The following is a 55697-nucleotide window of genomic DNA, read 5'->3' as shown; positions in this document are numbered from 1 at the left end:
CGTCTGGAGCAGGAGCCGGACATGCTCCACAAGGGCCCGACGGCGGTGCTGTACGCCATCTCGGACGCCGTCGTCGACCACTACGTGGAGGTGGCGACCGAGCTCCAGACGGACCTGGAGGAGCTGGAGGCGGAGGTGTTCGCGCCGGACGGGGGCGGCGGCTCCCGGAACACGGCGTCGCGGATCTACACCTTCAAGCGGCAGATCCTGGAGTTCCGCCGGGCGACCGGCCCGCTGGCGCTGCCGCTGACCCGGCTGGCGGGGATCGGCCAGTTCGGCGGCTCGGTGCCGTTCGTCAGCGAGACGTCGCGGCCCTTCTTCCGGGACGTCAACGACCACCTCACGCGGGTGAACGAGTCCGTGGAGGGCCTGGACCGGCTGGTGTCGGACATCCTGTCGGCGCATCTGGCGCAGATGAGCGTCCGGCAGAACGACGACATGCGGAAGATCTCCGCGTGGGCGGCCATGGCCGCGATCCCCACGATGATCGCGGGGATCTACGGCATGAACTTCGACCACATGCCGGAGCTGCACTGGGTGTGGTCGTATCCGGCGGTGATCGCGCTGATGGCGGTGCTGGAGGTCATGCTGTACCGGACGTTCAAGCGCCGGGGCTGGCTCTGAGCCGTTACGCGAACTCGGGGGCGGCGGTGGCCGGGCCGCCGAGCGCGTCGCGCCGTTCGGGCATCTTCAGGGAGACCATGCGGCGCCAGCCCACCGCGCGTTCGTACGCGTACACGGCGTGGATGCCCGCCGCGAGGACCGCCGACTTGGCCTTGGGCCAGCCCAGGATGCGGCCCATGTGCGCCATGACGGCGAGGCTGACGTCGCGGTAGACGCGGATCTCGGCGAGCGCGCACTCCTTCAGGATGCGCTGGATGTCCCGGCCGTGGCCCGCGTACGCGAAGCGCAGCAACTCCTCGTGGCAGTAGGCGAGGTGGTTGTCCTCGTCGCCCGAGATCATCTTCACCGCCCGCCCGAGGTCGGGGTGGTCGGCGAAGTGCTTGCGCAGCAGCTCCATCTGCTCGGAGGCGCGCTGTTCGGTGACCCTGCTGTGCGCGAGGTAGGTCACGATGTCCTGCACGGTGAGCGGCTGGTCGGCCTTGAGCTTGTCGTGGGCGAGACCGATGCCGTTGCGCTCCAGGAGCATCGTGTAGTCGGTGTCGGGGGGCACGGGTACGGGGTCGAGGCCGCGCTTCTTCATCAGGGCGTTGAAGATCCGGCCGTGTTTGTCCTCGTCGGCGCCGTGCCGGGTGATCTTGGGGGCGAGTCCGCGCTCGCTCTCGGGGACCAGGGCGGCGATGCGGGCGTTCTCCCAGCCTCCCTGCGACTCGCCGCTGGCGGCGATGGAACAGAACAGGCGGAAGGAATCGTCGTTGTCGAGGATCTCGGTGAACAGACTCTTGGCCGAAAGCATCGTGGGCACCTCTCTGCGGGACTCCGCGGCAAACCCCGAAGAACGAGTCAAATGCGGTGAGAGAGGTGCTGCAACAGCTGTGTCGGACAACTCCGCCAAAAGGAGGACCCACGGGGTCACGACGGGGGCGTAACCCGGCGGCCACGCGCGCGTTGTTCTGCGTGACGGCCGTGGCGGGGAAGACCCCCGAGCCCCCACCACGGCCGCAGAAACCTCCGGCGGTCTTGAAGCGCGTGTTACGGCGCCCGCCGTTACGCCATCCGGCCGTTACGCCGACCGGCCCGCTGTCATGCCAGTCCGGCCCGCTCCAGGGCCTCGGAGCCGGCGCGGAGCGCGGCGATCCGCTCGTCGAGCGTGAAGCCCGCGGGAGCGAGGCTCAGCGAGGTGACACCGGCCGCCGCGTACTCCTTCATCCGGTCGGCGATGCGGTCCACGGAACCGAGCAGCGTCGTCTGGTCGATCAGGTCGTGCGGGATCGCCGCCGCGGCGCCCTGCTTGTCGCCCGCGAGGTACTTCTCCTGGACCTCGGCGGCGGCCGCCTCGAAGCCCATGCGCTGGGCGAGCTGGTTGTAGAAGTTCTGCTTGGCGCTGCCCATGCCACCCACGTACAGGGCCGTGTAGGGGCGGAAGGTGTCGGCGAGCGTGGCCACGTCCTTGTCCTCGCCGAGCGCGAGCGGCAGCGTCGGGTGGACGTCGAACCCTTCGAGGGTCTTGCCGGCCTTCTCCCGCCCGGCCCGCAGGTACTTGATCGTGGTCTCCTCCAGGTGCGCCGCGGAGGGGAAGATCAGCAGCGCGCCGTCGGCGATCTCACCGGTCTGCTCCAGGTTCCTGGGGCCGATCGCGGCGATGTAGAGCGGGATGTGCTCGCGCTCCGGGTGCACGGTCAGCTTCAGGGGCTTGCCGGGGCCGCCGGGCAGCGGCAGCGTCCAGTGCGTGCCCTCGTAGGACAGCCGCTCGCGGGTCATCGCCTTGCGCACGATCTCGACGTACTCACGCGTGCGGGCCAGCGGCTTGTCGAACTTGACGCCGTACCAGCCCTCGGAGACCTGCGGCCCGGAGACGCCGAGGCCGAGGCGGAAGCGGCCGTGGGAGAGCGAGTCCAGGGTGGCGGCGGTCATCGCCGTCATCGCGGGCTGGCGGGCCGGGATCTGGAAGATGGCCGAGCCGACGTCGATGCGCTCGGTCTGCGCCGCGACCCAGCTGAGCACGGTGGCCGCGTCGGAGCCGTAGGCCTCGGCGGCCCAGCACACGGAGTACCCGAGGCGGTCGGCCTCCTGGGCGACGGCGAGATTGTCCGCGTCCATTCCGGCGCCCCAGTAGCCGAGGTTGATGCCGAGCTGCATGGCCGATTCCCCTTACCGATCAGTAACGTCCCTTGTGGGCCGACCTTAGCGCGGGGGCGCGGATCGGGGCAGTTCGCGGTCGTGTTCTTCCGCCCACAGAAGTGCCGTGACGATCAGGGAAACTGGTTGTCCACAGGCCCCCACACCACTGGTTCAGGCCAGTAATGTCGGCGCTCATGGAGCAGAGGCATCTCGGCCGCACCGGCCTGCGCGTGTCCCGTATCGGACTCGGCACCCTCACGTGGGGCAGGGACACCGACGAGCACGACGCCGCGGACCTCTTGAAGACGTTCTGGGAAGCGGGCGGCAGCCTCGTCGACACGGCGGACGTGTACGGCGACGGGGAGGCCGAATATCTGCTCGGACGCCTCATAGAAGGCCTGGTCCCGCGCCGGGACCTGGTCATCTCCACCAAGGCGGGCAGCGTGCCGGACCCGGACCGCCGCTTCGACGGCTCGCGCGGCCATCTGCTCTCCGCGCTGGACGACTCCCTCACCCGCCTCGGCACGGACTACGTCGACGTGTGGCACGTCCACGCCTACGACCCCCAAACCCCCCTTGAGGAGACCCTCCAGGCGCTCGACCTGGCGGTCAGCAGCGGCCGCGCGCGCTACGCCGCCGTCTCCAACTTCTGCGGCTGGCAGCTCGCCAAGGCCGCGACCTGGCAGCTGGCGGCACCGGGCACCCGGACCCGGCTGGCGGCCACGCAGCTGGAGTACTCCCTGCTCCAGCGCGGCGTCGAGCGCGAGGTGCTGCCGGCCGCGCTGGACCTGGGCATCGGACTGCTGCCCTCCTCCCCGCTGGGCCGCGGCGTGCTGACGGGCAAGTACCGGGGGGACGCCACCCCCGCCGACTCGCGGGGCGCCTCCGAGCATCTGGCGCCCTTCGTCGAGCCGTACCTCGACGACACCGCGAGCCGCATCGTGGACGCCGTGCAGACCGCGGCCGACGGGCTCGCGGTGACCCCGCTCCAGGTGGCCCTCGCGTGGGTCCGCGACCGGCCCGGGGTGACCGCCCCGATCGTCGGCGCGCGCAACGCGCAGCAGCTCACGGCGGCATTGTCAGTGGAGGCCCTTAGTCTTCCTGACGAGATCTGCCGGGCGCTCGACGACGTGTCGGCGCCCGTGCACCGCTATCCCGATCACGACTGGAGCACGCTGTGAGCACGGAGCCGGGGCCCGCCGAGGAGACCGAGCCGGAGGAGGCGCCGACCGCGGAGGACACCGCGACGGCGGCCGGAGAGCAGGCCGGTGCCGTGGAGAGCGACGCCGAGGAGGCGACGGCTGAGGCCTCCGGCGATCAGGGGGAGGCCACGAACGGCGGCGAGGGCGACACCGCTCCCCAGTTGTCCGAGGCCGAGGCCGAACTCGCGGCACAGAAGGTCGAGCGGGAGCGGATCGCGCGGCGCAAGGCCGAGAAGCAGGGGACCGTCGAGAGCGGGGCGAAGCTCAGCGGCAAGGCCGCCGATCTGCTCGCGGCCGTGCGGGCGGTGGAGAGCGGGGCCAAGCCGGTGACGGCGGTCTTCAGCGAGCCCCCGGCACCGCGCCGACCCGCGCCGGAGCCGGTGCAGCGCCCCCAGCCCGTCGCCGCCGACGTGCCCGCGGCGCCCGCCGCCGAGACCGTCGAGTCCGTGCGCGGGATCCTGGCCGAGGGGGGCGCCCCCGAAGCGCTCGTCCCGCAGGTGGCCGCAGCGCTCGGGGAGGGCGCGGCCGAGCAGCTGCGCGCCGACCCCTGGCAGTTGCTGCGCGTCACCGGTGTACGCCCGGAGCAGGCCGACGGGTTCGCGCGGGCGCTGCTGGGCGCGGAGTGCGGCCCGGACGACGAGCGCCGGGGCCGTGCCGTGACCGTCTGGCTGCTGGAGCAGGCCGCGCTGGCCGGACACACCGCCCTCGAACTGCCCACACTCGTCGCCGCGCTGGGCAAGCAGGGCGTGCCGGACGCCGACGCGGCCGTGCAGAACACCCTCGCGGAGGCCGAGGCCCTGGTCTTCCAGGACGCCCTCGACCCGCGGGCCCCGGAGCCCGAGGACGAGGACGAGGAGCGCCCCGTCCGTGTCCTGGTCGGCCTGGAGCGGTACGCGCTGGCCGAGGAGAGCCTCGCCGACGGACTGGCCCGGCTGATCAACTCGGCGCCGAAGCAGGACGGGTCGGCCGAGGACTGGGAGCGCGCCGCGGGCTCCGCGCAGGCGTCGGCCGGCGAGCTGATCCGCGCGGTCGCGGCCCACGGCCTGGTCCTGCACACCGGCGGCGAGGCGTCCCTGGCGGAACCCGCGGCGCTGCTCCAGGCGGCCCGGGACCTCGGCCTGCGTGCCTGGGCGGCGGCCCACGGCCCGCTCGGGCGGGACCGCTTCGCGGCCCTGGTCCCCGGGGCGACCACCGTGACGACGGTCAGCGGTCTCCTGTCCGGCGCCGAGGGCCCGGGCCGGGACGCCGACGGAGCCCTCGACCTGGACCTCCTCGTCGTGCTTGACGCCCCGCAGCTGGACGTGGAGACGGCGGCGCTGCTCACGGAGTCGCTGCCGGACGGGGCCCGGCTGCTGCTGTCCGGAGATCCGGCGGTGCTGTGGTCGGCTGGCCCCGGGCGCGTGTTCGCCGATCTCCTGGCCGCGCGGGTCTGCCCCCAGGTCGCTTCCCGACGCCCCGACCCCGGCCCGCTCGGCGAGCTGGTCTCGGGCATCGGCATCGGCGAGCTGAACCAGGTCGAGGCCCCCGGCAAGGAGGTCGTGATCGTGCCGGTGCGGGACGCGGGCGAGGCCGTGCACCGGACCGTGCAGCTCGTCGCCGACTCGGTGCCGCGGGCGATCGGCGTCCCGCCCGAGGACACCCAGGTCATCACCCCGGGCCACGGCGGGGCGGCGGGCACCCGCGCCCTCAACGCCGCCCTCAAGGAGCGCCTCAACCCCGGCCCGGGCCGCTTCGGCGGCTTCGACCCGGGTGACCGTGTCGCCTACTCCCCCACCCCGGGCCGCACCCTGCCGGGCCAGGTGGTGAAGGCCGACGCGGAGGGCCTGCATCTGACCTGCTCCGGCGAGACCGTCGTCGTCCCGAAGGACCGCGTGGACCAGTCCGTCCGCCACGGCTGGGCCCTGACCGCGCACCAGGCGGTCGGCGGCCGCTGGCCCGCGGTCGTGGTGGTCCTCCCGGGCGACGCCACCCAGTCCCTGACCCGCCCCTGGGTCTACACGGCCTTCGGCCGAGCCGCCCGCCACCTGTCGGTGGTCCACGGCGCGGAACAGGCCCTGCCAAGGGCAGTGGCAGAAATCGAGGCCAAGCCCCGCACAACCCGTCTACCGGTACTTCTCACCCCACAACTGACGTCAGGCTGACCCACCCGGGGGCGCGGGGAACTGCGCGACCAGCCCCCGCGGCGCCGCAGCCGCGCCCCTACCGAACCCCCCACGGCGAACCCGCGCAAAAACCGACGGCGGCCATGGAAACGAACCTCCATGACCGCCGCCGCCCAAGCCCAGCGCTAGCGTTCCGCGTCCAGCGGCTCCAGATCCTCGTCCTCATCCAGATCCGCATCGAGCTCATCGAGCTCGTCGTCCTCCGCGCCGTCGTCGGCGTCGTCGTCGAAGACCGCGCTCACGTCGAACCGGCACACCACCTGCTGCGGATCGACCCCGTCGAACGGCACATCCAGCCACTCCCCGGGCTCGGCCGGCTCCTCCGCCGCGGTCACCCACAGCGTGGAATCGCCCTCCTCCAGGCCGAACTCCTTGTGCCGCGAGGCGATCTCGTCCGGCTCGTACTCACCGAAGAGCAGGCCCAGCGCCCCGTGGACCGTTCCGGAGGCGCCCGTGCCGGCCGCCTCCCCGTCGGGGTCGGCCGCCTCGATCCGCTGGGCCTGGGCCAGCAGCCGCTGCGGCTCCGCGACGGCGTAGTCCCGGCGGATCAGCACACTCAGTGCGTTCGGTTCCTCGGGACCCGCGTACGGCGGCAGCTCCTCCGCGCCGGGGATCTCGAAGGGTGTGACCTCGTCGTAGCGGTCGTAGAGCAGCTCGTCGTACGCCTCGGCGGCCGCGGCGAGTTCGTTGAACGCCTCGTAGACGGCCTCGTCGTCCTCCCCCGACCGGCGTTCGACCGCGGCCAGGTGGCGGTCGAGCGCGGTCTTGACCGCGTCGGCGGCGGCACGTACCTCGGCAGCGGTGGGCTGCACAGCATCAGACATAGTGCAGACGCTATCCGTACCGGGCCCCAGCCCGCACAATAGATGCGATGCCGGAATACGAATTTGTCGACGTGTACGTGCCGCGCGGGGTCTCCCGCAAGGACACCACACGTCTGCTGACGGACCATGCCGAGTACGGACACTGGGAGTTGGACCGCCTGAGCCTGCTGCGTGACGGAAGCCGCAAGGTGCGGCTGCGCCGCAGGATCATCCGCCAGGTGCGGGCCACTTGGTGAGGTGAGGCCGGGAGAACGGAGCGGGCCCCGCTGCTGCGGGGCCCGCTCCGTTGCGTGTCCGATCCGCTACGCCGCGGCACGGGCCTTGCGGTAGAGCACCGCGCCCGCCAGCAGCGCGCCCGCTCCGACCGGGAGGGTCAGGCCCAGCGGCAGGTCGCTGCCCGTGTGGGCGAGCTGGGCGTCACCGTGGGGCTGGGTGACCGTCTGGGTCCCCGGGTGGTTGCCGCCCGGCGTCCCGCCGCCCGAGGAGGGCGGAGTGCCCGGCGTGCCGGGCTGACCCGGCTCGACCGGGTTGCCGGGGTTGCCCGGAGTACCAGGGTTGCCAGGCGTACCAGGGTTTCCCGGGTTGCCCGGAGTGCCGGGGTTCCCGGGGTTCCCGGGGTTGCCCGGCTGGCCCGGGCCGCCGGGAGGCGGCGTCTGGTGCCCGCCGCCCGAGCCGGTACCGCCGTTGGCACAGTCGTTGCCCGTCGTGGAGTTGCCGATGCCGATGACATCCACGCTGTTGCCGCAGACGTTGACCGGGACGTCGACCGGCGCCTGGACATGGTTGCCCGAGCCGACGCCCGGCGAGTCCGAGGCGTGCCCACCGGACGACGAACCGGACGGCGAACCGCCCCCGGAACCCCCGTGTCCGCCGGAATCGCCGTACCCGCCGGAGCCGGACGCCCCGCCCTGGTTCGCGCACTTGTTGCCGGCCGCCGGGTTGAGCACCCCGACCACATTGACCGTGTTGCCGCACACGTTCACCGGCGCGTGCACCGGCGCCTGCACCGTGTTGCCCGACAGCACGCCGGGTGAGTTCGACGCGGAACCGCCCGCCCCCGAGTCGGCGTGCGCGGCGCCGCCCGCCGCGGCGATCACGCCGGTCGCGGCCGCCACCGTCATCAGGCCTTTGCGGGTTGCCTGTCGCATTCCTGAATTCCCCCTGCCTTGTCGATTCCGTCCTGCGATCCTCGTGAAAAGACCGGTCGGCCCCGGAGCGCATGGCGCGCGCTCCGAGGCCGACGGGCTCAACCCCTCATGGGGCGAGGCACAACGTCACTTGTTGATGCAGGTGTTGCCGAAGGCGGGGTTCAGCAAGCCGATCACGGAGACCGTGTTGCCGCAGACGTTCACGGGGATGTGAACCGGCACCTGGACGACGTTGCCGGACAGGACGCCCGGGGAGTGCACCGCGGCACCCTGAGCACCAGCGTCGGCAGCAGCGAGGCCCGCGCCCGCGAGAACCAGGCCACCCGTGGCAGCCGCGGCGGCGACGACCTTCTTGATCATTATTCCTCCTTGTTGGCAATGCGATCCCAAGTAGCGGATCGCATCACCTGTAACGAGGAGGGAGTAATGGAGCTACGAGCTTATGAGCGCATTCACCCTTCTCAGGCTCGGTCGTACGTGCGCCCGATAAGCAACGTCAACTTCAGGAGGCGTCTCAGGTCCAGGAGGCGTCTCAGGACGCGTCGATGAAACGGTCCAGCACGCGCACCCCGAACTTCAGCCCCTCCACCGGCACCCGCTCGTCGACACCGTGGAACATGCCGGCGAAGTCCAGCTCCGGCGGCAGCTGGAGCGGCGCGAAGCCGAAGCAGCGGATGCCGAGGTCGTCGAAGGACTTGGCGTCGGTGCCGCCGGAGAGCATGTAGGGCACGGCGCGGGCGATCGGGTCCTCGGCGCTCAGCGCGCTCTGCATGGCGTCGACGAGGCGGCCGTCGAAGTCGGTCTCCAGCGCCTTGTCGCCGTGCACGTCCTCGCGGCGCACGCGCGGGCCGAGGATGCGGTCGAGGTCGGCGAGGAACTCCTCCTCGTAGCCGGGCAGGAAACGGCCGTCCACGTGGGCGGTGGCCTGGCCGGGGATGACGTTGACCTTGTAGCCGGCGCCGAGCATGGTGGGCGCCGCCGAGTTCCGGAGGGTCGCGCCGACCATCTTGGCGATGCCGCCGAGCTTGGCGAGGGTCTCGTCCATGTTCTCGGGGTCGAGCTCGGTGCCGAGGGCGTCGGAGAGCTCGTCGAGGAAGGACCGCACGGTCTTGGTGACCCGCACCGGCCACTTGTGCCGGCCGAGCCGGCCGACGGCCTCGCACAGCTCGGTGATGGCGTTGTCGTCGTTGGTCATCGAGCCGTGCCCGGCGGTGCCGTCCACGGTGAGCCGCATCCAGTGCATGCCCTTCTGGGCGGTCTCGACCAGGTAGAGCCGCAGGTTCTCGTTGACGGTGAAGGAGAACCCGCCGACCTCGCCGATCGCCTCGGTGACGCCTTCGAAGAGGTCGGGGTGCTTGTCGACGAGGTACCGGGCGCCGTACGTGCCGCCGGCCTCCTCGTCGGCGAGGAAGGCGAGGACGATGTCGCGCGGGGGCTTGCGGCCGCTGCGCAGCCGGTCGCGGACGACCGCGAGGGTCATCGCGTCCATGTCCTTCATGTCGACGGCCCCCCGGCCCCACACGCACCCGTCGGCGACCTCGCCGGAGAAGGGGTGGTGGGTCCAGTCCGCCGCGTTGGCCGGTACGACGTCGGTGTGGCCGTGGATGAGGAGGGCCGGCTTGGAGGGGTCCTCGCCCTCGATGCGGGCCACCGTGGAGGCGCGCCCCTGGTGGGATTCGAAGATCTGCGGGTCGAGACCCACCTCGGCGAGCTTCTCGGCGACGTACTCGGCGGCCTTGCGCTCCCCCGGCCCCGAGTGGTCGCCGTAGTTGCTGGTGTCGATCTGGATCAGCTCGCGGCAGAGGTCCACGACCTCGTCCTCGCCGGTGACGTGCCTGGTCGTGTCCGTCCCGCTCACGCTGGTTCCTCCCGCTGTACCTGCTGGTGGTTCCCCTCATCCTCCCTCCCCGAGAGGCTGCGCCCAAGACCGGACCCGGTCCGTCACACGCCGTTCACGCGGGAGCGAGGGGGTGATCGGGGCACCTCGAAAGCCTGGTAATGTTTCCTCTGTCGCCGCGAGGGAAACCCCGCGCGACAGACACCTTGTCCGGGTGGCGGAATGGCAGACGCGCTAGCTTGAGGTGCTAGTGCCCTTTATCGGGCGTGGGGGTTCAAGTCCCCCCTCGGACACCAGCTGAAACCCCTGTTGATCAGGGGTTTTTTGCTTTTCCCGCCCCGTTCGCGACATCTCCGCACACCGAGCGGAACGCAATGTGGGGCAAGTCTCGCCCTGCGTATCGAACCGCAGGTCAGACGGGGTGCGCCTGGTCCGGGCAGCCACCCGAACGGGCCTCTCCGGTGGCCGCTCAAGGGGCCCGTACCTAGCGTCGTACTAAAATTTCCGGCTTGTTACGGAGCTGGACCCGGACAACCCCAGGCAGACCTGCGGGCCCGCCAGCGCCCCGGAGGCTTCCGGGATCGAGACGCGAGGACCGATGGCAGCCATACAGGAGAGCAGCGCTCTCGGTCTGCTCGAGGACGAGATCCGCGAGCGGTTCGGCGATACGGCACGTTTCTCCGGAGGCCAGGCGGCCTCCCCCCGCACGCTCGTCGACATCTTCGACGCCTCCGTGCGCTCCTACCCGGACGAACTCGCCCTGGACGACGGGACGGTCCATCTCACCTACCGTGCGCTCGCCGTCGAGGTGGAGCGGCTGCGGCGGCGGCTCGCTGCGGCCGGGGTCGGGCTCGGGGACCGGGTGGGGGTCCGGGTGCCGTCCGGGACCAACGATCTCTACGTCGCGATTCTCGCCGTGCTCGCCGCCGGTGCCGCCTATGTGCCGGTGGACGCCGAGGACCCGGACGAGCGGGCCGAGTTGGTGTTCGGGGAGGCGGAGGTACGGGCCGTCATCGGGGCCGGGCACGAGCTGACCGTCACCGGGCGCGGTGCGACGCCCGCCGCGCGGCCCGGGGTCGAGCACGACGCGTGGATCATCTTCACCTCCGGGTCGACCGGGAAGCCGAAGGGTGTCGCCGTCAGTCACCGCAGTGCCGCCGCGTTCGTGGACGCCGAGGCCGCGCTGTTCCTGACCGACGAGCCCATCGGTCCGGGTGACAGGGTCATGGCGGGCCTGTCGGTCGCCTTCGACGCGTCCTGCGAGGAGATGTGGCTGGCGTGGCGGTACGGGGCCTGTCTGGTGCCGGTGCCGCGCTCGCAGGTCAGGAGCGGGGCCGATCTCGGGCCCTGGCTGGTGGAGCAGGAGATCACCGTCGTGTCGACGGTGCCGACGCTCGCCGCGCTCTGGGAGCCGGAGACCCTCGACGACGTCCGGCTGCTGATCTTCGGCGGTGAGGCCTGCCCGCCCGAGCTGGCGCAGCGGCTGGTCACCGAGGGGCGCGAGGTGTGGAACACCTACGGGCCGACCGAGGCGACCGTCGTGGCCTGTGCGGCGCTGATGACGGGCGAGGAGCCGATCCGGATCGGGCTGCCGTTGCGCGGCTGGGAGCTGGCCGTCGTCGACGAGGCCGGGGAGCCCGTACCCATGGGCGCCAGCGGGCAGTTGGTGATCGGCGGGGTCGGGCTCGCGCGGTATCTGGACGCCGAGAAGGACGCGGAGAAGTACGCGCCGCTGAAGTCGCTGGGCTGGGAACGGGCGTACCGGAGCGGGGACTTGGTTCGCGCGGACGCCGAGGGGCTGGTGTTCCTCGGGCGGGCCGACGAGCAGATCAAGCTCGGCGGGCGGCGGATCGAGCTGGGTGAGGTCGACGCCGCGTTGCAGGCGTTGCCGGGTGTCGCCGGTGCCGCGGCGGCCGTACGGACCGCGCGCAGCGGCAATCAGCTGCTCGTCGGGTACGTCGTCACGCAGGACGGCTGGGACCAGGCGACGGCCGTGGCGAAGCTGCGCGCCGAACTGCCCGCCGCGCTGGTGCCGTTGCTCGCGCCGGTCGACGAACTGCCGACGCGGACGAGCGGCAAGGTGGACCGCAACGCGCTGCCCTGGCCGCTGGAGAACCTCGAACCCTCCGGCCCGGCCGAGCAGTTGTACGGCACCGAGGCCTGGCTCGCGGAGCAGTGGGCGGAGGTCCTCGGGATCCCGGTGACCAGCGCCTCCGACGACTTCTTCGCGATCGGCGGTGGCAGCCTCGCCGCCGCGCAGCTGACCACGCGGCTGCGCACCCGCTACCCGAGCGCGGCCGTCCTGGACATCTACCAGCAGCCGGTGCTGCGGAAGTTGGCCCGACGGCTGGAGAAGTCGGTGCAGGACGAGGGCGGCACGCGGGTTGTCGCGCCGGTGCCGGTGCGCGCGAAGGTGCTGCAACTCCTGCTGCTGGTGCCGCTGTTCACGCTGCTGGGGCTGCGCTGGACGGTCGTCCTGGCGGCGTTGGGGAACGTGCTGCCGTACGCCTGGCTGCCGACCGCCCCTTGGTGGCTGGTCGCGGCGGGGGCGCTGGTGCTGTTCAGTCCGCCGGGGCGGCTCGCTATCGCGGCGGGCGGGGCGCGGCTGCTGCTCAAGAAGCTCAAGCCGGGGCGGTACGCGCGCGGCGGGAGTGTGCATCTGCGGCTGTGGGCGGCGGAGCGGCTGGCCGAGTTCAGCGGGGCGACCGGGCTGACCGGCGTCTGGCTGGAGCGGTACGCGCGGGCGCTGGGCGCCAAGGTCGGCCCTGACGTCGACCTGCACTCGCTGCCGCCGGTGACCGGCATGCTCAAGCTGGGCCGGGGCGCGGCCGTCGAGTCCGAGGTGGACCTCTCCGGCTGGTGGCTGGACGGCGACCGGCTGGAGATCGGCCAGGTCAAGGTGGGCGCGCACGCGGTCGTCGGGACGCGCAGCATGCTGTTCCCGGGCGCGCGGGTCGGCAAGCGGGCCGAGGTGGCGCCGGGTTCGGCGGTCACCGGGCAGATCCCGACGGGTCAGCGCTGGGCGGGCGCGCCCGCGGTGAAGCTCGGCAAGGCCAAGCGGAACTGGCCGGCGGACCGGCCGCGCCGGGGTACGTCCTGGCGGTTGATGTACGGCGTGACCGGTTTCGGGCTGAGCGCGCTGCCGGTGCTGGCGGGGGCGGCCGCGTTCGGGGCGGGCCGGGTGTTCTTCACGCCGGACGCGCCGCTGACGGGGGCCCTGATCGCCCTCGTACCGGCGACGCTGGCGTTCGGGGCGGCGTACGCGCTGCTGATCCTCGTCGCCGTACGGCTGCTCAGTCTGGGGCTGCGGGAGGGGACGCATCCGACGCACAGCCGGGTCGGGTGGCAGGCCTGGACCGTCACTCAGCTGATGGACCGGTCGCGGGAGACGCTGTTCCCGCTGTACGCCGGGCTGGTCACGCCGGTGTGGCTGCGGCTGCTCGGGATGCGCATCGGGCGTGGGGCCGAGGTGTCGACCGTGCTCGCGCTGCCGAGTCTGACGACCGTCGGCGAGGGGGCGTTCCTGGCCGACGACACGCTGACCGCGCCGTACGAGCTCGGGGGCGGCTGGATGCGGATCGGGCGGGCCGAGATCGGGCGGCGGGCCTTCCTCGGGAACTCGGGGATGACCGCGCCGGGGCGTTCCGTGCCGGACGGCGGTCTGGTGGGGGTGCTGTCGGCGACGCCGAAGAAGGCGAAGAAGGGCAGCTCCTATCTGGGGCTGCCGCCGGTGAAGCTGCCGCGCAGCGCGGCCGGCGGCGACCAGAGCCGGACGTACGACCCGCCGGCGCGGCTGCTGTGGGCGCGCGGGCTGGTGGAGCTGTGCCGGATCGTGCCGGTGTTCTGCTCGGCGGCGATCGGGGTGCTGACGGTGGCGGCGCTGTGCGCGCTGGGCGGGTGGGCCCCGGTGCTCTCCGGTCTGGTGCTGCTCGCGGCCGGTGTCGCGGCAGCGCTGGTGTCGGTCGTCGCGAAGTGGCTGCTCGTCGGGCGGCATCGCAGCGGGGAGCATCCGCTGTGGAGCTCCTTCGTGTGGCGCAACGAGCTCGCGGACACGTTCGTCGAGGTCGTGGCGGTGCCGTGGCTGGCGGGTTCGGTGCCGGGTACGCCGCTGATGACGGCGTGGCTGCGGGGGCTCGGGGCACGGGTCGGCAAGGGTGTCTGGGTGGAGAGCTACTGGCTGCCGGAGACGGACCTGGTGACGCTCGAGGACGCGGCGACGGTGAACCGGGGCTGTGTGCTCCAGACGCACCTCTTCCACGACCGGATCTTGCGGACGGATACTGTGGTCCTCCGTGAGGGCGCGACGCTGGGTCCTGGCGGGATCGTGCTGCCCGGCAGCACGATCGGGGCCCGCACGACCCTGGGTCCCGCGTCGCTCGTCATGGCCGCGGAGTCCGTTCCGGACGACACCCGTTGGCTCGGCAACCCGATCGAGGCATGGCGACCCTGAGCGCGGGCCACTCGGAGCCCATGGGCGGCGGTCGGAGTGGCAGTACGGCGCAGGGAGTAGACACACCAGTGGCGGTTCAGCAGGCGGCGGGGCCCGACCCGTACTTCCCGGACAACGGTGACGCGCGGTACCGGGTGCACCGGTACGAGCTCACGCTGGACTACCGCCCGGGCCCGAACCGGCTGTCCGGCACGGCCCGGATCAACGGCATAGCGGGACGGTCGCCGCTCACCGAGTTCTTCCTGAATCTCGCCGACTTCCGGGTGGGGCGGGTGCGGGTGGACGGGCGGCAGCCGCACTACACGCACCGGGGCGGCAAGCTGCGCGTCCGTCCCGCGAAGCCGGTGCGGCCGGGGGCCGCCTTCACGGTCGAGGTGCACTGGTCGGGCAACCCCAGGCCGGTCAACAGCCCGTGGGGCGGTTTGGGTTGGGAGGAGCTGGAGGACGGGGCGCTGGTGGCGAGCCAGCCGGTCGGGGCGCCGTCCTGGTACCCGTGCAACGACCGGCCCGCGGACAAGGCGTCGTACCAGATCTCGATCACGACGCCGTCGGCGTACGCGGTGGTCGCGGGCGGCAGACTGCTGACCCGTACGACCCGCGCGTCCACGACGACCTGGGTGTACGAGCAGGCGGCGCCGACCTCCAGCTATCTGGTGGGGCTGGCGATCGGCAAGTACCAGACGGTGCTGCTGGGTGATCCGGGTCCGGGCGGGGTGCCGCAGCACGGGCACATCCCGGCCCAGCTGCTGCCCGAGTTCTCGCGGGACTTCGCGCGGCAGCCGCAGATGATGGACCTGTTCCAGGAGCTGTTCGGCCCGTACCCGTTCGACGAGTACGCGGTGGTGGTGACGGAGGAGGAGCTCGATGTGCCGGTGGAGGCACAGGGGTTGTCCTTGTTCGGCGCCAACCACGTGGACGGGGCGCGTGGTTCGGAGCGGCTGGTGGCGCACGAGCTGGCGCACCAGTGGTTCGGCAACAGTGTCTCGATCGCCGACTGGCGGCACATCTGGCTCAACGAGGGGTTCGCGAAGTACGCGGAGTGGCTGTGGTCGGAGCGGTCGGGCGGCCGCAGTGCCCAGCAACTCGCCGCCGCCGCGCACCGGTTGCTGTCGGGGCTGCCGCAGGACCTGCGACTGGCGGACCCGGGCCGCAAGTCGATGTTCGACGACCGGCTCTATGAGCGGGGCGGGCTGACCCTGCACGCGGTGCGCTGCGCGATGGGTGACGACGCGTTCTTCCGGATGCTGCGCGGGTGGGCGGGGCTGCACCGGGGCGGGGCGGTGACGACCACGACGTTCACCGCGCATGTGGCGCGGTTCGCGCCCGAACCGCTGGACGACGTCTTCGACGCGTGGGTGTACGGGGCGGCGCTGCCGCCGCTGCCGGTGCCGCAGACGCGGGCGGCGGGCTGAGAATGGCTGCCATGAACGCGCGTTCCTGCCCCTGCGGCCTGCCCACGTCCTACGCCGAGTGCTGCGGCCGCTATCACTCCGGTACCGCCGCCGCCCCGACCGCCGAGGCGCTCATGCGGTCGCGGTACAGCGCCTTCGTGAAGCAGGACGCGGCCTATCTGCTGCGGACCTGGCATCCGCGGACGCGGCCGGCGCGGCTCGACCTCGATCCCGGGATGCGCTGGACCGGGCTGGAGATCCTCGGCACGGGGGACGGGTCCGCGTTCCACAGCACCGGAACCGTGGAGTTCCGGGCGTCCTACCGGGGTGGCTCACTGCACGAGCGCAGCCGGTTCGAGCGGGTGGACGGGGCGTGGGTGTACGTCGACGGGGAGTTCCCCGCCTGACGGTCCTCAGGGCGCGAGGATGTCCAGCTCCTGGAGGGCGCCGACGGTGATCTCGCGGGTCAGTTCCTCCGCTCGTACCGCGTCGCCCGCGCGGACCGCCTCCGCGACCTGGACGTGCAGGGTGACCGCGGCCGGGTCGGGGTCCTCGAACATGACCTCGTGGTGGGTGCGGCCCGCGAGGACCTCGGCCACGACATCGCCGAGACGGGCGAACATCTCGTTGCCCGACGCTGTCAGGATCACCCGGTGGAAGGCCATGTCATGGACCAGATAGCCCTCCAGCTGGTGGCCGCGTGAGTGGGCGACCATGCCCAGGGCGCACTCGGTGAGTGCGGCGCACTGCTCCGCCGTGGCGTGCTTGGCCGCCAGGCCCGCCGCGACCGGTTCGACCGCCGAGCGCAGCACCGTCAGCGAGCGCAGCTGCTGGGGGCGGTCGGCGCCGGCCAGGCGCCAGCGGATGACCTGAGGGTCGTACACGTTCCACTCGTACTTGGGGCGGACCGTCACGCCCACGCGGCGGCGGGACTCGACCAGGTGCATCGACTCCAGGACGCGGACCGCCTCGCGCATCACCGACCGCGAGACCTCGAACTGCTGTGCCAGTTCATCGGTGCGCAGGACGCTGCCCGGTGGGTACTCACCCGCGGTGATCGCAGGTCCGAGGGTGTCCAGTACTTGGCCGTGCAGCCCCCGGCCCGGTGTGCTCATGCACTCAGCGTACGGGGCACGTCACGGGAACAAAAAGTCAGACTTATTTGTCACAGGGTCTTGAATTCGTCGTACCTAATGAGTTTCAGTGTCGTCGACGCCCGAGGGCGTCGACCTGTCGATGAGGACAGACGAAGACAGATGAGGACAACGGACAGTGAGGCAGTGATGGACACCCCCCATGTCGTCGTGGTGATGGGCGTCGCGGGCACCGGCAAGACCACCATCGGTCCGCTGCTCGCCGCCCGGCTCGGCGTCCCCTACGCCGAGGGCGACGACTTCCACCCGCCGGCCAACATCGCCAAGATGTCGGCCGGTACGCCGCTCACCGACGACGACCGGTGGCCGTGGCTCGACGCCATCGGCGGCTGGGCGCACGGGCGGGCGGGGCTCGGCGGGGTGGTCAGCTGCTCGGCGCTGAAGCGGTCGTACCGCGACCGGCTCCGCGCCGCCGCTCCCGGTCTCGTGTTCGTGCATCTCGCGGGCGACCGCGCCCTCATCGAGGACCGCATGTCCCATCGGCAGGGGCACTTCATGCCGACCGCCCTGCTCGACTCCCAGTTCGCCACCCTCCAGCCGCTCCAGGAGGACGAGCCGGGTGTCGTGGTGGACGTGGCCGGCAGCCCCGAGGAGATCACCGGACGGGCCGCCAAGGCGCTCGCCGCGCTCTCGTAACTCGCCTGCTCCCCCCCTCCCTCCCCATCCCCGTACCTGCAAGGGAACCCCCGTGACCAGACTCAGCGTCGAGATACTGGCAGCGGACCCCGTCGAGCCCATCACCTCGGCCGGTCACGCTCAGCTGGGCATCGCCGTCCTGGCGGGCATCGCCGTCATCGTCCTGCTCATCACCCAGTTCAAGCTCCACGCCTTCCTGTCGCTGACCATCGGCTCGCTCGCGCTGGGCGCGTTCGCCGGGGCGCCGCTCGACAAGGTCATCACCAGCTTCACCGGCGGTCTCGGCACCACCGTCGCCGGTGTGGGCGTGCTGATCGCGCTGGGCGCGATCCTCGGCAAGATGCTCGCCGACTCCGGCGGCGCCGACCAGATCGTCGACACGATCCTCGCCAAGGCGGGCGGCCGGTCGATGCCGTGGGCGATGGTGCTCATCGCCTCGGTGATCGGTCTGCCGTTGTTCTTCGAGGTCGGCGTCGTGCTGCTGATCCCGGTCGTGCTCATGGTCGCCAAGCGCGGCAACTACTCGCTGATGCGCATCGGCATCCCGGCGCTCGCCGGTCTGTCGGTGATGCACGGCCTGGTCCCGCCGCACCCCGGTCCGCTGGTCGCGATCGACGCGGTCAAGGCCAACCTGGGCGTCACGCTCGCGCTCGGCGTCCTCGTCGCCATCCCCACGGTGATCGTCGCCGGTCCGCTGTTCTCCCGGTACGCCGCCCGCTGGGTGGACGTGCAGGCGCCGGACCGCATGGTTCCGCAGCGTGCCTCGGAGGACCTGGAGAAGCGTCCCGGCTTCGGCCCGACGCTGGCGACGATCCTGCTCCCGGTCGTCCTGATGCTCTCCAAGGCGCTGGTCGACATCGTGATCGACGACCCCGAGAACACCACACAGCGGGTCTTCGACGTCATCGGTTCGCCGCTGATCGCCCTGCTCGCCTCCGTGCTCGTCGGCATCTTCACGCTGCTGCGGCCGGCCGGGTTCGGCAAGGAGCGGCTGACGCCGCTGGTCGAGAAGGGGCTCGCGCCCATCGCGGGCATCCTGCTGATCGTCGGCGCGGGCGGCGGCTTCAAGCAGACGCTGATCGACACCGGCGTGGGCCAGATGATCCTGGACATCTCCAAGGACTGGTCGATCCCGGCGCTGCTGCTGGCCTGGCTGATTGCGGTGGCGATCCGGCTCGCGACCGGTTCGGCGACCGTGGCCACGGTGTCCGCGGCCGGTCTGGTGGCCCCGCTGGCCGCCGACATGTCAACGACCCACACGGCCCTGCTGGTCCTCGCCATCGGCGCCGGCTCGCTCTTCTTCAGCCATGTCAACGACGCCGGGTTCTGGCTGGTCAAGGAGTACTTCGGCCTGAACGTCGGCCAGACCGTCAAGACCTGGTCCGTGATGGAGACGATCATCTCGGTGGTCGCGGGCGGTGTGGTGCTGCTGCTCTCGCTGGTCATCTAGCGGGAGGTACGACATCGCTGTCACCGGCTTCCCTATCGGGTGCCGGTGGACCGATGATGGTAGGCCCTTGGGTACTGGCCCCAGGGGCCTACCGTCGTCGTGGGGGGCGTCATGGCGGTTTCCCTCGGGATGCGTATCTCGGGGCTGCTCCTGGCCGGAGCGGTGGCGGTGGCCGCCGCGGCCTTCACCGGGGGCGGGAGTGACACGCCGGACAGAGGGTACGGAGGCGGCGGCATCGTCACCGCCGGTCCGTCGAGCCCCACTCCCACGGGGCACCGGGCGGCGCCGGTGCCGTCTCCCGGTCCGGCCCGGCCGTCGCCCGACGGCCACGCGCACACCCCGGACGCCACCGACAGCCCGGACGCGCCCAGCAGCCCCCGCCCCTCCCCCACCCCGGCTCCTTCGCCGGGCAACCGGCTTCTCCAGAGCCCGCCGTGGCTGCCGCCCGGCCCGAACTCGCCGGACACCGACGGCATGCCCGACCCGTCCAGCGGCTACGACCGGCTCCGTGCCCCCGCCGAGTGCCGGGCCGTCCTCGACGGCGTCCCGGCCGCGTCGGCCGACCCGGAGTGGCGGCTGCTGCGCGGCCTCGCCTCGGCCTGTCTCGCCGTGCAGGGCAAGGGCGGCAGCTGGGCGTCGGCGGCCCGGGAGTACACCGCGCTCGCCGGTCGGGTCGGCACCTGCAAAGGACGGGCCGCGTACACCGTCCTCGGCGGGCTGCTCGACTTCCACCGGCACCACCCCGCCGGCACGGTACGGCTGGCGGCCTCCTCCGGCGGTGCCGTCGCCTGCGCCTACCGGCTGGCCGGTGTCGACACCGGCGGTGACGGCGAGGCGCGGCCCGGCGAGACGGTGGCCGTCGAGCTGACCGGCGTCTACTTCGACCCCGCCGAACTGCTGCGGGACGGGCAGGTGCTGATCGACGGACGGCTGCCGGACGCGCCGCCGGTGCTGGGCCCGGCGGAGGGTGACCGGGTGGTGCTGGACGTGGTGGTGCCGCCGCTCGACCCGGGCGGGCTGCCGGAGAAGGTCGACGTGGCCGTCCGGTTCGGGGGCGTGGAGGTGCGGGCGGAGGGCGCCTTCACCGTCGTGGCGCCCGATGTCGCGGCGACACCGACCGGGTCAGTGACGCCACAGGGAGTGCTCCCGCTCGGCCCACTCCCGGCTGACCAGCCCCGTCCGCAGTCCACGGCGGGCCTCCGGGTCGCCCAGGGCCATGCCGATGTGGCCGGCGAGGACGATGCCGATCGTCAGGGCCAGCCAGTCGTGGACGAAGGTCGCGCTGGTGCGCCACTGGATCGGGGTGAGGTGCGTGAACCACATCAGCAGGCCTGTGCCGAGCATGACCAGGGAGGCGCCGGCGATCCAGGACGCGTAGATCTTCTGGCCGGCGTTGAACTTGCCCGCCGGGCGTGACGAGCGCCGCTTGTCGCGGTGCAGGGCGGCGCGGAGCCAGACGCGGTCGTGCGGGCCGAAGCGGTTGAGGAAGCCGAGGTCGGCGCGGAACGCGCGGGAGGCGAGGCCCGCCAGGACGGGGACGGGCAGGGCGAGGCCCGCCCACTCGTGGATCCGGACGACCAGCTCGCGGCGGCCGACGAGTTCGGCGAACTCGGGGATGTAGAGGCAGGCGGCGGTGGCCACGCAGACGCCCATCAGGGCGGCCGTCGTGCGGTGCACCCAGCGCTGCGAGCGGCCGAAGCGGCGGACCCGGGCCTGGGGCGGTGCGTCAGCTCGTAGGGTCATCGTCCCGCCCGTTCGAACGGCCGACCCAGGCGTCGACGTCGTAGCCGCGGTCCTCCCAGTAGCCGGGCTCCACGTCCTTCGTGACGGTGATGCCGGAGAGCCACTTGGCGGACTTGTAGAAGTACATGGGGGCCACGTAGAGGCGGACCGGGCCGCCGTGGGAGTGGCCGATGTCCTTGTCCTGCATACGCAGGGCGACCAGGACGTCGGCGCGGCGGGCCTGGTCGAGGGTGAGGCTCTCGGTGTAGGTGCCGTCGAAGCAGGAGAAGCGGATCGCGGTGCCCTCGGCCCGGACTCCGGCGGCGTCGAGGAGGTGGGAGAGGCGTACGCCCTCGAACGGGGTGTCCGGGACCCGCCAGCCGGTGACGCACTGGACGTCCTTGACCATCCGGGTCTGCGGCATCGCCCGCAGGTCGTTCAGGGTGTAGGTGGCCGGGCGGTCGACGAGGCCGTCGATGCGCAGGCGGTAGTTCGCGGCGTTCTTGTGGGGGACGGAGGAGGCGACCGAGTAGTAGCGGAAGCCGCCGCCGTTGGGGAGCAGGCCGGTGAGGCCGGTGGGGTCCTTGTCGGCGGCGCTGCCGAGGAAGGCTTCCAGGCCGCGTTGCAGGGTGGGCGCGGTGACCACGCCGAGGGCGCCGAGGCCGAGGGTGCCGAGCAGGACACGGCGGCCGATGGGCCGGCCGGTCGGATGCGGGGCGTCCGCCTCGGGTTGTCCGGGATTCACGTACTCATTCGAACACCCGCGGACCCTGGCGGACCAGGGTTCGCGGGTGCCCGTCAGATTTCCGTAACCACTTCTTACGGCTGCTTCTTACGACCGCTTCTTACGACTGTGCCGCCTTGTCCAGCTGGAACGCCTCGTTGCCCAGGCCGATGCGGGCATGCGCCTCCGGCGCGCGGGAGCGCAGGTACAGGCCCTGGACGAGGCCGACGATCACGGACGCGCCGATGATGCCGGGCAGCACCCAGCTCAGGGACGAGTCGGGGCCCGCGCCGACGAGGACGTCGAAGTCCTTCACCGTGTAGCCGGCGATGACGAGCAGGGCGATCCCGGCGATCACGGAGGTGACCAGCCGCCAGACCTGGGCGCCGGCGGCGCCGCGGCGGGCGAAGAACACGACGACGGAGAAGGACGCCGCGGCCATCAGCAGGATCACCCCGAGGGCGCCGATGTTGCCGCCCCAGGTGAACAGGTGCAGGACGGGCTCGGTCGGGTCGCCGGTCGGCTTGTCGTCGGCCACCGCGAAGGCGATCACGATCACGGCGGAGACGGCGGTCTGGAGGAGCGAGCCGGTGCCCGGGGCGCCGTTCGAACCCGTCGTACGGCCGAAGGAACGCGGCAGCAGGCCCTCGCGGCCCATGGCGAACGCGTAGCGGGCGACGACGTTGTGGAAGCTGAGGAGGGCCGCGAACATGCCGGTCACGAAGAGGAAGTGCAGCACGTCGGTGAAGGTGGTGCCGAGGCGGTCCTCGGTGAGGCCGAAGAGCAGTCCCGCGCTCTGCTTCTGGGCCTCGCCGACGATGGCCGAGGGGCCGGTGGCGACGGTGAGGGCCCAGCTGCTGAGCGCGAAGAACACGGCGACGCCGCCGACGGCGAGGAACATCGCGCGCGGGACGAGCACATGCGGGCGGCTGGTCTCCTCGGCGTAGACGGGTGCCTGCTCGAAGCCGGTGAAGGCGGCGATGCAGAAGCACAGGGCGGTGCCGACGCCGGCGCCGGAGAGGGTGTCCGGGTTGAAGGCGTGCAGGGACAGGCCTTCCTTGGCGGGGTCGGCGACGGCGGCGATGTCGAAGATGACGACCAGGGCCACCTCGATGACCAGCAGGACGCCGAGCACCTTGGCGTTCACGTCGATCTTCAGCCAGCCCAGCGCACCGACGGCGGCGACGGCCGCGAGCGCCGGTATCCACCAGGCGACGTCCAGGTCGGCGTAGGTGGCGAAGAGGCCGGAGACCTCGAAGCCGAAGATGCCGTAGATGCCGACCTGGAGGGCGTTGTAGGCGACGAGGGCGACGAGGGCCGCGCTCGCGCCGGCGGTGCCGCCGAGGCCCCGGGAGATGTAGGCGTAGAAGGCACCCGCGTTGTGGACGTGGCGGCTCATCTCGGCGTAGCCGACGCTGAAGAGGATCAGGATGACGCCGAGGGCGACGAAGAGCAGCGGCTGTCCGACGATGCCCATCACCGCGAATGTGGTGGGCATGACACCCGCGACCACCATGAGGGGGGCGGTCGCGGCCAGGAGGGAGAGCAGCAGGCCGCCGATGCCGAGGCGGTCGGCGCGCAGGGCCCGTTCCTCGCCCTTGTACGTACTGATGCCGTCGCCGGCGCTGGCTCTGCTCGTGGTCATCGGGACCGTCCTTAGCTGGGTTCGGGGGCGTTACACCGTGCCGAGCGCGTGGTCGCGGGCGGCACGGAAGGCGGGGTACGGGTCGCGGTCGGGGTACGACCACGGGGCCGGGGTGGGGTGCTCGCCGATGCGGTGGAAGAGGGCGGCGGCCTCGGCGCCGCGGCCCTCGCAGACCTTGGCGTGGGCGAGGAAGTTGAGGTCGACGAGGCGGCGCGGGTGGCCTTCGTGCTCCCACTCCAGCCACCAGTCGAAGGCCGACTTCATCACCTGGCGGGCGCGGCGGCCGACCCAGTGGCCGGAGGCGGCCGGGTCGGCCGGCTCGTGTCCCGCGGCGGCGAGGACGCGGTAGCGCTCGGCGTGCGCGATGACCGGGAGGATGGCGAGCGGCGAGTCGGCGGGGGCCTGTTCGGCGGCCCAGTTGGCGAAGTCGTAGACCTCGTGGAGCGGGTCGGGTCCGGCGGCGGCGCGGTGCTCGGCGAGGCGGGCGACCATCAGGTGGTGGGCGTGGTGGTGGTCGGCGAAGCGCACGCGGATCTGCTCGAAGAGACGGACCGCGTTCTCGGCTGCGGTGGAGCCCTGCTCCAGCATGAGCATGCCCAGCCAGGGGGTGGGATCGGCGGGCACCCGCTCGGCCGCGGTACGGCACGCCTCACGGGCGCGGTCGGGCTTCTCCTTGCCGCGCAGGGCTCGCTGGACCTGGGCGAGGGCGAGGAGAACGGCGGCGTCGGCGGACTCGGGCTCGGCCAGCAACCAGTCGCGGGCCCAGGCGGCGCTGTACGACTCCAGGGCGAGGACGGTCACGCGGTGGCCGCGCAGGTCCCACTCGTCGCCCGTGTGGGCGAGCAGGGTGCGGGCAGCCTGCCAGCGGCCCTGGGCCAGGGCGGCGCGGGCGGCGACGAGTTCGGCGTCGTCGAGGGCGGCGTCGAAGGCCTGGGCCGCGCGTCGGCGGCCGCGGCCCAGAGGTGGCGGGGGTGGTGACACCGCGGAGACTTCCTCGTGCGACGTGACTCGACGTCGGCTGTCGGCAGGGCAACGAGCCCACGCGGTGGATCATCGGGGCGTGGGCGACTGATCACGGACAGCAAACCCGCAGCCAATGGTTTAGTCAAGCTCGGAGCGGGTGTTACACGCGTCAACTTGTGGGACCGGTGGGGCAGTTGTGAATATTCACCACCGTCCTCCGTGTCTCGATTCGGCAGGGATGTGGCGCACGCCATGGCGCCACGCCACCAGGGCACCCACCATGGCGGAAAGGTCACGCAGCATCGAGGCGGGACCGAGTCAACCGCCCGGATCCGGGTACTCCCCGGAGCAAGCCGGGCTCAACGGCGCTACAGTCGGCCCCTAACCCGCCCCGTGGCCCGGCCGAGTGATCGAGGTACGCAGCGTGTCGGTTCTGGTTCTGGTTCTCGCCGTGAGCGCGGCCTGCTGCCTGGGCATCGGCTTCGTCCTCCAGCAGAACGCGGCTCAGCGGGCACCCCTGAACGACTTCCTCTCCCCCCGGCTGCTCCTCGACCTCGTCCGGATGCCCCGCTGGCTCGGCGGCATCGGCCTGATGGTGGCCGGCATGGTCCTCGGCGCGATCGCGCTCGGCCAGGGCGAGATCTCCCTGGTCGAACCCCTGCTCGCGACCAACCTCCTGTTCGCCATGGCCCTCTCCCGGCACCAGACCAAGCAGCCGCTGGGCCGTCAGGGCTGGGCGGGGCTGCTGCTCCTCGCGGGTGGGGTGACGGCGTTCATCGTGGCGGGCGAGCCGCGCGGCGGCTCCGCCGTGACCGACCCCTTCCGCCACTGGCTGATCATCGGCGCCATGATCGGCTTCGCGCTGCTGCTGACGACGTACGCCAAGCGTTCGCGGCTGAGCTCGGGGCCGGCCCTGCTGGCGGTGGCGGCCGGACTCCTCTACGGCGTCCAGGACGCCCTCACCCGGGTGACCGGCCAGCGCTTCTCCGAGGGCGGCCTCATGGAGGTCCTCACCGGCTGGCAGCCGTACGCGGTCCTCGCGCTCGGCGTGACCGGCCTGGTCCTCGTCCAGAGCGCCTTCGAGACGGCCTCGCTGCGGATGTCGCTGCCCGCTCTCACCGCCGCCCAGCCGCTCGCCGGGATCATCTGCGGCGTCGGCTTCCTCGGCGACCGGCTGCGCACCGACACGGGCGCACTGGCGTGGGAGGCGGCGGGGCTCGCGGCGGTTGTGGTGGGCATCGTGCTGCTCGGGATGCATCCGGCCATGCCGTGCGGGGCGGGGGAGCGTGTTCGGGCGCGGAGGCTTCAGCCGAACTGAGAGGCGTGGGCTTCGCGACCGTTCGCCGTCGGGTGTCGGGGAGGCGTGTCGGCTGCGGGCCGGCGGGGGCTTGTCGCACAGTTCCCCGCGCCCCTGGGGCGTTGCCCCCAGGGGGCTCGGAAAGGCGAGGCTGCTTGGATGGGGCCCATGAGCGCTGCTGACGAGATCCTCGACATCGTCGACGAGTACGACCAGGTCGTCGGACAGTCCCCCCGCGGTGAGGCCTACGCCCGTGGCCTGCGGCACCGATGTGTGTTCATCCAGGCGCGTGACGCCGATGGGCGGCTCTTCGTGCACCGCCGCACCCCGACCAAGCTGGTCTTCCCCTCCCTGTACGACATGTGGGTCGGCGGTGTGGTCGGTGCGGGTGAGTCCTACGACGACGCGGCACTGCGCGAGGCCGAGGAGGAGCTGGGCGTCAGCGGGCTGCCGGAGCCGACCTTCCTCTTCAAGTTCCTGTACGACGACGGGGCCGGGCAGAGCTGGTGGTCGGCGGTGTACGAGGTCCGCTGCGAACTGCCGGTCAGCCCGCAGGTGGAGGAGGTCGCCTGGCACGGCTTCCTGACGGAGGACGAGGTGGAGCAGCGGCTCACGGAGTGGGAGTGGGTGCCGGACGGGCTGGACGCCTACGCGCGGCTGCGGGCTCACCGGGCGGCCGGCTGACCCCCGAGGGCGTCTGCCAGGGCGTGGGCCTGGGACGGTGTGAGCCGCCCCGAGCCGAGCGGTACCGAGCGCGGGCTGTGGCCGCCGTCGCAGACGGCGAGCGGGCTCGGCTCGGCCGGGGTGCCGCCGCTGAGCGGGCTCGGGCCCTGGAACGTCCAGGTGGGCCCGTCCCAGAAGTCGTGCTCCAGCAGCCGCCCGGCCACCTCGGGCGCCGCCTCGGGAGCCACTCCCACGGCCCGGAGCGCCGCGGATATCCGCTCCACCGCCGCCGGGACCGGCACGTCCGCGTCGCCGAACGCCGGCAGCAGCAGGAGCAGGCGTCGGTCCGCGTCCCGCACGCCCTCGGCCCCGCCGGGCGCCGACCCGGCCACGGCCAGCAGCTCCGGCCAGGACAGTCCCGGCCCGCTGAAATGCCCGTCGAGGGCGGCCAGATCGGCGTGCCGGTCCCAGTCGGGGTGCGTGATCAGATAGTCCGTGCCGGACTCGCCCGGGAAGTTGCGGTGGACGATCCACAGCACATGTCCGCCGGCCAGCGGGACGCGGTACGCCGGCCAGACCTCGTCCGCCCCGTAGAGGACCTCGGCCGCCTCGTCGACGTCCGCCGCGTCGGCGCCGAAGGCCTCGGGCTCCGCCGCGAACTCGTCCCAGACCGGCGCGTAGAACACCGGCCAGAAGCCCGGCAGGCCGAGCAGGTGCTCGGCGGGGGCGATGGCATGACCGGGCCTCGCGTACCCGGCAAGTGGCGAGGGAAGATCCATGTCCCGAACCGTAGCGACCGCCACTGACAACGCCTCCGTCCCCGCCCGGTAGGGTCCTGCGCGTGATCGAATTCGCACGGAACGTCCGGCTCTGGTTCGCGCCCGAGGAGGTCCGGGAAGAAGGCGGCACGCCCGACTACCGGTTCTCGCTCGCCAACGAGCGCACCTTCCTGGCCTGGCTGCGCACCGCGCTCGCGCTGATCGGCGGGGGCTTCGCCGTGGACCAGTTCCTGCCGGACCTGCGCTGGGGCTGGCGGGTGGGACTGGCACTCGCGCTGCTGGGTGCCGGTGTGCTGTGCTCCCTGCGCGCGGTCAATCACTGGATGCGCTGCGAGCGGGCGATGCGCCGGGGCGAGGATCTGCCGGTGTCGCGGTTCCCGGCGGTGCTGAGCATCGTCGTGGCCGTCGTCGCGCTCGCGATGGTCGTCGTCGTGCTCGTCGGGTGGGAGGGGTGAGCGCGGCGGCCGCGGACGCCGGACGCGACCCGGGGCTCCAGCCGGAGCGCACGCGGCTCGCGTGGCGCCGTACGACCCTGTCCGGCACCGTCTGCGCCGTCCTCGCCGTGAAGACCGCGCTGCACGGCGGGGTGTCGGCGGCCGGTGTCGTGGCGTGCGCCCTGTGCACCGGCCTCTGGCTGGGCTTCCTGCTGCTCGCGCACCACCGTATCCGCACGCTCGCCGCGGCCGGGACCCCGGCGCCGCTCACCCCGCGGCATGCGACGGCCACGGCGCTGTGCACGGTGGCGGTGGCGGTGTGCGGGGCGGTGCTCGTGTTCTGAGGCGCGCTCAGGGCGCGTCCGTCTCGTCCTCCGCCCCCCACTCCACCGTGACCACGATCTTCCCCCTGGTCCGCCCCTCCTGGTTCAGCCGTTGCGCGTCGGCCGCCCGCTCCAGCGGGAAGGTCTCCGACACGTGCACCGAGACGACGCCCTGTTCCGCGAGCTCGGACAGGCGCTGGAGGTCCTCGGCGTCGGGGCGGACCCAGTAGTAGCGGCCGCCGTAGGCGACGACCTCGCTGTCCGCGATGGAGACCAGGCGGCCCTCGGGGGCCAGGAGGTTGGCCGAGACCGTGAGGGTCTCGCCGCCGATCGTGTCGAACGCCGCGTCCACGCCCTCGGGGGCCAGCCCGCGCACCCGTTCGGCCAGGCCCTCGCCGTACGCGACCGGCTCGCCGCCGAGGCCGCGGACGAAGTCGTGGTTGCCCGGGCTCGCCGTGCCGATGACGCGGGCGCCGAAGTGCCGGGCGAGCTGCACCGCGATCGAGCCGACGCCGCCGGCCGCGGCGTGCACGAGGACCGTCTCGCCGCGCTTGACCTGGAGCGCCTTGACGAGCACCTGGTAGGCCGTCAGCCCGGTCAGCGGCAGCCCGGCCGCCTCCTCGAAGGAGAGGTTGCGGGGCTTGCGGGCGAGGGTGCGCACCGGGGCGGCCACGTACTCGGCGAAGGTGCCGCGGGACAGGAAGTCCTCGCGGACGTATCCGATCACCTCGTCGCCGACCTCGAACTCCGTGACGGAGACGCCGAGTCCGACCACGACACCGGAGACGTCCCAGCCGGGTACCACCGGGAACACCGGGTCGAGGATGCGGTCCAGATGTCCCTCGCGGCAGTGCCAGTCGACCGGGTTGACGGCCGCCGCGCGGACCTTGACCAGCACCGCGTCGACCCCGACCTTGGGGTCGCGGACGTCACCGTATGCGAGGACCTCGGGGCCGCCGTAGCGTGCGTAGCTGATGGCCTTCATGGCACCGACCCTCCGGGGTAGTCGGACGCCACGCAAGCGGGATGCCCGGATATGCGGCGTTCGCGTGGCAGCCTGTCCGACGTCATCCGCACGAACCCAAGGCTTCTCCGAAGGTGAGCACCATGAGCACCACCCTCCACCAGGAACACGCCTCCCACACGCACACCCACGGTCCGGACTGCGGCCACACCGAGGTGCCCCACGGGGACCACGTCGACTACGCCCACGGCGGGCATCTGCACCGCGAGCACGACGGCCACTGGGACGAGTGCGAGCCCGGCGACCATGCCGCCCACGACGGTCACGAGCACCAGCACGGGGACGCCTGCGGTCACGAGAGCGTCCTGCACGGCGACCACGTCGACTACCTGCACGACGGCCACCGGCACGCCGCGCACGAGGGTCACTGGGACGATCACTGACCTGCCCCGTCAGGGCCCCCACGGCTCCCCGTCGCACCGCGCGGGGAGCCGTCCGCCTATCGTGTCCCGGATCACTTTCGCTCCACCCCCTGGACGGCATACCGACCGGTCGGCATCATGAGGTGCAGACCCGTTCACCTGCCCGTAGGAGCGATGTATGAGCCCCGACCATCCGCCCGGACTCGACCTCGACCGGCTGCGCGGTCTGCTCGACCGCGAGCGGCCCGGCCTGGTCGACGGCCCCCTGACCGGCCGGCTGATCGAGGGCGGACGGTCGAACCTCACGTACACGGTCTCCGACGGCACCTCGCGCTGGGTCGTACGACGGCCTCCGCTCGGCCACGTCCTGGCCACCGCGCACGACATGAAGCGCGAGCACCGGGTGATCAGCGCGCTGCACCCGACGAACGTGCCGGTGCCCGAGCCGCTGCTGCTGTGCGAGGACGAGGAGGTGCTCGGGGCGCCGTTCTACGTCATGGAGTTCGTCGAGGGCACCCCGTACCGCACGGCCGACCAGCTGCTCCCGCTCGGCCCGGCACGCACGCGTGACGCGGTGCTGGCGCTCGTGGACACCCTCGTCGAGCTGCACGCGGTGGACCCCGCCGAGGTGGGTCTCGCCGACTTCGGCCGGCCCGAGGGCTTCCTGGACCGTCAGCTGCGCCGCTGGGGCAAGCAGCTGGACGCCTCCCGCAACCGCGAGCTGGCCGGCATCGACGAGCTGCACGCGACGCTGGGCCGCCGCCTGCCGGACTCGCCCGCGGCCACCGTCATCCACGGCGACTACCGGCTCGACAACGTCCTGATCGGCGACGACGACCGGATCAAGGCGATCCTCGACTGGGAGATGTCGACCCTCGGCGACCCGCTCACCGACCTCGGCCTGCTGGTGATGTACAGCCTGCCGCTGGGCATGCCGGACTCGCCCGTCTCCACGACCGCCGAGGCGCCGGGGCATCCCGCTCCGGCCGAACTGGTCGAGCGGTACGCGGCGCGCTCGGGGCGCGATGTCTCGCAGGTCTCCTGGTACACGGCGTTCGCGTGGTTCAAGCTCGCCGTGATCCTGGAGGGCATCCACTACCGCTACACCCTGGGCCAGACGGTCGGCCGCGGCTTCGACCGCATCGGCGACCTCGTCCCGGTCTTCATCCAGCACGGCCTCACCACCCTTCAGGAAGGCTGACCCGCCATGGACTTCGCGTTCGACGCGCGCACCGAGGAACTGCGCGCCAAGCTGCTCGCCTTCATGGACGAGTACGTCTACCCGGCCGAGGCGGTGGCGGAGGAGCAGCGGGCCGCGCTGGCGTCCCCGTGGGACACCCCGGCCGTGGTGGAGGAGCTGAAGGCGGAGGCGCGCAGGCAGGGCCTGTGGAACCTCTTCCTGCCCGACGCCGAGTACGGTGCCGGGCTGACCAACCTCCAGTACGCGCCGCTCGCCGAGATCACCGGCCGGTCCCCGCAGCTGGCGCCGACCGCGCTGAACTGCGCGGCGCCGGACACCGGCAACATGGAGGTGCTCTCCCAGTTCGGCGGCGAGCAGCAGAAGAAGCAGTGGCTGGAGCCGCTGCTTGCCGGTGAGATCCGCTCGGCGTTCGCGATGACCGAACCGGAGGTGGCCTCCTCGGACGCCACCAACATCACCACGTACATCGAGCGCGACGGCGACGACTACGTCATCACCGGCCGCAAGTGGTACATCTCCGGGGCGATGAACCCGGACTGCAAGATCTTCATCGTGATGGGCAAGACGGACCCGGAGGGGTCCGACATCCGCCGCCAGCAGTCGATGATCCTGGTCCCGCGGGACACCCCGGGTGTCACGGTCAAGCGCGCGATGCAGGTCTTCGGTTACGAGGACCACTACCACGGCGGCCACGCCGAGGTGATCTTCGACCACGCGCGCGTGCCGGCCTCGAACCTCATCGGCGAGGAGGGCGGCGGCTTCGCCATCGCCCAGGCCCGCCTCGGTCCGGGACGTATCCACCACTGCATGCGGCTGATCGGCATGGCCGAGCGGGCGATCGAGCTGATGTGCCGGCGGGCCGTGTCCCGCACCGCCTTCGGCAAGGCGCTGGCCCAGCAGGGCGTGGTGCACAACTGGATCGCCGACGCGCGCGTGACGGTCGAGCAGCTGCGGCTGCTGGTCCTGAAGACGGCCTGGCTGATGGACACCGTCGGCAACCGGGGCGCCCACACCGAGATCCAGTCCATCAAGATCGCCACGCCGCGCGCGGTGGTCGACATCATCGACCGCGCGATCCAGCTGCACGGCGCGGGCGGCGTCAGCCAGGACTTCCCGCTGGCCGAGTTGTACGCGGGGGCGCGGACGCTGATGATCGCGGACGGCCCGGACGAGGTGCACCAGCGGTCGCTGGCGCGGCGGGAGCTGAAGAAGTACCTCTGAGGTCACGTGTAAGGGGCGGTCGTCCATGGCGGCCGCCCCTTGCACGCGTGGTCACGGACGCAGGGCCCGCAGCAGCAGGTCGGCCAGGTGGTCGGCGACTTCCTGCGGGCTCATGGGGCCGTCGGGGCGGTACCAGGTCGACAGGTGGTGGACGGAGCCGAAGTGGTAGTCCACGACCAGGTCGGCCGGGGTGGCGGTGGAGAAGACGCCGGACTTCTGGCCCTCCTCCACCAGCGCGCGGAAGCGCTCGTGGTAGCGCCGGCGCTCGGCGCGCACCTGCTTGTTCTTCTCCGGGCTCAGATGGTGCATGGAGCGGAAGAAGATCGACGCGTCGTCGAGGTTCTCGATGGTGGTCACGACGACGTCCGCCGCCGCACCCCGCAGCCGCTTCTCGATGGGCTCGTCCGCGTTCGCGAAGGCGTCGAGGCGCTCCTGCTGGACGCGCAGCACGCGCGCGTACACCTCGTGCAGGAGGTCGTCCTTGGAGCCGAAGTAGTGGTACAGCGCCCCCTTGGTGACGCCGGCCGCCTCGACGATCTCCTGCACCGAGGTGCGGTCGTAGCCCTGCTCGGCGAAGAGCCGGGTGGCGGCGGCCAGCAGCCGCTGCGGGACGGGCGTACCGTCCCCGTCGTTCGTCCTGGCCACCTGCCGCCACCTGCCCTTCCGTTCGCACTTGCGCGTTCTACTGCTCGGCCTGCCCACGGGAACGCAGTTCCCGCCGGAGGATCTTCCCGGTCGCCGTCTTCGGCAGGTCGGACAGTATCTCCACCTGCCTCGGGTATTTGTAGGCGGCCAGTCTCTCCTTGCAGTACACCGCGAGTTCATCCGGGTCCGTGTCGGCCCCCGGGCGCAGGCTGATGTACGCCTTCACGGTCTCCCCGCGGTACCCGTCGGGCACGCCGACGACGGCCGCCTCGCGCACCGCCGGGTGGGTGTAGAGCACGTCCTCGACCTCGCGCGGCCAGACCTTGAAGCCGGACGCGTTGATCATGTCCTTCTTGCGGTCGACGACGTACAGCCAGCCCTGCTCGTCCAGGAAACCGATGTCGCCGGTGCGCAGCTCGCCGCCGGGGAAGGTCTCGGCGGTGGCGTCGGGGCGCCGCCAGTAGCCGGGCACGACCTGCGGGCCGCGGACGACGATCTCGCCCTGCTCGCCGAAGGGCACCTCGGCGCCCTGGTCGTCGACGATCCGTACGACCGTGTCGGGCCCCGGCAGGCCCACGGCCAGCGTCCCCGACACCGGGTCGACCGGGGCCTCCAAGCCGGGCGGGACGGAGGCGCAGGGGGCGGTGCACTCGGTGAGGCCGTAGCCGTTGCGGATGTACGGCCCGAAGGCGGCCCGGAACTTCTCCACCAGCGCGGGCGGCAGCGGGGCGCCGCCCGAGGAGATCATCCGGAAGGAGGCGAAGTGGTCGCGGGTGACGTCCGGGTGGGCGGCCAGCGCCATGAAGGCCGTCGACGGGCCCACGGTGTAGTGCGGGCCGTGCTCGGCGAACGCGTCGAGGACGACGCCCGCCTCGAAGCGGTACGCCAGCACGAGCGTGCCCGCGCTGTTCAGACAGGCGCCGAGCTGGCAGACCATGCCGGTGATGTGGAACAGCGGCGCCAGCGCGAAGTACACGGGCGGGTCGGGCAGTTCGAGCCCGGTCCGCTGCCGCTCGGCGTTGTACATGATGTTGGCGTGCGTGTTGGTGGCCCCCTTGGGAGCCCCGCTGGTGCCCGACGTGTAGCTGATGAGGGCGATGTCGGACGGTCCCGGGTCCCGGCCCTCGGGCGCCTTCAGCCCCGCCCGCGCCACGGCCGTCAGGTCCTCGGCGTCGGCGGGCTGCGGCAGCCGCTCGAAGGTGAGCACGCGCGCGTCGTTGCGCGTCTGGAAATCCAGCTCGCACCCGGTGAGCACGATCCGCACCGGCGAGTCGGCGGCCGTCTCGCGCAGGTACGACTCCCAGGCGCGGTCGGAGCAGATCAGCGCGGCCACCTCGCCGTCCCGCAGGACGTGGCTGACCTCCCCGGCCTTGTACATGGGGTTGACCGGCACGACGGTCGCGCCCGCCTTCCACGCGCCGAGGAGGGCGAGCAGGAAGTGCGGGGAGTTCTGCAGCAGGACCGCCACGCGGTCGCCGCGCTCCAGGCCGCGCGCGGCGAGATGCCCGGCGACGGAGTCGCTCAGCTCGTCGACCTGGCGGTAGCTGAGCCGCCCGTCGAAGTAGGCGAGGAAGGTGCGGTCGGGAACCTCGGAGGCCGCCTCGCGCAGCGCGTGGACGAGGGAGTCGGCGGGGTCGATCGGCGCGCGCTGGGCGTCGCTGAGGAGGGCGACCCAGGGCTTGGCTGCGTACAGGGAGTCGGTCACCGGGCCTCCTCCCACTTCTGCTGGATGTGGTTCATGCCGGCCAGCCAGCGGTCGGGCTCGGCGGCGCGGGCCTGGTAGTAGGCGGCGACCTCGGGGTGCGGAAGGATCAGGAAGCGGTCCTCCTCGATGCCCTTGAAGAGCGCGTCGGCCACGTCCTCCGGCTCGACCGCGGTCGGCTTGAGCACCAGGTCGCCGGCGGTGCCGGTGGCGGCGAGCATGTCGGTGCGCACGCCCTGGGGGCAGATGGCATGGACCTTGATCCCGCGGTGCCGGTAGGTCAGCGACAGGTACTCGGCGAAGGCGTACGCCCCGTGCTTGGTGACGGCGTACGGGGCGGCCCCGATCATGGTCAGCAGTCCGGCCGCGGACACGGTCGACACGAACCGCCCGCTCCCCCGGTCCAGCCATGCCGGCAGCAGTTCGTGCGCGGCACGCACGTGTGCCATGACGTTGACGTCCCAGGACAGCTCCCAGGCCTTGGCGTCGGCGAGATCGTCCACGTCCGGGCCGCCGAAGGCGACACCGGCGTTGGCGCAGTACACGTCGACGGTCCCGCCGAGGGCGGCACGGGCGTCGGCGACGACGGCGGAAGCGTCCCCGGGCACGGCGATGCCGCCGATCTCGTCGGCGACGGCCTCGGCCCGGCCGGCGTCGAGGTCGTTGACGACGACGCGGGCCCCTTCGGCGGCGAACCGCCGCGCGAGGGCGGCCCCGATCCCTCCCCCGGCTCCGGTGACGACGACTCCGGCGTCTCGCAGGGCTTCCACCATGGGTCTCCTTAGGACTGCGGCTCCAGGCTCTGGTCAGACTAACCGGTCGGTATGTATCAAGGAAGGGTCGCGTCGATGCCGCCGAGGGGCGCGGGGAACGGCGCGACCAGCCACAGCGCGTCCGCACCCTCCACACAACCTGCGGAAGCGCTTAACGTGCACCTCATGCGCCTATCCAGACGAGCACTCCTCGCAGCGACCACGGCAGCAACATCTCTTTCCTCGGCCTCCCCCGCGTCCGCGGCCGACCGCCACCGAAAACTCCGTACCGGATTCGAGCGCCTCGCCGCCGACGGCTACGCCCTCCTCGACGGCCAGCGCGTAGGCATCGTCACCAACCCCACCGGCATCACCCGGGACGCCCGCCACATCGTCGACGTCATGCACGCCGACCCCCGGGTGAACCTGGTGGCCGTCTTCGGCCCGGAGCACGGCTTTCGCGGCACCGCGCAGGCCGGCGGCTCCGAGGGCCGCTACGACGACCCCGCGACCGGACTGCCCGTCTACGACACGTACCTGAAGAGCGGCCGGCCCCTCGCCGACGTCTTCACCGCGTCCGGCGTCGACACCGTCGTCTTCGACATCCAGGACGTGGGCGCCCGCTTCTACACGTACATCTGGACGCTCTACGACTGCATGGAGGCGGCTCAGCTGGCCGGGAAGCGGTTCGTGGTGCTCGACCGGCCGAACCCCGTCACCGGTCGTTCCGCCGAAGGCCCCGTCCTGCACAAGGAGTTCGCGACCTTCGTCGGACGGCAGCCGATCTCACAGGCGCACGGCATGACGGTCGCCGAGCTGGCGCGGCTGTTCAACGGGGAGTTCCTGACCGCGCCGGTCGCGCTGGACACCGTACTGATGACGGGATGGAGGCGGGCGGATTTCTACGATGCCGCAGGCCTGCCCTGGGTCCCGCCGAGCCCCAACATGCCCACCCCCGACACCGCGCTCGTGTACGCGGGGACGTGTCTCTTCGAGGGCACGAACCTGTCCGAGGGCCGTGGCACCACCCGACCCTTCGAACTGCTCGGCGCGGAGGGGATCGACGGCCGGTGGGCCGCCGCCGCGAACGAACTCGGGCTGCCGGGCGTGTACTTCCGGGAGGCGTACTTCGCGCCGACGTTCTCCAAGTTCCAGGGCAAGACGGTCGGCGGGGTGCAGATCCATGTGCACGACCGGGCGGCGTACGACCCGGTCCGCACCGGGATCGGGCTGCTGGTGACCGCCAAGCGCGGGTGGGCCGGGTTCGCGTGGCGGTCCGACAACTGGATCGACAAGCTCACCGGCTCCCCGCAGGTGCGGACCGCGATCGACGCGGGTGCGGGCGTCGACGAGGTGGTGGCGGGCTGGCGGGAGGAGCTGGCCGCGTTCCGCCGCACTCGCAAGGAGTACCTGCTGTACAGATGATCCCCTGGGCGGAACAGGGCAGTTGACTCGCGAAGTATGGCCAACTTCGCCCCGTAGCAGGACGATGCGACGGCATCGCACCACTTCGGGGGACGAGGGGGCCTGTCATGGCGGATCCGGCGATGAGTGTGAGCCCGTACTGGGAGCTGACCTTCGACGCGGACGGCGATCCGGACGGCGGACGGCGGGACCGGCTGCTGGCCGGGGTCGCGGAGCGCGGCGTCAAGGATCTGATCGTCTTCGCGCACGGCTGGAACAACGACCGTTCGGGGGCGACGAGGCTCTACAGCCGCTTCTTCGCGCCGATCCCGGAGCTCGCGCCGAAGGCGAAGCTCGGGTACGTGGGAGTGGTGTGGCCGTCGATGCGGTTCTGCGACGAGCCGATCCCGGACTTCCCCAGGTCGGTGGCGGCCGAGAGCACGCGGCGGCCCGCGCTGGACAAGGACACCCGGCACGCGCTGCTGGAGACCTTCCCGGGCCGGGCCACCGTGATCGACCAGATCGCGCTGATGCTGGACCAGCAGCCGCGCGAGGAGGCCGAGCTGGAGGAGTTCGGGCGGCTGGTGCGGCTGCTGGTCGAGGTGGTGCCCGCGGGGCCGCAGGCGCTGTTCGGGGCGGACACGCTCGCGGAGGGCGTGCCGCAGAGCGAGCCGGACATGTTCTCCGGGCCCGCGGTGGGGGTGTGCGAGGACTTCGCGCGCGGGCTCGCCGCGGCCGAGGCGCCGGACGGCGTGACGGAGGGATTCTCGATCCCCAACCCCTGGGACGGGGCGCACGAGTTGCTCCGGCAAGCGACGTACTACGCGATGAAACGGCGCGCCGGCACGGTCGGTGAGCGGGGGCTCGGGCGGGTCGTCGGACAGCTCGCGGCCGAGCGGCCCGAGGTGCGGGTGCATCTGGTCGGGCACAGCTTCGGCGGGCGCCTGGTGTCCTTCGCGCTGCGCGGGCTGCCCGAAGGGGTGCGCACGGTGAAGTCGGTGACGCTGCTCCAAGGGGCCTTCTCGCACTACGCGTTCGCCGCCCGGCTGCCGCACGACGCGCGCGCGGGCGGGGTGCTGCACGGGCAGCAGAACCGCATCGACGGTCCCCTGGTGTGCTGCTACTCCCGCTTCGACAAGGCGCTGAGCACCATGTATCCGCTGGCCTCGCGCATGGCCGGGGACGCGGAAGGGGCCGCCATGAATCTCGGACGGCTGCTGGGCGCCAAGTGGGGGGCGATGGGCCACGACGGGGTGCAGGCGGTGCCGGGCACGCGCGCGTGGAAGCTCGCCGACGCGCTCACCACCACGTTGCCGACGTCCGGGTGCGTGAACATCGACGCGGCGTCGGTGGTGAAGGACGGCAAGGCGCCGGCCGGGGCGCACAGCGACATCGTGCACCGCGAGCTGGCGCAGCTGGTGGTGGCGGCGGGCCGTATCCACTGACCCGCCGCCACCCGGAGGTCACCGGTGTGAGGTGAACTCCACGACCTGCTGGTAGGTCGGCCGGTTCTGCCAGCTGATGTTGTAGTGCTTGATGCCGCCCAGGGTGCGCTGGACGATCGAGTCGGCGCACCACTGGTTGCCCGCGGAGCACAGGTCGTCACCGGGGTAGACCTGGGCCGCGGTCTTGCCGGCCGCCGTCTTCAGGGTGCTGATCAGGATGTCCCGGCAGGCGCTGAGGCTGCCGCCGCCGCAGTACTTGTTCGCCAGCGGTCCCTGCACGGGCTCGCCGAGCACCGCGCGGATGTCCTTGTCGACGTAGGACCACCAGCCGTACTGGAAGGAACTGCCCGCGTGCGAGCCGGTCGGGCCGTGCGCGGCCGAAGGCGACTCGTCGACGGGCAGGTTGCCCTGGAAGGCGGTGAACAGGTCGCTTCCCAGGCCGGGTTTGAATTCGGCCTCCACCAGCAGCGGCCACCACGCGTCCAGGATGCGGATCGCGTCCGCGTTGGCGTACGTCTTCGAACCCGCCGACGTCTCCGTGCGCTTGCCGCCCGCGGTGAGCCAGGTCTGGAGCTTGGTCACCGCCGCCGCGGCCGTGGAGTCGGTGACCGTACTGCTGTTGATGACCTTGAGGAGGTCGGGCAGCACGTCCTCCGCGCGCAGGTCGGCGAGGGCCGCGTCGGCCATCGCCTTCACCAGCGAGGCCCGGGTGACGCCGCCCGCGGCGACGAGCTTCTTCACGCGGTCCTCCAGGAGGTTGCCGCGGTGCACCGAGCCGTCGCCCCAGGGCGCGGTGGTGTAGTCCTTCGCCTGTTTGTTGTTCCAGGAGATGTAGTAGTCCTGGTCGATGGAGTGGGGGTGGGCCGAAGCCGCCGTGTAGTCGGCGGTGTTGGTCGTCGGGTTCCAGTTCTTCCACTCGTACGACGCCTGCGCCCACACCGGGAACTCCGCGTCCACGCCGCTCGCGCGCACCGGGTTGTCGCCGCTGTTGTAGTACGCGGTGTGCGTGGAGTCGGCGTAGAACCAGTTGAACGTGTAGTTGATGTGCTGCACGGCGCTCTGGAAGGTCTGCGGACTCTTCACGTAGTCGGGGTCGTTGAGCATCTGGAAGCCGATGATCGAGTCGGCCTCGTGCATGTAGGAGGAGCGCAGGGTCGTGTAGGCGACCTTCTTGCCGCCGACGGTGGCGCGGTAGGCGACGGGGCCGTACTTCGTCTTCCAGACCCGCATGGTGTACGAGCCGGCGGCGGTGCCGTCGGCCGTGGTCGGGGCCCAGGAGTTCTTCTGTTCGATCTTCTCCATGGCCGTGCAGGTGCCGTGGTACAGGTAGTGGAAGTCGTCCTGGCACAGCTCGACGGCGTAGGAGTCGATGATGTCCTGGCCGGAGGTCGTGGCGGACCACGAGTAGTCCTGGCCGCGGCCGAGTTCGACGTACATGCTCAGGCCCGCGAAGGAGGCGCCGCGCGCGCTGATGCCGGGGCCCTGGATCTCCTGGAGCATCAGGAGCTGGGGGGCGAAGTAGCCGGTCTGCGGGCCGAAGACGGCGACCGGGTGGCCGCTCGCGGTGTGGGCGCCGCTGACCACGAGGGCGTTGGACATGCCGCGCTTGGCGGAGGTGAGGGCGTTCGCGGTGGCCTTGGCGGCGGCCGCGGAGGCGCTCTGGGAGGCGCCGGTGCCGGTCGGGTCGTAGATCAGCGGCTCGGTGGCCACCGTGCCGGCGTCGGGGAGGGCCTCGCCCTGCGGGGTGGCGGGCTTGGTGGCGTACGGGAAGCTCTCGCCGTTGTGGACGGTGAGGACGGCCTCGGGGTCGTTGCGCTCGCGGAACGACTCCCAGACCTCGGTGCCCTTCGTCACGCCGTACTGCTCCTGGGCGGCGAGCAGCGATATCGCGTTGTTGACCTCACCGCCGCCGCCGGAGCCGAACAGGGCGCCGATGACGGAGGCCAGCGCGACCAGGTCGGTGAGCTTGAAGTGGTCGATGGTGCCGGCGTTGGTGATGGAGTCCTTGTGGCCGGTCAGGACGTACTCGCCGGGGAAGTAGCGGCCGCTGTCGGAGGCGTCGATGTAGGCGTTGATGCCCGCGATGTAGGCGTTGGCGTCGGCGAGGGCCTGCTGGCCTCGGCTGCCGTTGGTGGCGACGGCGTTGTCGATCTGTGCCTGGAGGTCGGCCTCGCTGTAGGGGGCGTTGCGCCAGAACTGCTGTTCCAGGCCCTGGTTGGAGGGGGCGCCGCCCGCGAAGGTGGTCAGCTGGCCGCGTCCGACGTGGCGGAAGACGTCCATCAGCCACAGCCGGTCCTGGGCGGCCGCGTAGCCCGCGCCGAACTCGGTGCCGTATCGGGTGGTGCCGGTGATGTGCGGCACACCCGTCTTCTTGTCACGGACGATCGTCACGTCGGTGCGGCCGGCCGGGTTCAGGGTGGAGGCGACCTGGTCGGAGGCCACGCCGAACGAGGCGTCGTTGAAGAAGGTGTTGATCGTGGCGTTGGTGAGCGACGAGTAGCCCTTGGCGAGGTTCGCGTACGGGCCGAGCTGGTCCTCCGCGTGGTCGGGCTGGCTGCCGAAGGCCTGGTTGAGGAGGATCTGGGCGAGGGTGGCGTTGCCGTTCTCGCCGGGCGGCAGGATGTCGGAGCACTGGCTGCCGCAGTAGTCGTTGGCGGCCGTCGCCTCGGCTGCCGCCGCTGCTTGGCCAAGAGGGGACAAAAGACCGGCAATCAGGGCGCATACGGATGCGGTCTTCAGGAACCCGGTGAGTCTGCCGGGAGTTCTCAGTCTGTCGAGAGCGGTGCGTGAGGTGCGCCGAGGCATGGCAGCTCCTACCGACGGGGGTGGGCCGGACGTTACCGCCGGTATCCCCGGGATTGAAGATGAACATGCGTCAAGTTTTGGTACCCGATCCGGAGGCGAAGGGGGGTCGTCGGAAATCGGATGGAGCCAAATCGCTTGTCGATACGTCTATTCGGCGACGTCCGTTCGACGACGCCGAAGTGACCGAAGTACAGGTGCAGGTGTGACGGAGGTGCAGGGCGATGGCCGGTTTCCGGAGTCTGGCGAGACAGGTGCGAGATCCGCGGTGTGATCTGGCGCTGCGACGCTACTCACTGCGCAAGTGCCTGGAGCGGTTCGCTCCTTACGGGCACAGGGCGACCTGGGACCACTTGTGCTCCCGGGCCGGATTCGGTCCTGAGGACCGGTCCCCCGATCCGGCGCGGCTCGTGGCCGCGTTGGACGAACTGGAAGAGGCGCGTTCGGTCTGGCTGGCCTACGAGGTCGAGTTCGCCGAGCGACGCAAGAAGGAGAAGCACGACGGACTGCGCAGGCCGGGCAGTGTCGACGACTGGCACCGGCTGACCTGGGGCGGCTTCGGTGTCGCCTGGTGCGACGACCCGCGGCTCCACCCCCGTGAGCCGCTGGCCGAGGTGCTGCGCAAACTGATCTCCGCGCTGGAGCGCGAACCGGGCTCGGTGTGCCCGGTGTGCCGCGGAGAGCGACTGATGTGGAAGTACGACCTGGCCCACGAACCCTCCTCGGGCCCGGTCTGCACGGACTGCGGGATCGTGGTCCCCCGTCCGGTGCTGACACCCGAGGCCCTGGCGTCGTCCAAGCGTGGACGGCTGCTGGTGTCCGCCTGAGTGGTGCGACCGGGGGTGCGCCGGGGATGCCGCACCCCCTCTTTGACGGCGCGTGACGGTCGTGGGCGTTCATTGGCGGGGTACGAAGGTCGCGAGCGCTTTTTGACGGTGTGTGACGGTCGCGCGTGCTGCCCCGGTTTTACACATCGGGCCGGTTGTCCACAGGAACGGCTCGCGGCCGGGCCGATGTCGGTGCCGGCTGGCACCATCGAGTCATGGTTCAGGTGTGTCTCAACGGGCCCCGAGGGGCAGCCGACGGTGCGGTGGTGCCGCTGACGCCGGAGGCGTTGGCCGAGTCCGCGGCGGCGGCCGTCGCGGCCGGGGCGACGGACATCCATGTCCACCCCAAGACCCCGTGCGGCGGCGACTCGTTGTCACCCCGCGTCCTCGCGCCGACCCTGGAGGCGATACGGGCGCGGGTGTCGGTCCCGGTCGGCGTCACCACGGGCGCCTGGGCGGAACCGGACCCGGTGGCCCGGCTGGAGCGGATCCGGAGCTGGACGGTGCTCCCCGACCACGCCTCGGTCAACTGGCACGAGCCGGGCGCCGAGGAACTGGCCGCCGCACTGATCGACCGGGGTGTGGGCGTGGAGGCCGGGATCTGGTCCGGCACGGACGGCGCGGCACGGTTCGCCGAGTCGCCGCTCGGCCCGGCGGTGCTGCGGGTGCTGGCCGAGGTGACCGACACCTCGCCGGACACCGCCCGGGACACGGCCCGCGCCCTGCTGTCCGACCTCGGCACGGCACCGCACGGCCGCCCGGTGCTGCTGCACGGCGAGGACGGCGGGGCATGGCCGGTGCTGCGGCTGGCCGGACGCCTGGGCCTGGCGACACGCATCGGCCTGGAGGACACCCTGCTGCTCCCCGACGGTGAACCGGCCGCGTCCAACGCCGAGTTGGTGGCGGCGGGACTGGTCCAGTACGGGCCGGCGCGACGCTCGTCGTGACCGGACCGGCGACGCTACCAGCCACAAATCCCCTCGCTCCACCCCTTTCACGTACGGACAGTGGGAGGCGATGAAACGCACCTGAGCACAGGAACGAGGAACCCCGATGTCGACGCTGCGCGTCACCGCCGAAGTGCTGACCGTCCACGAACACCCGAACGCCGACGCGCTCGAACTGGCCCAGGTGGGCCTGTACCGGGCCGTCGTCGCCAAGGGCGCCTACCGCACCGGCGACGCGGCCGTGTACATCCCCGAGCAGTCCGTGCTGCCCGCCGCCCTGATCGAGGAACTCGGCCTCACCGGACGGCTGGCCGGCGGCAACGCGGACCGGGTCAAGGCGGTACGGCTGCGCGGCGAGCTGTCGCAGGGCATCGTGTGCCGGCCCGCGGCGCTGAACGGCGTCGACCTGGCACGGGCGGCCCAGAACGGTACCGACTTCGCGGAACTGCTCGGCATCACCAAGTGGGTGCCCCCGATCCCGCCCACGATGAGCGGCGAGGTGGAGTCCGCCCCCGACCTGCTGCCCTGGGTCGACATCGAGAACATCCAGCGCTACCCGGACGTCTTCACCCCGGGCGAGCCGGTGGTCCTGACCGAGAAGCTGCACGGCTCGGCGTGCCTGGTCACCTATGTCGCGGCCGACGAGCGGGTGTACGTCTCCTCGAAGGGCTTCGGCGCCAAGTCCCTGGCGCTGAAGGCGGACCCGCGGAACCTGTACTGGCGGGCGGTCCAGGGCCACGGCGTCGCCGACGCGGCCGCCCGCCTGGCCACCCGCCTCGGCGCGAGCCGGGTCGGCGTCTTCGGCGAGGTCTACGGCGCGGGCGTCCAGGACCTGACGTACGGCGCGGACGGCCGCCGGGACACCCTCGGGTACGCGGTCTTCGACGTCTGCGCGGAGATCGACGGCGAGGTGCGGTGGCTCGACGCGGCGGAACTCCTGGACGGGGACCTGCCGTTGGTGCCGCGCCTCTTCGAGGGGCCGTTCGACATCGAGCGGGTGCTGGAGGTGGCGAGCGGGAGGGAGACGGTCTCGGGCCGCGAGCTGCACCTCAGGGAGGGTGTCGTGATCCGTCCGACGACCGAGCGCTACAGCGAAGTAACGGGCGGCAGGGCGATAGCGAAGGCGGTAAGTCCGGCGTATCTGACCAGGAAGAACGGAACAGAGTACGAGTGAGCCACCCCAGGGGCGCGGGGAACTGCGCGACCCGCCACGAAGCACCCGCACCCGGCAACGCACATAACCCCCGCTCCCTAGCCGCACCGCTCCTCAGACTCGCGCCGCTTCTCCACCAACAAGCGCGACCCCGCCCCCTGCCGCTCCCCGAACACGTCACCCGGGTTGGACAGCACACACGACTCCAACGACAGACACCCGCACCCGATGCAGTCCGTCAGATGATCCCGCAGCCGGTTCAACTGCTTGATCCGCTCGTCGAGTTCGGACCGCCACGCCTCCGACAACCGCGCCCAGTCCTCCCGCGTCGGCGTCCGCTCCTCCGGCAGCTCGGCGAGCGCCTCGCGAATCGTGGCGAGCGGGATGCCGACGCGTTGTGCGGCCCGTACGAAGGCGACCCGGCGCAGCGCGTCGCGGGAGTAGCGGCGCTGGTTGCCGGTGGTGCGGCGGCTGCTGATCAGGCCTTTGGACTCATAGAAGTGCAGGGCGGAGACGGCGGCACCGCTGCGCGCGGCGAGCTGGCCGACCGTGAGCTCGTGGATCTTCTCAGGAATCTGGGGCACCCCTCGAACCCTACCCAGGCTTGCGTTGACAGGGCCCGCGAGGGCGACCATGCTAAGCAGTCGCTTAGAGTTTGGGACGAGGAGGCGGGACATGGCAGAGCCGAGGATCTTCGCGGGCGCCGACGAGCTGAAGGCGGCGGTGGGCGAGCAGCTGGGGTACACCGACTGGCTGGAGGTCGACCAGAAGCGGATCGATCTGTTCGCCGACGCCACCGGTGACCACCAGTGGATTCACGTCGACCCGGAGAAGGCCGCCGCCGGCCCGTTCGGCACGACCATTGCGCACGGCTATCTGACGCTGTCCCTGCTCCCGCTCTTCGGACCGCAGCTCATCAAGGTCGAGGGCGTGAGGATGGGCGTGAACTACGGCACCAACAAGGTCCGCTTTCCGGCTCCCGTCCCCGTCGGTTCCCGGCTGCGCGCCACGGCGACGATCACCGGGGTCGACGACGTGGCGGGCGGCGTCCAGGTGACCGTCGCCTTCAGCGTCGAGCGCGAGGGCGGCGACAAGCCGGTGTGTGTCGCCGAGTCGGTGTCGCGCTACTACCTCTGAGGACCCAAGGCCCCGCCGCGGGCTACTTGGCCCCCACCATCCGCAGCACGAGGTCGGCGTCGAGCGCGCCGACCTCGTCGGGGGTCCAGGGGCCGTCGACGTTGAACCAGCGGGCGACGTCGATGCAGAGCGACATGACGGCCAGGGTGGTGCCCTTGACGTCCAGGACGTCGAACTCGCCGGACGCCACGCCGTCCTCGATGATCGCGCGCACCTCGGCGTCGCACTGCCGGCGCAGCGCGAGGATCTCCTCGCGGGCGTCCGGGCCGAGGGAGTCGAGTTCGTACTGGACGACCCGGGCGGTGGTGCGGCCGCCCGCGTGCCAGCGGACGAAGGAGCTGACCGCGTCGGCGAGCCGCTCGGTGGCGGTGCCCTCGCGGCGGGCCGCGGTCTGCAGGATCTCCAGCGCCTTGGCGTGGCCGATCCTGCTGATGCGGTGGAGGAGCTCCTCCTTGGTCTTGTAGTGGATGTAGAGGGCGGCGGGGCTCATGCCCGCGCGGCCCGCGATGTCCCGCGTCGTCGTGGCGTGGTAGCCGCGCTCGGCGAAGGCCTCCACCGCGGCGATCAGCAGCCGCCGTGCCGCGTCGGGCGTGACCTCGCCCCACGCCGACGTCTCGCCGCCGGCCGTCTCCTCCGCCGTACTCATCGCCTGCTCGCCCCTCTCCACTGATCGAGGGACCACCATACCGCCGAAGGTGAGCAAACGCTTAGGCGAGAGACCCGAGTGGCCGCAGTCCAGCAGCACGGTGTCAGAGTTTCTCGAACGGGTCGTGCTCGGCGAGCAGCTTCTCCAGCCGGGCCTGGTCGACGCGGCTGACGATCTGCCCGGCCTCCTGGCGGTCCCGGATGACCTTGGCGAGCGTGAAGGCGGAGGTGACCAGGTACAGGACGGCGATGGCGAGGAAGCCGCGCACCGAGGCGTCGGCGTCGAGGCGGAAGATGCCGATGGCGGTGGCCGCCATGGCGACGGCGAAGGAGGCGACGGCCTGGCCGTAGAAGGCCGCCGTGCTCTGCTGCTTGACCGGTGTGTCACTCATGGGGACAGCTTCGGCGGACGCGGCGCGCGCCACATCCGCCGAGATACTCAGGCCCCTGCACCCCGGATACTCAGAACGCCGAAATCCCGGTCAGCGCGCGGCCGATGACGAGCTTCTGGATCTGGCTGGTGCCCTCGTAGAGGGTCATCACGCGGGCGTCGCGCAGCAGCTTGCCCGCCGGGTACTCGTCGATGTAGCCGTAGCCGCCGAAGACCTGGAGGGCGTTGTTGGCGGCGCGGACCGCGGCCTCCGAGGCGAACAGCTTGGCCTTGGACGACTCGGTGGCGAAGGGCAGGCCGCGGTCGACGAGGTCGGCGACCCGCCAGGTCAGCAGCCGGGCCGCGTCGACGTCGACCGCGATGTCGCTGATCAGCTCCTGGACCAGCTGATGGCTCGCGATCGGCTTGCCGAACTGCTCCCGCTCACCGGCGTACCGCACGGCCGCGTCCAGGGCGGCCTGGGCGATGCCGACGCAGCCCGCCGCGACCGACATCCGCCCCTTGGCGAGCGCGGACATGGCGACCGTGAACCCCTTGCCCTCCTCCCCCAGCAGCGCGGCGGCGGGGACGCGCACGTCCTCCAGGACGAGCTCGGCGGTGGCCTGGCCGCGCAGGCCGAGCTTGCCGTGGACGGTGCGGCGGCTCAGGCCGGGGGTGTCGGCCGGGACGAGGAAGGCGGAGACGCCCTTGTGGCCGGGGGCGTCGGTGGAGCGGGCGAACAGCAGCACGACGTCGGCCCAGGTGCCGTTCGTGATGAACATCTTGGTGCCGTTGATGACGTAGTCGTCGCCGTCGCGCACCGCGCGCGTGGTGAGGTTCCCGGCGTCGGAGCCGGTGCCGGGCTCGGTGAGGCCGAAGCAGCCGACGTACTCCCCGGAGGTGAGTCCCGGCAGCCACCGCCGCTTCTGCCCCTCGCTCCCCCACGCGGCGATCGTCTTGGCGACCAGTCCGAGCGAGACGGAGACGATCCCGCGCACCGAGGAGTCGCCCCGGCCCAGTTCCTCGGTCACCAGGCAGTACGCGAGATGGTCGCCGCCCGAGCCGCCGTACTCCTCGTCGATCGTCAGCCCCAGGAAGCCGACCTCGCCGAGCTTCTTCACGATGCCCCGGTCGACCTCCTCGGCGCGGTCCCAGGCGATGACGTGCGGGGCGATCTCGCGTGCCACGAAGTCCCGGGCGAGCTGCCGTACGGCTTCCTGCTCCTCGCTGAGTCCCAGGTTCACCACGAGATCACCCCACTTGAAAGGCGTATGGAAGACGCATGAAAGGCGTACATTTAAATTAGCACTGCTAGTTTCCAGGTGCAGCCCTACTATGTGCGCCATGGCCCGACCGCGCAAGCCCCTCCTCAGCACCGACCGGATCGTCGAGACGGCTCGGGCCCTCGTGGACGCGGAGGGCCTCGCGGCCGTCTCCACCCGGCGACTCGCCGCCGAACTGGGGGTCAGCGGACCCTCCCTCTACAACCACTTCCGCACCAAGGACGAGATCCTGGAGGCCGTCGCCGACTCGGTGAGCGCCCTAGTCGACCTGTCGATGTTCGAGGACGGCCGCGACTGGCGGACCGCGCTGCACGACTGGGCCGTGTCCTACCGCGCCGCCCTGCGGGAGCACCCGAACATCGTCCCCGTCCTCGCCCACGGGCCGGGCCGGCGCCCCGCCGGACTACGGGTCGCGGACGCGGTCTACGGCGCGATGGTCCACGCCGGCTGGCCGCCCGCGCAGGCCACCTCCATCGGCGCGCTGATGCGGTACTTCATCATGGGCTCCGCGCTCGGCTCCTTCGCCGGGGGTTTCGTGGACGACCAGAGCGCGTACGACCCCGCCGACTATCCGCACCTCGGCCAGGCCCACCTCCTCGCCGAGCAGCAGGACAAGATCGACCAGCGGGCCTTCGAGACGGGGATCGCCGCGCTGCTGGACGGGCTGGCGACGCAGTACGAGCAGGTCAGGCGGACCGCGTAGGACGCTTCGGTGGGCGCCGAAGTGTTCGTGACCCATCCTGGGAGGCATGACCTCCACGGAACCGAGGAACCCCCAGGCGACCCAGCTGGCCCGGTTCGCCGGCCTCATCGCCGACGAGACGCGGGCCGCGTGTCTGCTCGCGCTGCTCGACGGGCGGGCGTGGACGGCGAGTGAACTCGCCCGGCACGCCGGCGTCGCCGCGTCGACGCTGAGCGAGCATCTGGGCAAGCTCGTCGCGGGCGGACTGCTCGCCGAGGAACGGCAGGGGCGGCACCGGTACGTGCGGCTCGCCGACGCGCGGGTGGCGCAGCTGGTGGAGGAGCTGTCGGCGCAGGTGGGGGCGCAGGCCCGGCCGCGGAATCTGCGGGAGTCCAGTGCGGGGTCCGCGATGGCGCGGGGGCGGACCTGTTACGACCATCTTGCGGGGCGGCTCGGGATCGTGGTCACCGATGCGATGACGACGCGTCTGCTGCTGAGCCAGGACGCCGGGTTCGCCCTGACGGACGCGGGGCTGGCGTGGTTCGACAGCGCGGGTATCGAGCTTGACCGTTCGAGTCGGCGGCCACTGGCACGGGGGTGCCTGGACTGGACCGAGCGGCGGCCTCATCTTGCGGGGGTGGCGGGGGCGGCGTTGTGTCGGCATGCGCTGGCGGCGGGGTGGTGTGTGCGGATCGGGTCGGAGCGGGCCGTGAAGGTGACGCCGTCGGGGGAGCGGGCGCTTGGGGAGCTGCTCGGTATCCAGGCAACGGCGTTGCAGTGATGCTTCCGCGGGTCCGTGTGCGTCTGCGGGTCCGTGTGCGTCTGCGGGTGCGTTGTGGCTTGTCGCGCAGTTCCCCGCGCCCCTCAGGTCCGCTGCAACTGCCGTGTCTGAAAAGCGCGAGCTTCCCGCCCGTCCCCTATCTAGCCTCGGGAGCATGATGAACCCCCGCCGTCCTGGCCTTCTCGCCGCCGGTGCCGCCGTTGTCACCGTGCTGCTCTGGGCCTCCGCCTTCGTCTCCATCCGGAGTGCCGGGGACGCCTACTCCCCCGGCGCTCTGGCGCTCGGGCGGCTGCTGTCGGGGGTCGTCGCGCTGGGGATCATGTGTGTCGTACGGCGTGAAGGGCCCCCGCCGCGGGCCGCCTGGCCCGGCATCGCCGTGTCCGGGCTGCTCTGGTTCGGGGTGTACATGGTCGTCCTGAACTGGGGTGAGCAGCAGGTGGACGCCGGTACCGCCGCCCTGGTCGTGAACGTCGGGCCGATCCTGATCGCGTTGCTCGGGGCGCGGTTGCTCGGGGATGCCATGCCGCCGCGGCTGGTGGCGGGGATGGCGGTGTCGTTCGCGGGCGCCGTCACCGTGGGGCTGTCGATGTCGGGTGGGGGCGGGTCGTCCGTTCTCGGGGTGCTGCTGTGTCTGCTGGCGGCGGTCGCGTACGCCGGTGGGGTCGTCGCCCAGAAGCCCGCCCTCGGGTCGGCGAGCGCGCTGCAAGTCACCACGTACGGCTGCCTCGTGGGCGCTGTGGTCTGTCTGCCGTTCGCCGGGCAACTGGTCCATCAGGCGGCCGACGCGCCCCTGTCCGCGACGCTCAACATGGTCTATCTGGGCGTCTTTCCCACTGCGCTCGCCTTCACCACCTGGGCCTACGCCCTCGCCCGTACGACGGCCGGCCGGATGGGCGCGACCACCTACGCGGTGCCCGCGCTGGTCGTGCTGATGTCCTGGGTGGTGCTCGGGGAGGTGCCGGGAGTGCTGACGCTGGTGGGCGGGGTGCTGTGTCTCGCGGGGGTCGCGGTGTCCCGGTCGCGGGCCGCGGCAGCTGCGCCGCAGCCCGCGAAGGTCTCCGACTCAGTGTGAACGGGCCCTGCCCGCAAGGACCTTGATGGAGATCAGGGCGACGGCGGAGAGCGCGATGAGGTAGCCGGACACCGCCATGGAGGTGCCGGTGGCCTCCAGGAGCAGGACCATCAGGAAGGGCGCCAGGCCGCCGCCCGCCACGGCGGCGATCTGGTAGCCGAGGGAGGCGCCGGTGTAGCGCATCTCCGGCGTGAACAGCTCGGCGAACAACGCGGCTTGGGGGCCGTACATGATGCTCAGGAAGCAGCTGGCGACGAAGGTGGCGACCGCGAGCCAGAGCAGTGAGCCGGTGTCGATGAGGAGGAAGAGCGGGATCGCCCACGCGGCGATGCCGATCGCGCCGACGGTGTAGACCCGGATGCGGCCGTAGCGGTCGGAGAGTGCCGCCGCGGCCGGGATCAGGATCAGCTGGGTGAGGCTGACGCAGAGCGAGACGGTGAGCACCGCGCTCTTCCTCATGCCGAGTTCACGGGTGGTGTAGTCGAGCACGCCGGTGATGAGGATGTAGAAGGTCGCGGTGTTCACGGCGAAGGAGCCGCCCGCGAGCAGGACCGTGCCGAGATGGTCGCGGAGGATCGTGCGGAGCGGGGAGCTCTGTTCCGCCTTCTCCTGCTCGGCCAACGCCCGCTCGGCAGCGCGGAATTCCGGGGTCTCCTCGACCTTGGCGTGGATGTACCAGGCGAGGGCGAGGACGAACAGGCCGATCAGGAACGGGATCCGCCAGCCCCAGGCCGCGAAGGCGGTGTCCGTGGTGAACGCGCCGGCCAGCAGGAAGACCGTGTTGGCGGTCACCACGCCGATGGGGACCCCGAGTTGGACGACGCTGCCGTAGACACCGCGCTTGCCCTCGGGGGCGTACTCGGTGGCCAGCAGCATCGCGCCGCCCCACTGGGCACCGACCGCGATGCCCTGGACGACGCGCAGGGCGACCAGCAGGATCGGGGCGGCGACGCCGATCGTGTCGTAGGTCGGGAGCAGGCCGATGCCGGTCGTGGCCAGGCCCATGAGCGTGAGCGCCAGGACCAGCATCGGCTTGCGGCCGCGCTTGTCGCCGAGGTGACCGGCGACCACGCCGCCGAGCGGGCGGGCCAGGAAGCCGACGGCGAAGGTCGCGAAGGAGGCGAGGACACCGGCGGTGGAGCTGCCCGCCGGGAAGTACAGGTCGCCGAGGACCAGGGCGGCGGCTATGCCGAAGACGAAGTAGTCGTACCACTCGACGGCTGAGGCGAGGGCGGCCGCCGTGGCGACCCGGCGGCGGTTGACCGTGGGGAGGGCGGTCGTGGGGAGGGAGGGAGCGGAGGGGGCCATGTCCATGCGTGCACACTCCGGTGGGTGCGGTGGGGACGTTGGCGGCGAACATACTAACCGGACGGTATGGAGGCAATGGGCGTGCGGGAAGGTTGCCCGGAGCACTCAAGGGGGGTGAGCACACCTGCGGGCACGCCTGTGACCCCGGCCTCGGGTCAGGCCGGGGTCACAGGCGTGGCGTACTAGAAGACGACCAGTGCCCGGCCGCCCTTGCCCGCGAGCATGTTCTCGAAGGCCGCGGGGATGCCGTCCAGGGCGATCCGTTCCGTCACCAGGGTGCCCAGGTCCAGGCGGCCGGTGCGGACGTGCTCGGCGAGCACCGGCAGGTCCTCGGCGGGGTTGGAGTTGCCGTAGACGCAGCCCGACAGGGTCCTGCCCCAGTGGAAGATCTCCAGGGCGTTGAAGGTGACCTGCTGGTCCTTGCCGCCGATGCCGACGACCGTCGTACGACCGCCGCGGCGGGTGGAGTCCCAGGCGGTGCGGATGGTCGCGGCGCGGCCCACGCACTCGACGGCCACGTCGACGCCCTGCCTGCCGGTGAGACCCCTGATCCCGCGGGCGGTGTCGTCGGAGGCGACCACGTAGTCGGTGGCCCCGGCCGCGCGGGCCAACTCCTCCTTCTCCGGGGAGACATCGACCGCGACGATCTTCGAGGCGCCCGCGATCCGGGCGGCCTGGAGGGTCGCCAGACCCACTCCCCCGACGCCGAAGACCGCCACCGTCTCGCCCTCGCGGACGCGCGCCGCGTGGTGGACGGCGCCGTAGCCGGTGAGGACGGCGCAGCCGAGGAGGGCCGCGTCGGTGAGCGGGATGCCGTCGGGGAGCGGCAGGAGGCAGGACGCCGACACGACCGTCTCCTCGGCGAACGCGGCGACGTTCAGGCCGGGGTGGAGGTCGGTGCCGTCCGCGGTGCGGGCGTGGACGTCGGCGGCGCCGTTCAGGGCGTTGGCGCACAGCCAGACCTCACCGAGTGAGCAGGCGTGGCAACTGCCGCAGGACGGTGCCCAGTTGAGGACGACACGGTCACCGACCTGAAAATGACCCACCTCGTCACCGACGGCGACCACCGTGCCCGCGCCCTCGTGGCCGAGGACCGCCGGGACCGGGACCCGCATGGTGCCGTTGGACAGGGACAGGTCGGAGTGGCAGACGCCGGCGGCGGCGAGGCGGACGCGGACCTGGCCGGGGCCTGGGTCCGGGAGCTGGATGTCGGTGATCTCCAGCGGGGCGCCCACGGCGGGAAGGACTGCTGCGCGAACCACGGGAACGCTCCTCAGAACTGGAGGGACTTGGTCTGGAGGTACTCGGCGAGTCCGTGCGCGCCGAGCTCGCGGCCGACGCCGGACTGCTTGTAACCGCCGAACGGGGCAAGGGGGTTGAAGCGGCCGCCGTTGATGTCGACCTGCCCGGTGTCCATCCGGCGGGCGAAGGCCACCGCCTCCGCCTCCTCGCCGGCCCAGACCGCGCCGGCGAGGCCGTACACCGTGCCGTTGGCGATGCGCAGGGCGTCGTCCTCGTCGTCGTAGCGGAGGATCGACAGGACCGGGCCGAAGATCTCCTCCTGGGCGATCGTCATCTCGGGGGTGACGTCGGCGAAGACGGTCGGGGCGATGAAGTAGCCCTGTTCGCGCGGGGGTTCGGCGCCTCCGGCGACCAGCCGGGCGCCTTCCGCGACCCCCTTCTCGATGTAACCGCGCACCCGTGCCTGCTGCTTGGCGTTGACGACCGGGCCGATGCGGTCGCCGTACTTGGCCGCGGCGGTCGCGGCGAGTGCCACGGCCTCGTCGTACTGGTCCCGGTGGACCAGCATGCGGGTCCAGGCGCTGCACGTCTGGCCGGAGTTGGACATCACGTTGGCGACGCCGACGTTCACGGCCTTGGCCAGGTCGGCACTCGGCAGGATCACGTTGGCGGACTTGCCGCCGAGTTCGAGCGCGACCTTCTTGACCGCGGCGCCGGCGGTGACGGCGATCTGGCGGCCGACCGCGGTGGAGCCGGTGAAGGAGACCAGGTCGACGCCCGGGTGCTCGGCGAGGGCCTGGCCGGCGACCGGGCCGCGGCCCGTGACGAGGTTGAAGACACCGGCCGGCACCCCGGCCTCGTGGACCGCCTCGGCGAAGAGCTGGGCGACCAGCGGGGTGTCCTCGGCGGGCTTCAGGACCACCGTGCAGCCGGCCGCCAGTGCCGGGGCGACCTTGGCGACGATCTGGTGCAGGGGGTAGTTCCAGGGCGTGATCGCGCCGACGACGCCGATCGGCTCGTGGAAGACGGTCGAGTTGCCGACCTTCTCCTCGAAGGGGTGGGCGGCGGCGAGTTCGGCGTACGAGCCCGCGACCGCGATCGGGACGGCGGCGTGCACGTTCTCGGAGAATTTCAGGGGCGAGCCGAGTTCGGCGGTGACCGTCTCGGCGATCTCGTCCTTGCGGGTCACGAGGACGTCCCGGAGCGCGGCGAGGCGTGCGGCCCGCTCGGCGGGCGGGGTGGCGGCCCAGGCCGGGAGGGCGGCACGGGCGGCCCGGACGGCGGTGTCGACGTCCTCGGCGGTGCCGGCCGGGACCCGGCCGATCACCTGCTCGTCGACCGGGTTCACGACCTCGATCGTGTCCCGGCCGGCGGCGGGCCGCCATGTGCCGTCGATGTACATGCCGTCGTGTGCCTTCATCGTGCGTCCTCCCGGCGGGGGCGTGACCTTGTCGTCGTCCGGCTCATAAACTAGCGACGTTAGTTTTCGAACGCCAGACGCTACCGCCCGCTGCCGCGGGAAGCCGACCGCGGCCCCGGGCTTCCTCCCTGCCCACCGGCTCCTGACCGAAGGCCTCCTCGATCCTCCCGCCGCCGTCCCGCCACCGCCTGCGCTGTGACTCACTCCTCCAGGTCGGGCAGGCGGGCCGGGGCCGGGCTGATGCGTTCGCCGTGCTGGTCGAAGACGAACAGGTGGGCGAGGTCGACGAGGAGGGGGACGTGCATGCCGTGGCGGAGCTGGAGGTCGGGCGTGGTGCGGACGATCAGGTCGCCGGGGAGTCGGCCCTCGGGAGGTGTCACGGGGCCGTCGTCCACCGGCTCGTCGAGGACCACCACCGGCCCTGCCCGCAGGGCGTCCGCGCGCTGCCGGAGGCGGTCCAGGACGCCGGGACCTCCCTCGCGGCGGCGGCGCCTGGTCGAGCGGGTGGCGGGGCGCGGGGCCTCCAGGTCGGGTACGACGGCCGGACGGGAGCCGGTGTTGAAGTGGACGAGGTTCTCGTGGCCCTGGAACTCCACGTGCTCCACGAGACCGGTGAGCGGCATCTCGCCGGGGCGGGCCGCGGACGGCTTGGCGATGCGCACCGCCTCCGAGCGCAGGCCGACGATGACCTCGCGGCCCTGCTGGACGCGGAGCAACTGGTGGTCCAGGGACAGCGGTTCGGGCAGCCGGAGGTACTGCTTGCCGAGGCTGATGGTCATCGCGCCGTCCAACGGGGCGCGGACCAGGCCCTGGAGGAGGTTGATCCGCGGGGTGCCGATGAAGGCGGCGACGAAGACGTTGCGGGGCAGCGCGTAGACCTCGCGCGGGCTGCCGACCTGCTGCAGGACGCCGCCGCGCAGGACGGCGACCCGGTCGCCGAGCGACATGGCCTCGGCCTGGTCGTGGGTGACGTAGACCGTGGTGACGCCCAACTCCCGGGTGAGCGCGGAGATTTCGGCGCGCAGGTGATTGCGGAGCTTGGCGTCGAGGTTGGACAGCGGCTCGTCCATCAGGAACGCCGAGGGGTGGCGGGCGATGGCCCGGCCCATGGCGACGCGCTGGCGTTCACCGCCGGAGAGCTGGGCGGGGAAGCGGTCGAGGAGGTCCTCGATGCCGAGCATGCGGGCGGTGGCGTCCACGCGCGGGCGCGGGTCCGCGCCGGGGGCCTCGATGCGCAGCGGGAATCCGATGTTGTCGCGGCTGGTCATGCTCGGGTACAGCGCGAAGTTCTGGAAGACCATCGCGATGTCCCGGCCGGACGGCGGGAGGTCGTTGGCGAACTCGCCGTCGAGGAGCAGTTCACCCTCGTCGATGTCCTCCAGCCCGGCGATCATCCTGAGGACGGTGGACTTGCCGCAGCCGGAGGGTCCCAGCAGCACGAGGAACTCACCCGGGGCGATGTCCAGCGTGAGCCGGTCCACCACCCGGGTGCCTCGCGTATAGCTCTTGCTCACGTCGTGCAGAGAGATGGCGCGTGTCATGGCAGGTGCCCCCGGGGGCTGACTGAGCGCTGTTGCTCCGTGGCCGAATGCCCCGGGCGAGTCGCACGGGGCCTATGGGTCACGGAAGTTAACGGAATGTGTGCGGCCGGGGGAAGAGAACGGGCAGGATCGGACGGCACGGTCCAGCAGGTGAGAAACCGGACGGCCAGATTCAGTGACGGGCGGGCGCCTCCCGGATCGTGACCAGGTGGGCGAAGACGACCAGGTTGCCCGAATATCCTTTTCTGCGGTCGTAGTTGCCGCCACAGGTGATGAGCCGCAGCTCAGGGCGGCCCCGGGCGCCGTACACCTCCCGGTCGGGGAAGTGCGCCTTCTCGAACTCCCGGATGGCGTCGACCGTGTATACGGCGGTACGACCGTCCGCCCGCCGCACCTCGATCAGGCGTCCCCGTTTCAGCTCGGACAGGCCCGCGAAGACCGCGCCGCCGGTGTCGGTGTCCAGATGACCCACGGCCACGGCGGTTCCCTGCCCGCCGGGAGCGGGGCCGTCCCGGTACCAGCCCACGAGGTTCGGATCGTCACCCGGCGGTGCCCCCAGGCGCCGGTGCCGGTCGAGGCGCAGGTCGGTGACCGGGGCGTCGACGTCCAGATACGGGATGAGGAGCCGGGTGGCGCGGGAGCGCGGCAGGGTGCGGAGCGCCGGAGTCGCCCGGTGGCGGTGCGGCCGTACGCCCTGCCCGGCGGGACGGGCCGACCGGGCCGGGGTCCGGCGCGCGTCGGCAGCGGTCACCGGTCGCCCCGGACGGCGCGCGTCGGGGGCGGCCGGCGGGCGCCCTCCGCCGCTCGCGCCGGAAGCGGCCGGCCGGGACCCAGCGCTTCCGGCGCCCGGAGCACGAGCAGCGCCTGGAGCGCCGTTGGCCCCGAGGGCGGCCGAGGCGGTCGGCGACAGATGCAGGCCGGTGCCTCTGGCGGGCAGTTCCTCAGGCGTGGCGCCCGCCTCGCCCCGTACGCCCGGGGCGCCAGCGGCACCCGGCCCGCCGGCCGCACCCTCACCCGCGAAACCCGGCCCACCACCGGCCGCCCTCACCCCGCCCGCGACCCCCCGCCCGGCGGCGGCGCCCCGCGCGGGGGGGGGCGCCCCCCCCCCGCGCGCCCCGGCGGGCGGGCCCCCCCCCCCGGCCCCGGCCCCGCCCCCGGCCCCCGCCCCCCGCCCCCCCCCCCCGG

General features: G+C 72.0%; 51 protein-coding genes and 1 tRNA gene (1 of these 52 running past the window's edge). 26 read left to right on the top strand and 26 right to left on the bottom strand.

Annotated elements, in window-relative coordinates; translation table 11 throughout:
- Positions 1-624 carry the 3' portion of a magnesium/cobalt transporter CorA gene (gene corA / locus ACFUO4_RS36475; RefSeq protein ID WP_079308588.1) on the top strand. 375 nt of this gene lie to the left of the window's left edge, so 624 of the gene's 999 nt are visible here — the last part of the coding sequence; its start codon lies off the left edge, out of view; the stop codon is at positions 622-624.
- A gap of 4 nt (positions 625-628) precedes the next feature.
- On the opposite strand, the gene ACFUO4_RS36470 is transcribed toward corA, so the two are convergent.
- Together ACFUO4_RS36470 and ACFUO4_RS36465 are read right to left on the bottom strand one after the other, a co-directional pair.
- Positions 629-1417, bottom strand: coding sequence for a ferritin-like domain-containing protein (locus ACFUO4_RS36470; RefSeq protein WP_079308589.1), 789 nt, complete (start codon positions 1415-1417; stop codon positions 629-631).
- A 287-nt stretch (positions 1418-1704) separates the two neighbouring features.
- Positions 1705-2760 carry an LLM class F420-dependent oxidoreductase gene (locus ACFUO4_RS36465; protein ID WP_079308590.1) on the bottom strand — a complete coding sequence of 352 codons (1056 nt, stop codon included), beginning with the start codon at positions 2758-2760 and terminating at the stop codon, positions 1705-1707.
- Positions 2761-2936: 176 nt separating this feature from the next.
- Between ACFUO4_RS36465 and ACFUO4_RS36460 the strand changes: the two genes are divergently transcribed.
- Both ACFUO4_RS36460 and ACFUO4_RS36455 read left to right on the top strand, forming a co-directional pair.
- Positions 2937-3923 (top strand): aldo/keto reductase, encoded by a 987-nt coding sequence (locus tag ACFUO4_RS36460; RefSeq protein WP_079308622.1) that lies wholly within the window; start codon positions 2937-2939, stop codon positions 3921-3923.
- Positions 3920-6085: a helix-hairpin-helix domain-containing protein gene (locus ACFUO4_RS36455; RefSeq protein WP_383492997.1), complete on the top strand. Its 2166-nt coding sequence runs from the start codon at positions 3920-3922 to the stop codon at positions 6083-6085. The genes ACFUO4_RS36460 and ACFUO4_RS36455 overlap by 4 nt, the downstream gene beginning before the upstream one ends.
- Positions 6086-6231: 146 nt before the next feature.
- Here the strand turns inward: ACFUO4_RS36455 and ACFUO4_RS36450 are convergent, their stop codons facing one another.
- Entirely contained in the window at positions 6232-6930 is a 699-nt protein-coding gene (locus ACFUO4_RS36450) for a hypothetical protein (protein WP_079308591.1), read from the bottom strand.
- 47 nt (positions 6931-6977) lie between these two features.
- Here ACFUO4_RS36450 and ACFUO4_RS36445 point away from each other — a divergent pair, with 47 nt between their 5' ends.
- On the top strand, positions 6978-7166 hold the full coding sequence (locus ACFUO4_RS36445) for a DUF5703 family protein (RefSeq protein ID WP_079308592.1): 189 nt from the start codon (positions 6978-6980) through the stop codon (positions 7164-7166).
- Between the two features lie 66 nt (positions 7167-7232).
- Here ACFUO4_RS36445 and ACFUO4_RS36440 read toward each other — a convergent pair whose 3' ends face one another.
- The 3 genes from ACFUO4_RS36440 to ACFUO4_RS36430 form a co-directional block, all read right to left on the bottom strand.
- Complete coding sequence (locus tag ACFUO4_RS36440; RefSeq protein WP_383492993.1) at positions 7233-8078, bottom strand: chaplin; 846 nt, start codon at positions 8076-8078, stop codon at positions 7233-7235.
- 126 nt (positions 8079-8204) lie between these two features.
- Entirely contained in the window at positions 8205-8438 is a 234-nt protein-coding gene (gene chpH, locus ACFUO4_RS36435; protein WP_097261877.1) for a chaplin ChpH, read from the bottom strand.
- Positions 8439-8610: 172 nt separating this feature from the next.
- A complete protein-coding gene (locus ACFUO4_RS36430; RefSeq protein WP_079308594.1) occupies positions 8611-9936 on the bottom strand; it encodes a M20/M25/M40 family metallo-hydrolase in 1326 nt (441 codons plus the stop codon).
- Positions 9937-10123: 187 nt separating this feature from the next.
- On the opposite strand from ACFUO4_RS36430, the gene ACFUO4_RS36425 reads away from it, so the two are divergent.
- The 4 genes from ACFUO4_RS36425 (at position 10124) to ACFUO4_RS36410 (ending at position 16163) form a co-directional block, all read left to right on the top strand.
- Positions 10124-10211, top strand: a tRNA-Leu gene (locus ACFUO4_RS36425).
- 302 nt (positions 10212-10513) lie between these two features.
- Positions 10514-14365, top strand: coding sequence for a Pls/PosA family non-ribosomal peptide synthetase (locus ACFUO4_RS36420; RefSeq protein ID WP_383492989.1), 3852 nt, complete (start codon positions 10514-10516; stop codon positions 14363-14365).
- Between the two features lie 68 nt (positions 14366-14433).
- Positions 14434-15777 (top strand): M1 family metallopeptidase, encoded by a 1344-nt coding sequence (locus tag ACFUO4_RS36415; RefSeq protein ID WP_383492986.1) that lies wholly within the window; start codon positions 14434-14436, stop codon positions 15775-15777.
- An 11-nt stretch (positions 15778-15788) separates the two neighbouring features.
- Positions 15789-16163 carry a YchJ family protein gene (locus ACFUO4_RS36410; protein ID WP_128112089.1) on the top strand — a complete coding sequence of 125 codons (375 nt, stop codon included), beginning with the start codon at positions 15789-15791 and terminating at the stop codon, positions 16161-16163.
- 6 nt (positions 16164-16169) lie between these two features.
- On the opposite strand, the gene ACFUO4_RS36405 is transcribed toward ACFUO4_RS36410, so the two are convergent.
- Entirely contained in the window at positions 16170-16871 is a 702-nt protein-coding gene (locus ACFUO4_RS36405) for a FadR/GntR family transcriptional regulator (protein WP_079308596.1), read from the bottom strand.
- A gap of 168 nt (positions 16872-17039) precedes the next feature.
- Here ACFUO4_RS36405 and ACFUO4_RS36400 point away from each other — a divergent pair, with 168 nt between their 5' ends.
- Entirely contained in the window at positions 17040-17546 is a 507-nt protein-coding gene (locus tag ACFUO4_RS36400) for a gluconokinase (RefSeq protein ID WP_383492982.1), read from the top strand.
- 52 nt (positions 17547-17598) lie between these two features.
- Positions 17599-18996: a GntP family permease gene (locus ACFUO4_RS36395; protein ID WP_383492979.1), complete on the top strand. Its 1398-nt coding sequence runs from the start codon at positions 17599-17601 to the stop codon at positions 18994-18996.
- A 1122-nt stretch (positions 18997-20118) separates the two neighbouring features.
- Here the strand turns inward: ACFUO4_RS36395 and ACFUO4_RS36390 are convergent.
- The 4 genes from ACFUO4_RS36390 to ACFUO4_RS36375 all read right to left on the bottom strand — a co-directional run bounded on the left by ACFUO4_RS36390 (position 20119) and on the right by ACFUO4_RS36375 (position 24068).
- Complete coding sequence (locus tag ACFUO4_RS36390; protein ID WP_079308599.1) at positions 20119-20739, bottom strand: cytochrome b/b6 domain-containing protein; 621 nt, start codon at positions 20737-20739, stop codon at positions 20119-20121.
- Complete coding sequence (locus ACFUO4_RS36385; protein ID WP_383492976.1) at positions 20723-21463, bottom strand: molybdopterin-dependent oxidoreductase; 741 nt, start codon at positions 21461-21463, stop codon at positions 20723-20725. Before ACFUO4_RS36385 ends, ACFUO4_RS36390 begins: the two co-directional genes overlap by 17 nt.
- Positions 21464-21563: 100 nt before the next feature.
- Positions 21564-23087, bottom strand: a complete 1524-nt coding sequence (locus tag ACFUO4_RS36380; RefSeq protein WP_383492973.1) for an APC family permease — start codon at positions 23085-23087, stop codon at positions 21564-21566.
- 30 nt (positions 23088-23117) lie between these two features.
- Positions 23118-24068: a hypothetical protein gene (locus ACFUO4_RS36375; protein WP_383492970.1), complete on the bottom strand. Its 951-nt coding sequence runs from the start codon at positions 24066-24068 to the stop codon at positions 23118-23120.
- 406 nt (positions 24069-24474) lie between these two features.
- On the opposite strand from ACFUO4_RS36375, the gene ACFUO4_RS36370 reads away from it, so the two are divergent.
- Together ACFUO4_RS36370 and ACFUO4_RS36365 are read left to right on the top strand one after the other, a co-directional pair.
- Positions 24475-25368, top strand: coding sequence for a DMT family transporter (locus ACFUO4_RS36370; RefSeq protein ID WP_383492967.1), 894 nt, complete (start codon positions 24475-24477; stop codon positions 25366-25368).
- Positions 25369-25515: 147 nt separating this feature from the next.
- Complete coding sequence (locus ACFUO4_RS36365) at positions 25516-26031, top strand: NUDIX hydrolase (RefSeq protein ID WP_079308601.1); 516 nt, start codon at positions 25516-25518, stop codon at positions 26029-26031.
- Here ACFUO4_RS36365 and ACFUO4_RS36360 read toward each other — a convergent pair.
- Positions 26013-26789, bottom strand: coding sequence for a hypothetical protein (locus ACFUO4_RS36360; protein ID WP_383492963.1), 777 nt, complete (start codon positions 26787-26789; stop codon positions 26013-26015). The genes ACFUO4_RS36365 and ACFUO4_RS36360 overlap by 19 nt on opposite strands.
- A 62-nt stretch (positions 26790-26851) precedes the next feature.
- Between ACFUO4_RS36360 and ACFUO4_RS36355 the strand changes: the two genes are divergently transcribed.
- Together ACFUO4_RS36355 and ACFUO4_RS36350 are read left to right on the top strand one after the other, a co-directional pair.
- Entirely contained in the window at positions 26852-27244 is a 393-nt protein-coding gene (locus ACFUO4_RS36355) for a YidH family protein (protein ID WP_079308603.1), read from the top strand.
- Positions 27241-27567: a DUF202 domain-containing protein gene (locus ACFUO4_RS36350; RefSeq protein WP_383492960.1), complete on the top strand. Its 327-nt coding sequence runs from the start codon at positions 27241-27243 to the stop codon at positions 27565-27567. Before ACFUO4_RS36355 ends, ACFUO4_RS36350 begins: the two co-directional genes overlap by 4 nt.
- 7 nt (positions 27568-27574) lie before the next feature.
- Here ACFUO4_RS36350 and ACFUO4_RS36345 read toward each other — a convergent pair whose 3' ends face one another.
- A complete protein-coding gene (locus ACFUO4_RS36345) occupies positions 27575-28531 on the bottom strand; it encodes an NADP-dependent oxidoreductase (protein WP_079308604.1) in 957 nt (318 codons plus the stop codon).
- 122 nt (positions 28532-28653) lie between these two features.
- Between ACFUO4_RS36345 and ACFUO4_RS36340 the strand changes: the two genes are divergently transcribed.
- The 3 genes from ACFUO4_RS36340 (at position 28654) to ACFUO4_RS36330 (ending at position 31354) form a co-directional block, all read left to right on the top strand.
- Entirely contained in the window at positions 28654-28953 is a 300-nt protein-coding gene (locus ACFUO4_RS36340) for a hypothetical protein (RefSeq protein ID WP_079308605.1), read from the top strand.
- A gap of 157 nt (positions 28954-29110) precedes the next feature.
- Entirely contained in the window at positions 29111-30133 is a 1023-nt protein-coding gene (locus ACFUO4_RS36335; RefSeq protein ID WP_079308606.1) for a phosphotransferase family protein, read from the top strand.
- Positions 30134-30139: 6 nt separating this feature from the next.
- Positions 30140-31354, top strand: coding sequence for an acyl-CoA dehydrogenase (locus tag ACFUO4_RS36330; protein WP_383492955.1), 1215 nt, complete (start codon positions 30140-30142; stop codon positions 31352-31354).
- A 51-nt stretch (positions 31355-31405) separates the two neighbouring features.
- On the opposite strand, the gene ACFUO4_RS36325 is transcribed toward ACFUO4_RS36330, so the two are convergent.
- Genes ACFUO4_RS36325 through ACFUO4_RS36315 form a run of 3 tightly spaced genes read right to left on the bottom strand, consistent with a single transcriptional unit; the run spans position 31406 to position 34474 of the window.
- Positions 31406-31999: a TetR/AcrR family transcriptional regulator gene (locus ACFUO4_RS36325; protein ID WP_383492952.1), complete on the bottom strand. Its 594-nt coding sequence runs from the start codon at positions 31997-31999 to the stop codon at positions 31406-31408.
- A 37-nt stretch (positions 32000-32036) separates the two neighbouring features.
- The gene (locus ACFUO4_RS36320) at positions 32037-33704 is read right to left on the bottom strand and encodes a class I adenylate-forming enzyme family protein (RefSeq protein WP_383492949.1); all 1668 of its coding nucleotides are present in this window, start codon (positions 33702-33704) and stop codon (positions 32037-32039) included.
- Positions 33701-34474 (bottom strand): SDR family oxidoreductase, encoded by a 774-nt coding sequence (locus tag ACFUO4_RS36315; RefSeq protein ID WP_383492946.1) that lies wholly within the window; start codon positions 34472-34474, stop codon positions 33701-33703. Before ACFUO4_RS36315 ends, ACFUO4_RS36320 begins: the two co-directional genes overlap by 4 nt.
- Before the next feature lie 165 nt (positions 34475-34639).
- Between ACFUO4_RS36315 and ACFUO4_RS36310 the strand changes: the two genes are divergently transcribed.
- On the top strand, positions 34640-35878 hold the full coding sequence (locus ACFUO4_RS36310) for an exo-beta-N-acetylmuramidase NamZ domain-containing protein (RefSeq protein ID WP_383492943.1): 1239 nt from the start codon (positions 34640-34642) through the stop codon (positions 35876-35878).
- A 107-nt stretch (positions 35879-35985) separates the two neighbouring features.
- Positions 35986-37302, top strand: coding sequence for a serine-threonine protein kinase (locus tag ACFUO4_RS36305; protein WP_383492940.1), 1317 nt, complete (start codon positions 35986-35988; stop codon positions 37300-37302).
- Positions 37303-37320: 18 nt separating this feature from the next.
- Here the strand turns inward: ACFUO4_RS36305 and ACFUO4_RS36300 are convergent, their stop codons facing one another.
- On the bottom strand, positions 37321-40107 hold the full coding sequence (locus tag ACFUO4_RS36300; RefSeq protein WP_383492937.1) for a penicillin acylase family protein: 2787 nt from the start codon (positions 40105-40107) through the stop codon (positions 37321-37323).
- A gap of 221 nt (positions 40108-40328) precedes the next feature.
- Between ACFUO4_RS36300 and ACFUO4_RS36295 the strand changes: the two genes are divergently transcribed.
- The 3 genes from ACFUO4_RS36295 (at position 40329) to ACFUO4_RS36285 (ending at position 43052) form a co-directional block, all read left to right on the top strand.
- Positions 40329-40931 carry a hypothetical protein gene (locus ACFUO4_RS36295; RefSeq protein WP_079308612.1) on the top strand — a complete coding sequence of 201 codons (603 nt, stop codon included), beginning with the start codon at positions 40329-40331 and terminating at the stop codon, positions 40929-40931.
- A 215-nt stretch (positions 40932-41146) separates the two neighbouring features.
- The gene (locus ACFUO4_RS36290; RefSeq protein WP_383492934.1) at positions 41147-41878 is read left to right on the top strand and encodes a 3-keto-5-aminohexanoate cleavage protein; all 732 of its coding nucleotides are present in this window, start codon (positions 41147-41149) and stop codon (positions 41876-41878) included.
- A gap of 106 nt (positions 41879-41984) precedes the next feature.
- Complete coding sequence (locus tag ACFUO4_RS36285; protein ID WP_383492931.1) at positions 41985-43052, top strand: RNA ligase (ATP); 1068 nt, start codon at positions 41985-41987, stop codon at positions 43050-43052.
- 77 nt (positions 43053-43129) lie between these two features.
- Here ACFUO4_RS36285 and soxR read toward each other — a convergent pair whose 3' ends face one another.
- Positions 43130-43615: a redox-sensitive transcriptional activator SoxR gene (soxR, locus tag ACFUO4_RS36280; RefSeq protein ID WP_383492928.1), complete on the bottom strand. Its 486-nt coding sequence runs from the start codon at positions 43613-43615 to the stop codon at positions 43130-43132.
- A gap of 91 nt (positions 43616-43706) precedes the next feature.
- Between soxR and ACFUO4_RS36275 the strand changes: the two genes are divergently transcribed.
- The gene (locus tag ACFUO4_RS36275) at positions 43707-44168 is read left to right on the top strand and encodes a MaoC family dehydratase (protein WP_079308614.1); all 462 of its coding nucleotides are present in this window, start codon (positions 43707-43709) and stop codon (positions 44166-44168) included.
- 22 nt (positions 44169-44190) lie between these two features.
- Here the strand turns inward: ACFUO4_RS36275 and ACFUO4_RS36270 are convergent, their stop codons facing one another.
- The 3 genes from ACFUO4_RS36270 to ACFUO4_RS36260 form a co-directional block, all read right to left on the bottom strand.
- Positions 44191-44814 carry a TetR/AcrR family transcriptional regulator gene (locus ACFUO4_RS36270; RefSeq protein ID WP_059196613.1) on the bottom strand — a complete coding sequence of 208 codons (624 nt, stop codon included), beginning with the start codon at positions 44812-44814 and terminating at the stop codon, positions 44191-44193.
- A gap of 103 nt (positions 44815-44917) precedes the next feature.
- Entirely contained in the window at positions 44918-45205 is a 288-nt protein-coding gene (locus ACFUO4_RS36265) for a YiaA/YiaB family inner membrane protein (protein WP_383492924.1), read from the bottom strand.
- Between the two features lie 70 nt (positions 45206-45275).
- Positions 45276-46427 (bottom strand): acyl-CoA dehydrogenase family protein, encoded by a 1152-nt coding sequence (locus tag ACFUO4_RS36260; protein ID WP_383493406.1) that lies wholly within the window; start codon positions 46425-46427, stop codon positions 45276-45278.
- Positions 46428-46527: 100 nt separating this feature from the next.
- Here ACFUO4_RS36260 and ACFUO4_RS36255 point away from each other — a divergent pair, with 100 nt between their 5' ends.
- The 3 genes from ACFUO4_RS36255 (at position 46528) to ACFUO4_RS36245 (ending at position 49001) form a co-directional block, all read left to right on the top strand.
- Positions 46528-47169, top strand: coding sequence for a TetR/AcrR family transcriptional regulator (locus ACFUO4_RS36255; protein WP_079308616.1), 642 nt, complete (start codon positions 46528-46530; stop codon positions 47167-47169).
- A 46-nt stretch (positions 47170-47215) separates the two neighbouring features.
- A complete protein-coding gene (locus ACFUO4_RS36250) occupies positions 47216-47929 on the top strand; it encodes an ArsR/SmtB family transcription factor (RefSeq protein WP_383492920.1) in 714 nt (237 codons plus the stop codon).
- Positions 47930-48086: 157 nt separating this feature from the next.
- A complete protein-coding gene (locus ACFUO4_RS36245) occupies positions 48087-49001 on the top strand; it encodes a DMT family transporter (protein WP_383493403.1) in 915 nt (304 codons plus the stop codon).
- On the opposite strand, the gene ACFUO4_RS36240 is transcribed toward ACFUO4_RS36245, so the two are convergent.
- The 5 genes from ACFUO4_RS36240 to ACFUO4_RS36220 all read right to left on the bottom strand — a co-directional run bounded on the left by ACFUO4_RS36240 (position 48993) and on the right by ACFUO4_RS36220 (position 55263).
- A complete protein-coding gene (locus ACFUO4_RS36240; RefSeq protein ID WP_079308618.1) occupies positions 48993-50315 on the bottom strand; it encodes an MFS transporter in 1323 nt (440 codons plus the stop codon). The genes ACFUO4_RS36245 and ACFUO4_RS36240 overlap by 9 nt on opposite strands.
- Before the next feature lie 176 nt (positions 50316-50491).
- Entirely contained in the window at positions 50492-51571 is a 1080-nt protein-coding gene (locus ACFUO4_RS36235) for a Zn-dependent alcohol dehydrogenase (RefSeq protein ID WP_383492917.1), read from the bottom strand.
- 11 nt (positions 51572-51582) lie between these two features.
- Entirely contained in the window at positions 51583-52971 is a 1389-nt protein-coding gene (locus ACFUO4_RS36230; protein WP_383492914.1) for an aldehyde dehydrogenase family protein, read from the bottom strand.
- A gap of 200 nt (positions 52972-53171) precedes the next feature.
- Positions 53172-54512: an ABC transporter ATP-binding protein gene (locus ACFUO4_RS36225; protein WP_079308621.1), complete on the bottom strand. Its 1341-nt coding sequence runs from the start codon at positions 54510-54512 to the stop codon at positions 53172-53174.
- A gap of 172 nt (positions 54513-54684) precedes the next feature.
- Positions 54685-55263, bottom strand: a complete 579-nt coding sequence (locus tag ACFUO4_RS36220) for a class F sortase (RefSeq protein WP_383492911.1) — start codon at positions 55261-55263, stop codon at positions 54685-54687.
- Positions 55264-55697: the final 434 nt, after the last annotated feature.

This window comes from Streptomyces sp. NPDC057280, assembly GCF_042668605.1.
In the GTDB taxonomy this organism is placed as follows: Bacteria; Actinomycetota; Actinomycetes; order Streptomycetales; family Streptomycetaceae; genus Streptomyces.
The sequence above is the reverse complement of the archived record's forward strand: the minus strand, read 5'-3'. Positions and strand labels throughout refer to the sequence as shown.

Excerpts from the sequence above, each read along its gene's own strand:
- ACFUO4_RS36420 (WP_383492989.1), top strand. The coding sequence starts at position 10,514 with ATGGCAGCCATACAGGAGAGCAGCGCTCTCGGTCTGCTCGAGGACGAG.
- ACFUO4_RS36380 (WP_383492973.1), bottom strand. The coding sequence starts at position 23,087 with ATGACCACGAGCAGAGCCAGCGCCGGCGACGGCATCAGTACGTACAAG.
- ACFUO4_RS36365 (WP_079308601.1), top strand. The coding sequence starts at position 25,516 with ATGAGCGCTGCTGACGAGATCCTCGACATCGTCGACGAGTACGACCAG.
- ACFUO4_RS36240 (WP_079308618.1), bottom strand. The coding sequence starts at position 50,315 with ATGGACATGGCCCCCTCCGCTCCCTCCCTCCCCACGACCGCCCTCCCC.
- ACFUO4_RS36450 (WP_079308591.1), bottom strand. The coding sequence starts at position 6,930 with ATGTCTGATGCTGTGCAGCCCACCGCTGCCGAGGTACGTGCCGCCGCC.
- ACFUO4_RS36250 (WP_383492920.1), top strand. The coding sequence starts at position 47,216 with ATGACCTCCACGGAACCGAGGAACCCCCAGGCGACCCAGCTGGCCCGG.
- ACFUO4_RS36400 (WP_383492982.1), top strand. The coding sequence starts at position 17,040 with ATGGACACCCCCCATGTCGTCGTGGTGATGGGCGTCGCGGGCACCGGC.
- ACFUO4_RS36290 (WP_383492934.1), top strand. The coding sequence starts at position 41,147 with ATGGTTCAGGTGTGTCTCAACGGGCCCCGAGGGGCAGCCGACGGTGCG.
- ACFUO4_RS36275 (WP_079308614.1), top strand. The coding sequence starts at position 43,707 with ATGGCAGAGCCGAGGATCTTCGCGGGCGCCGACGAGCTGAAGGCGGCG.
- ACFUO4_RS36410 (WP_128112089.1), top strand. The coding sequence starts at position 15,789 with ATGAACGCGCGTTCCTGCCCCTGCGGCCTGCCCACGTCCTACGCCGAG.
- ACFUO4_RS36305 (WP_383492940.1), top strand. The coding sequence starts at position 35,986 with ATGGCGGATCCGGCGATGAGTGTGAGCCCGTACTGGGAGCTGACCTTC.
- ACFUO4_RS36440 (WP_383492993.1), bottom strand. The coding sequence starts at position 8,078 with ATGCGACAGGCAACCCGCAAAGGCCTGATGACGGTGGCGGCCGCGACC.
- ACFUO4_RS36270 (WP_059196613.1), bottom strand. The coding sequence starts at position 44,814 with ATGAGTACGGCGGAGGAGACGGCCGGCGGCGAGACGTCGGCGTGGGGC.
- ACFUO4_RS36245 (WP_383493403.1), top strand. The coding sequence starts at position 48,087 with ATGAACCCCCGCCGTCCTGGCCTTCTCGCCGCCGGTGCCGCCGTTGTC.
- ACFUO4_RS36340 (WP_079308605.1), top strand. The coding sequence starts at position 28,654 with ATGAGCACCACCCTCCACCAGGAACACGCCTCCCACACGCACACCCAC.
- ACFUO4_RS36445 (WP_079308592.1), top strand. The coding sequence starts at position 6,978 with ATGCCGGAATACGAATTTGTCGACGTGTACGTGCCGCGCGGGGTCTCC.
- ACFUO4_RS36315 (WP_383492946.1), bottom strand. The coding sequence starts at position 34,474 with ATGGTGGAAGCCCTGCGAGACGCCGGAGTCGTCGTCACCGGAGCCGGG.
- ACFUO4_RS36225 (WP_079308621.1), bottom strand. The coding sequence starts at position 54,512 with ATGACACGCGCCATCTCTCTGCACGACGTGAGCAAGAGCTATACGCGA.
- ACFUO4_RS36310 (WP_383492943.1), top strand. The coding sequence starts at position 34,640 with ATGCGCCTATCCAGACGAGCACTCCTCGCAGCGACCACGGCAGCAACA.
- ACFUO4_RS36335 (WP_079308606.1), top strand. The coding sequence starts at position 29,111 with ATGAGCCCCGACCATCCGCCCGGACTCGACCTCGACCGGCTGCGCGGT.
- ACFUO4_RS36300 (WP_383492937.1), bottom strand. The coding sequence starts at position 40,107 with ATGCCTCGGCGCACCTCACGCACCGCTCTCGACAGACTGAGAACTCCC.
- ACFUO4_RS36470 (WP_079308589.1), bottom strand. The coding sequence starts at position 1,417 with ATGCTTTCGGCCAAGAGTCTGTTCACCGAGATCCTCGACAACGACGAT.
- ACFUO4_RS36255 (WP_079308616.1), top strand. The coding sequence starts at position 46,528 with ATGGCCCGACCGCGCAAGCCCCTCCTCAGCACCGACCGGATCGTCGAG.
- ACFUO4_RS36285 (WP_383492931.1), top strand. The coding sequence starts at position 41,985 with ATGTCGACGCTGCGCGTCACCGCCGAAGTGCTGACCGTCCACGAACAC.
- ACFUO4_RS36330 (WP_383492955.1), top strand. The coding sequence starts at position 30,140 with ATGGACTTCGCGTTCGACGCGCGCACCGAGGAACTGCGCGCCAAGCTG.
- ACFUO4_RS36390 (WP_079308599.1), bottom strand. The coding sequence starts at position 20,739 with ATGACCCTACGAGCTGACGCACCGCCCCAGGCCCGGGTCCGCCGCTTC.
- ACFUO4_RS36295 (WP_079308612.1), top strand. The coding sequence starts at position 40,329 with ATGGCCGGTTTCCGGAGTCTGGCGAGACAGGTGCGAGATCCGCGGTGT.
- chpH (WP_097261877.1), bottom strand. The coding sequence starts at position 8,438 with ATGATCAAGAAGGTCGTCGCCGCCGCGGCTGCCACGGGTGGCCTGGTT.
- ACFUO4_RS36360 (WP_383492963.1), bottom strand. The coding sequence starts at position 26,789 with ATGGATCTTCCCTCGCCACTTGCCGGGTACGCGAGGCCCGGTCATGCC.
- ACFUO4_RS36230 (WP_383492914.1), bottom strand. The coding sequence starts at position 52,971 with ATGAAGGCACACGACGGCATGTACATCGACGGCACATGGCGGCCCGCC.
- ACFUO4_RS36265 (WP_383492924.1), bottom strand. The coding sequence starts at position 45,205 with ATGAGTGACACACCGGTCAAGCAGCAGAGCACGGCGGCCTTCTACGGC.
- ACFUO4_RS36405 (WP_079308596.1), bottom strand. The coding sequence starts at position 16,871 with ATGAGCACACCGGGCCGGGGGCTGCACGGCCAAGTACTGGACACCCTC.
- ACFUO4_RS36465 (WP_079308590.1), bottom strand. The coding sequence starts at position 2,760 with ATGCAGCTCGGCATCAACCTCGGCTACTGGGGCGCCGGAATGGACGCG.
- ACFUO4_RS36345 (WP_079308604.1), bottom strand. The coding sequence starts at position 28,531 with ATGAAGGCCATCAGCTACGCACGCTACGGCGGCCCCGAGGTCCTCGCA.
- ACFUO4_RS36460 (WP_079308622.1), top strand. The coding sequence starts at position 2,937 with ATGGAGCAGAGGCATCTCGGCCGCACCGGCCTGCGCGTGTCCCGTATC.